This is a genomic window from Rhodococcus sp. ARC_M12 (assembly GCF_022810385.1).
Taxonomy (GTDB): domain Bacteria; phylum Actinomycetota; class Actinomycetes; order Mycobacteriales; family Mycobacteriaceae; genus Rhodococcoides; species Rhodococcoides navarretei.
On sequence record NZ_JALGQI010000016.1, the window covers coordinates 57672 to 113543 of the forward strand.

Consider the following 55872-nt stretch of genomic DNA (forward strand, 5'->3'; position numbering starts at 1 on the left):
ACTCCGTCTTCCTGATCCTCGACGCCGGCAATGTCCTCGTCGTGTTCGTCGGTGATCTCACCGACCAGTTCCTCCGCGAGGTCCTCGATGGTGAGCACGCCCGCGAATCCGCCGTATTCGTCGATGACGCAAGCCAGCTCGTTATTGGTGCTGGACAACAACTCCAGGGCATCCTCGAGCGGCATGAGTTCGGGCACGATCAGCGGTTCTCGCATGATCTCGGTGACCGAACGAGTGTCGTCGGGGGCGGCGGCCAACACCTCGGCGAGCTGCACCACACCGATCGGCTCCTCACGATCGCCGATCACCGGGTACCGCGTGTGCGCACGCACCATCCGCGCCCGCATCTCGCCGATGGCCGTGGCGGGGGTGACCGCGTCCACCCGACTGCGCGGGATCATGGCGTGCTCGACGTCGCGCTCCGGGAAGTCCAGGATGCGGTCGAGCAGCAACGACAGATCCTCGGTGAGATCCCCGCTCGCCCTGGAGTCCTCGATGATGCTCTCGAGATCCTTGGCGGTGGCACTGCTGTCCACGTCGTGTACCGGTTCGACGCGCAGTAGCCGCAGCATCGCGTTCGAGGACTTGTCGAAGAAGGTGATCAGCCAACCGAAGGCGGCCAGATAGATCAGCGTCGACCGGGCGAGGCGTCGGGACAGCGGATCGGGGTTGGCGATGGCGAGGTTCTTCGGATACAGCTCGCCGAAGATCATCTGCACGACGGTCGCGAGCACGAGGGCGCCCACCGTGCCGATCGAAATACCCACCGCTATGGGAACTCCGGCGCTGCTCAACAGTTCGCCCAGCGACTCGCCGATGAACGGCTCGGCCACGTAGCCGACCATCAGACCGGTGACCGTGATGCCCAGTTGCGCGCCCGACAGCATGAACGAGGTGCGCTTGGTGACCTTCAAGGCTCGCTCGGCAGACGCGTCGCCCTTCTCCGCTCCGGTTCGCAGCGTCGCCCGATCGACGGACATGTACGCGAACTCCTGGGCGACGAAGTATCCGTTGGCTGCGATGATCGCGGCGGTGAGCACGAAGCCGAGGAGCAGGGAGAGAAGTGCGGTGATCACCATGCGATCACTCGAAGGCGGACGGACGGATCAGTGTCCTCGGATGCAGCAGCGACCGCGGATTGCTGTGGGGGGTGGATGGAGTGCACAGCGCGCTCGACGCCTCCGATGCGAGAGAATGCGAATTGACTGAAATGTCGCAATACTACCGAGTGTCAATGCGCAATTCCGATGTCGAGCAGGATGCGTGCTCAGAACAGAGTCGGAACCGCGTCTTCCGACGTCTCCCGTGGCGCAGCGGCCGGAGCGGCCGCCTTCCTGGTGGGCGCCGCATCCGCAGCTGTCGGTGCAGGTGCCGTCTCTGTGGATGCGGATACGGCCGGTGACACCGCACCACCCGCCGCCACGGCTCGCGCGGCCTCTCCGGCCAACGCATCGGCCGCCTCGTTGAAGTGATTGCCCACGTGACCTCGGACCCACCGGAACCGGACCGGACCCTCGCGATCGGTGATAGCTCGCTCGATGCTCTGTACCAACTCCAGGTTGCGCACCGGAGTACCGCTCGCGGTTTTCCACCCCTTGCGCTTCCACCCTGCGAGCCATTCGGACGCGCACTTGATGGCGTACTGCGAATCGGACTCGATCAACAGCGGCTCCGGCCCGGGGTGCGCCGATACCGCCTCGAGCAGGGCTCTGAGCTCGGCGACCTGGTTCGTGCCCGAGGGCTCACCGCCGGAGTTGCTCGGCCCTGTGTGGTTGACCCACGCCCACCCGATTGCTCCGCCGGGGTTACGCAGACACGAGCCGTCCGTACTCACGATGATCACGGTCCCAGACCCTACGTCGGGGCACCGACAATCTCGGGGTGACTCGCGCACGAACAGCGAAGCGACTTGCCGGACGGTACCGAGGCCACCGGCGTCGGCCACGGAGGCTCGTCGAAGGTGTCGAATATCGGTCTGTCAGGCACACTCGGTCTACCGGCCCCGATCGTCAGGAGGTGGCACCGATGACCGGCACCACCGACCCCCGTGCCGCAGGTCCGGACGGGATCGCACGCCACGTCACGTCGCAGCAGCGAATGGACGTGCGGATGTCGGTATCGCCCCTGCGCCGAGGCCGCGGCGACCCCACCTACGAGTCGACCGCCGACGGCGCGGTCTGGCGCACGTCGAGAATGAGCTCGGGTCCGGTGACGTACCGCTTGATGCAGGCCTCGAAAACCAGCGTGCAGGCCCGAGCGTGGGGTCCCGGCGCACCCGAACTGCTGGACGCGGTGCCCGCCCTGCTCGGCCTGGACGACGACGCCTCGACGTTCGCGCCGGAGCACCCGATTCTCCAGGAAGCCCACCGGCAGTTGCCGCACCTGCGGCTGGGTAGAACGGGTCTGGTGCTCGAGGCCCTGATTCCGGCGATCATCGAGCAACGCGTGCACGGCATCTCGGCCTTCGGATCGTGGCGATACCTGGTGAGCAAGTTCGGCGAGAAGGCACCGGGACCGACGCCGAAGCCGATGTTCGTCTTTCCCACACCCGACGTGTGGCGTCGCATCCCGTCGTGGGAGTACCACCGCGCCAACGTCGACCCGGCCCGGTCCAAGACCATCGTCCGCGCCGCGCAGGCGGCCGGACGCCTGGAGGAGGCGTCGACGATGACGTCCGAGGATGCAGCGCGCAGGCTGCGGGCGATTCCAGGTGTGGGCGGCTGGACGGCGGCCGAGACCGCGCAGCGCGCGCTCGGCGATCCCGACGCCTTGTCGGTGGGCGACTATCACCTGGCGGCCGTCGTGGGGTGGTCGCTGCTGGGCAGACCCATCGACGACGCCGAGATGGTCGAGTACCTGCAGCCCTTGGCACCGCACAGACATCGAGCGATTCGTCTGCTCTACCTGAGCGGGAAAGCAACCAAACCCAAGTTCGGGCCTCGAACCGCACTGGTGGATCACACGTGGCATTGATCCCTCGCCGCTCGTACAGTCGAGTTGTTCGCCAACGTAAGGGGTTTGTCTGTGGTTGCCATCGGTAGTTCCGATCTGAACATCTTTCCGCTCGCTCTCGGCGGGAACACTTTCGGCTGGACCAGCAACGAGGCTGCCTCCTTCGAGATTCTCGACGCCTTCACCGCGGGCGGAGGCAACTTCGTCGACACCGCAGACTCGTACTCGGCCTTCGCCGACGGCAACTCGGGCGGCGAGTCCGAGACGATCATCGGCAACTGGACCCGAGCCCGTGGAAACCGGGACGACGTCGTCATCGCCACCAAGGTCAGCCAGCATCCCGAGTTCCGCGGACTGGCCCCGAGCAACATCCGAGCCGCCGCCGACGCGTCGCTCTCCCGGCTGCAGACCGACCACATCGACGTCTACTACGCGCACTACGACGACGAGAAGACTCCGCTGGTGGAGTCCCTCGCCGCGTTCGACGAGCTGGTCCGAGCAGGCAAGGTTCGGCACGTCGCCATCTCGAACTACACCCCGGCGCGAGTGCATGAGTGGCTCGAGCTGGCGAAGGAGAACGGGTTCGCTGCTCCGATCGCGCTGCAGCCGCACTACAACCTGGTCGCGCGCCGCGATTACGAGGGCGAATTGCAGAATCTGGCCGTGGAGAACGGCCTCGGCGTGTTTCCGTACTTCTCCCTCGCCGCCGGGTTCCTGACGGGCAAGTACCGCACCCGCGAGGACTTGGCCGGCAAGCAACGGGAACGCCTGACCACGGGATACTTCTCCGACGCCGGTCTCGAGGTGGTGCAGGGTCTGCGCGAGATCGCCGAATCGCGATCGGCGGAAGTGTCGAGTGTGGCCCTGGCCTGGCTGCTGGCGCGCCCCGGCGTCACAGCCCCGATTGCGAGCGCGAGCACGATCTCCCAGCTACCGGCTCTGCTCGACGCACCGGCCTTGGCTTTGACCGGCCAGGAAGTGGAGAAGCTGACCGTACTGTCCGACGCCGTGGCGTAGAACACGAAAGTTGTAGACAGCAACTGGGAACAGAACGAGTGGCCCGGTTGCTGATCCTCGGGTGGCCCAAGCACCGAACACGTCAACAGCCGAGAACGCCGTAGCCGAAGCACCGGTACCGATCACGTCCCCCGAGCCGACGTCCAGGGAACGCCTGCGGGTGATTCTCGTGCTCGGCGCGCTGATCGCCCTCGGTCCGCTGACCATCGACATGTACCTGCCGGCGCTTCCCGCCATCGCCGACGACCTGAACACCCCGTCGTCGGCGGTGCAGCTCACCCTCGCAGGCACATTGATCGGGCTCGCCCTCGGCCAACTCGTGATCGGGCCGCTGTCCGACATCGTCGGTCGACGCCTCCCCCTGATCGTCGGCACGGGAGTGCACATCCTGGCGTCCGTCGCCTGCATCGTGGCTCCCAACATCGCCGTTCTCGGAGGCCTACGCGTCGTGCAGGGTCTGGGTGCTGCCGCTGCTGCCGTGGTCGCGATGGCCATCGTGCGAGACCTGTTCAGCGGCCGCGCGGCGGCAACCGTCCTGTCCCGGCTGATGCTCGTCATGGGCGTCGCACCCGTGCTGGCTCCCTCGCTCGGCGGTGCCGTGCTGTTGGTCGGATCGTGGCGTCTCGTCTTCGCTGCGCTGGCGATCATGGGCGTCGCTCTGATGACACTGGCCATCGTGTCGCTGCGCGAGACTCTGCCGCCCGAGCGTCGCCGTGCACGCGGGGTCATGCCGGTGCTGCGCACTTATCGCTCGCTGCTGCGCGACGCTCAGTTCGTGGTGCTCGTTCTCGTCGCCGCACTGGCGATGTCCTCGTTGTTCGCGTACATCGCCGGATCGTCGTTCGTCCTGCAGGAGGAGTTCGGCCTCGACGAGCAGCAGTTCGCGATCGTCTTCGCCGCCGGTGCGATCTCGCTCATCGGCGCATCGCAACTCAATGTCCTGCTGCTCGGGCGCTTCGCTCCCGTGCAGATCGTGTTGGCGGCGCTGTCGTTCGCCGTGCTGTCGGGTGGGGTCATGGCTGTGCTGGCGATCGCCGGGATCGGCGGCATGGCCGGCTTCGTGGTTCCGCTGTGGTTCGTGCTCGGCGCCGTCGGATTCGTGATGCCCAACGCCCCGGCACTCGCGCTGTCCCGGCACGGTGAAGCGGCGGGCGGTGCCGCAGCACTGCTCGGAGCGGCCCAGTTCGGACTCGGTGCCATCGTCGCCCCGATCGTCGGCGCACTCGGGAACGACGCAGTAGCCGTGTCCACGACGATGGTCGTGACCTCCGCCGCCGCTTTGGTTGCTCTCGGAGTCATCACCACGCGCTCGTCGTCCCGTCGATGAGCTCGCCGCGGGGGCGGCACACACTAGGGTGACGGCCATGGCCGAACGCGAACGTGATGCGCAGGGCAAGCCCCTCAACGCACGGCCGCGAGACGGTCTCGGTCGTCCGCTTGCCCGAGGCGGTGCCGGAACCCCGCGGGTGCCCGACGACCTACGGCTCCCACCTGCCGCAGCTATCGTCGAGGCGCAGAAATTTCTGGACGCGAACATGCCGTTCCATGCGCACGAGGTACTCGAAGGCACGTGGAAGAGCTGCCCAACCGACGAGCGGCCGTTGTGGCAGGGCCTCGCCCAGCTCGCCGTCGGGTTGACCCATCTGATGCGCGGCAATCGCGTCGGTGCCGGTTCGCTCCTCCGGCAGGGACACGACCGTCTGATCGGTTTCGAGCCCGACCCTCCCCACGGTCTGGATGTGGCCGGTCTGTTGCGCTGGTCCGAGGGCCTGCTCGACGACCTGGAGACCGGAACGTTGCCGATCGCTCCAGGCATACCGGCATTACGCGCCACCGACTGAACCGATCCCGACAGGGGCGACCTGACATTCGACGCCCGGCTCGAGCTAGCCTGATGGAGATTAGGTAAGGCTAGGACAATCCGATTCGGAAGTGGGGTTCCTCGGCGTGACCGTGTTCGCACCGCTACGACTCGCGCACCGCGAGACGATCAGCCCGGCCCAGCTCGGACGCACTCTCTGCACCGAGGTGGCCGAGCAGGTTCCGTACTGGGTCGCCGTCCTGACACCGGCGGAGCGCCCGCTGCTCACCGAACGGCCCACGTCGTTCGAGCTGACCTCGGTGACATTCGCAGTGCCGAACGGCGTCCACCGGCCCCGCGTCCTGCTGCTTGCAGCTCTGGGATCGGCAGTGTGTACGTGGCAGAGAAACAACTGTCGCGGATCCTCGGCCGGTGTGCTGGTCGACCTCGATCTCGAGGGCACCGCAGCAGTTCACCCGGTCCGGCTCCCCGCGGTCCAAACCGACGCTACCCAGGGCAAGCACCTTCTCGACGACGTCTCGAGCCGACTCGCCTCGGTGCCCAACGGTGGCCGCGACTACGCACTGACGCGTAACTACCCAGCTCTGGCTTCGCGCGCGGGAGCGCAGATCATCGTCCGTGACGATGCCTTGGCAGAGCCCAGCCGCGATCACGCCATCGACATCGCCATCACCGCAGCAGGGTCCGGTGCCGCGCAAGCACACGTGACCTGGGCTGCAAATCTTGGAGGAATCGACGAGCTGATCCGGCTATGGACGGAGGCCGTACACCGGCTCGCGACGACGACATCCGCCACTACAGACTCTTCAGCAGCCTGACGTCGTCCTCGATACCCTCGGGCGGAGTTTCGAGGATCACCGGCGCGTCGGCAGCCAGAGCGACGGCGGTCAGAATTTCGGCGTCGATGGTTCCGGTGCCGAGATTCGCGTGCCGGTCCCTGGCCGAGTCGAACTCGTCGCGCGAGTTGTTCAGGTGCACCAGATCGATGCGTCCGGTGATGGCCTTGATGCGGTCGACCACGTCGACCAGATCCTCGCCCCCGGCCCACGCATGACAGGTGTCGAGGCAGAAGCCGGCACCGAATTCACCGATCGCGTCCCACAACCGGGCGATGTCGTCGAAGTGGCGCGCCATCGCGGAATCTCCGCCCGCGGTGTTCTCGACGAAGATCGGCACCGCGAAGCCACCCTGCTCGGCCTGCCGCTCGAACAGCTTGCGCCAGTTGTCGATTCCCTTGGCAGTATCCTCGCCCTCGCGAACGTGGCCGCCGTGGACCACGAGTCCGATGGCCCCGATCTCGGCGGCAGCGGCAGCCTGCTCGACGACGGCCTTGCGTGAGGGAATCCGAATTCGATTGTTCAAGCTCGCCACGTTGAGGACGTAGGACGAGTGCACCACCACGTCGACGTCACCGCTGAGCAGCGCCTCCCCTTGCGGATGCGGCTCCAGCTTGTTCCACTTCTGCGGATCGGTGAGGAACATCTGGACGAGGTCGACGCCGAGCGCCTCGGCCGTACCGAGAGGGTCGCTGCTGTCGCGGACATGTGCTCCGATACGCATGACGTCCATCATAGGGTGGTGTTCAGGGTCTCCCCTGATAGCGACCGGCGCAGAACGCTGGAACACTGGCACGCATGAGCGACATTGCCGCACGCGCGGTCGACGTATCGAAGGTCTACGGTTCAGGGGACACCCAGGTTCACGCACTGTCCGGGGTGAGCGTCGATTTCGCGCGCGGAGAATTCACCGCCATCATGGGCCCGTCGGGCTCGGGCAAGTCCACACTGATGCACTGCCTGGCCGGCCTGGACACCGCATCCTCGGGAACGGTGACCATCGGCGACACCGAGCTGACAGCGCTCTCCGACAAGGAGATGACCGGATTACGCAGGGACCGAATCGGATTCGTGTTCCAGGCCTTCAATCTGGTGCCGACCCTCACCGCGCTGGAGAACATCACGCTGCCCCTGGACATCGCCGGCCGCACACCGGATCAGGCCTGGCTCGACACCGTGGTCGACAAACTCGGCCTGCGCGATCGCCTCGACCACCGCCCCAGCGAGCTCTCGGGCGGACAGCAGCAGCGAGTGGCGTGCGCCCGAGCACTGGCCGGCCGACCCGACATCGTGTTCGGCGACGAGCCGACCGGCAACCTGGACTCTCGCTCGTCCGGTGAGGTGCTGTCGATTCTGCGCACTGCCGCAGACGAATTCGATCAGACCGTCGTCATCGTCACCCACGACCCACGCGCGGCCAGCTACGCCGACCGCGTCGTGTTCCTCGCCGACGGTGCCGTCATCGATCAGCTGAACTCGCCCACGGCCGACGCCGTACTCGAGCGGATGAAGAAGCTGGAGACCGTCCGATAATGGCGCACTCGGTAGCCAAGAAGGCTCCACGACGGGTGGCGTCGGGCAATCCCATGCGCAAGGTCTCCCTGAGAAACCTTGCTGCACACAAGGTTCGGCTGGCACTGACCGTGCTGTCCGTCGTGCTCGGCACCGCGTTCGTCGCGGGTTCGTTCGTCTTCACCGACACCCTCCAGCGCACCTTCTCCTCACTGTTCGCCGATACCGCACAGGGCGCAGACGTACGAGTGAGCCCCGAGGACGCGCGCTCCTCCGGCGTGCCGAACGAGGACATCGCGGCGATCTCGGCGTTGCCGAACGTGCGCGCCGTGTCCCCGTACGTCGGCGGGCAATTGGTGCTGCTGGGGTCGGACGGTGCCGCGGTGCAGTCCGGCGGCGCACCGACCATCGGTGAGTCGTACCTCCCGGACGACCAACGACTCGCTGATCCGACGACCTTCGTCGACGGCTCTGCTCCCACCGCTCCCGGGCAGGTCGCGATCAACGCCGGCGGTGCCGAGCGTGCCGGGCTGAAGGTGGGCGACGCGAGCCAGGTCCTCGTCCCCTCCAAAGGCATCACCGACATTACGATCGCCGGAATCTACTCCACGCCAACCGAATCCGGCGGCTACATCGGAATCCAGTTCGTCCAGAGTCAGGCGAACGAGTTGTTCACCGACGGTGCCCACGTGCAGTACATCGACGTCGCGGGCAACGATCTGGCCGCGCAAGGGCTGACTCAGAGCGATCTGCGCGACGAGGTCGCCGCGGCGTTTCCCGATCTGAAGGTCCAGACTGCCGCGGACGTGCAGGCCGAGACTCAGGCCGAGGTCGAATCGGCCCTGTCGTTCATCAACTACTTCCTGCTCGCGTTCGGTGGGATCGCCCTGCTCGTGGGCACCTTCATCATCTACAACACGTTCTCCATGATCGTCGCCCAGCGAGTACGCGAGCTGGCCCTGCTGCGTGCCGTCGGAGCCAGCCGCGGGCAGGTCAGTCGATCGGTCGTCCTCGAAGCGCTCGTCGTCGGCATCATCGGAAGCGTGCTCGGATTCGCAGGCGGAGTCGGTCTGGCATACGGGCTACGGGCACTGCTCAACGCCTTCGACCTGGGTCTACCGTCGGGACCGTTGGCACTCGAGCCGCGCACCGTTGTCGTCGCGTTCGCCGTCGGCATCGTCGTCACCGTGCTCAGCGCATACGCACCGGCTCGGCGAGCGGCCAAGATTCCGCCGGTCGCCGCGATGCGGGAGGAGTTCGCCTCTGCCGGCGACACCCTGCGCACCCGAACGTTCGTGGGCATCGCGCTGGGAATCGCCGGCGCAGCCGCGCTGGTCGTCGGCGCGCAGTCGACCGGCGGAGCGGCCGCGGCCACCGTCGGCGCGGGTGCCGTTGCGCTGATCGTCGCCACCGCACTGGCCGCACCGTCGCTGTCACGGCCGATCGTCGGAGCGCTCGGTGCCGTCATCACCCGCCCGTTCGGAGCCATCGGGCGCTTGGCCAGGACGAATTCGGTGCGCAATCCGCGCCGCACCGCAGCCACCGCGTTCGCCCTCATGCTCGGCCTCATGCTCGTGACCGTGATCGGCGTGCTCGGATCCACCGCCAAGGCCAGCGTCGACTCACTCGTCGACACCGGCGTCGAGGCGGACTACATCCTCTCCGGCCCCCAGTCGATCGGCGTTCCGACCGGCGCGACGACGGCCGCGCAACAGGTGACAGGCGTGGACCGCACTGCGGTGCTGCACCCGGTGTTCGTCACCATCGCCGGCCAGGAGGAGTACGGCGCCGCCATCGACGGCTCGCCGGAAGGACTGCTCGAGCTGTCGATGGTCCAGGGCACTGCAGACCTGGACAGCAACGGATTCTCGGTCTCGGAGACCGAAGCCGCCGCTCGCGGATGGACCGTCGGGACCGAGGTCACCTTCGACACCGTGGACGGAGCCTCCGTCCCGGTGACCGTCACCGGAGTGTTCACCGACAACCCACTGATCGGGAACTGGATCGTCTCCGGAGACATCTATCAGGAGGTGACGCCGTCCATCACCAGGTCCGACCTCCTGGTTCTGGTCAAGGCCCAGCCCGGCACGGACCTGAGCACACTGCGCACCGACCTCGAAGCCGCCACCAAGCCCTTCGTCGTGGTGCAGGTTCAAGACGTGGAGCAGTTCAAGGGCAGTCAGGGACAGCAGATCGACACGCTGCTCGCCGTCCTTTACGGCCTTCTGGCTCTGGCCGTCGTCATCGCAGTACTCGGCATCGTCAACACCCTGGCTCTGTCGGTCGTGGAGCGGCGTCGGGAGATCGGCATGCTGCGTGCGATCGGAATGCAGCGACCCCAGGTCCGACGCATCATCTACCTCGAATCGCTGCTCATCGCGCTGTTCGGCGCGATCGTGGGCGTCGCCCTCGGCATCGCGTTCGGGTGGGGATTCGTGCAGACCCTTCGTGACGAGGGCCTGGGCAGCATGACCGTGCCGTGGGGCCAGGTGGTGTCGATGCTGCTCGGATCCGCCGTCGTCGGCGTGCTGGCGGCCCTGTGGCCGGCCGTGCGGGCCGCCCGCACGAAGCCGTTGGAAGCAATAGCCGACCTCTAGAACGAGGCCCGAATCGGACCGGGCATTCCGCAACGACACCCGATTGTTGTGGAATGTCCGGTTTTCGGCTTGCACAAAAAGGTCGTACACGTCTACCTTCGAGGAGGTAAAACAGTCTTCAAGTAGGTTTGCGGCTCGTAAACCTACTTCGTCACCGCGGGTCGGGCTCGTACAAGGAGAATCATGTCGATTCAGGACATCGATGCGCCGATGCGATTGGCTCTGGCCCCATTGTGCCGGCCCGAACGCCGCGACACGCTGATGGCCCGCTACCGCGAGGTGGCGCACGCCCTTCCTGACGCCGTCGCACTCACCGCGGACGACGCCTCGCTCACCTTCGACGAACTCCTCCATCGCGCCTACTCGCTGGCCCGCAAGATCGCCACACTCTTTCCCGCCGATTCTCGGCCGCTCGCCGTCGACGCCGACGCCACGACGGATTCGATCGTGCTGATGCTGGCCGTCGTCGCCGCAGGCCATCCACTCGTGCCCCTCGACCCCATGCTGCCCGCCGAACGGCGCGTCACGATCATCGACCAAGCCGCCGCGACCGCGATCGACTCCGCCACCGTCACCGCCACCATGGACTCCTGCGTTCCGTTGCCGACCCTGTCGGGCGACCACACCGCGGTGATCAACTACACCTCGGGCTCCACCGGCACCGCCAAAGGTGTGATCCTCAGCCACCGGATGTGCCTGACCAAGGCGTACGAGGTCGCGAACGCGTTGGCTCTCGGCCCACACGACCGCGTCGGAAACTCGCTGCCGGTCAGTTTCGGTGCCGGCCTGAACACACTGTTCGCAGGACTGCTCGCCGGTGCAGCGGTGTATTGCCGCGACCCTCGATCAGGCGTCCCCAGCAGCACCGTCGAGTGGATCGCCGCGAATTCACTGACCACGCTGCACTGCTCGTCGTCGCTGCTGCGCGCGGTGTCCGCTTCCGACCACCGACCACCCGACCACACAGACGGCGGGCGCGCAGCCGTACCGACTCTGCGCATCGTCACCACGTACGGCGAGTCACTGCACTCCGACGACGCCGACGGTTTCAGACGCAATTACGGCAGCCGGACCACGGTGGTCAACTGGTACGCGACCACCGAGGCCGGTGCCGTCGCCTACGACGAGTACCCGTTCGATCGAGTTCTGCCCTCGGGCTTCCTGCCTGCCGGCAGGCCCATCGCAGGCAAGCTCGTCGAAGTCGTCACCTCCGACGGGTCGACGTGTGCACCCGACGTGATCGGCGAAGTGCGGGTCACGTCGAATTGCTTGGCCGACGGTTACCTCGGCGGCGCCGGTCCTGACTCCCAACGATTCGCGGCACTCGACGACGGCCTGTTCCGATACCGCACCGGTGATCTGGGAAGACTCGACGAACACGGGACGCTGCATCTGGCCGGACGCATCGACGACGCGGTCAAGGTACGGGGATATCTGGTCGAGCCGGCCGAGGTCGAGGCAGCCCTACGCGCCATGCCGGAGATCGGCGACGCCGCGGTGATCGGTAGGAACTCCGGCAACGGCACCGACCTCGTCGCCTACGTCTGCGCAGCCCGATCCGGTCGACGACCCCCGGTCGCCGAGATCAGGGCGGGGCTGCGCCGGACGTTGCCGGAATGGATGGTGCCCGCTCACGTCGTGGCGCTCGACGTGATGCCTCGCAACGAACGCGGCAAGGTGGACCGACGGGCACTGCCCGAGCCGGCCGATCGGCGAGTCGAGCGCATGGCGGTCGGCCCCACCGAGTTCATCGTGGCCGAGGCCGCCCGCGCCGCGATCGGTCTCGACACCATCGGACGGGACGAGGATTTCCTGGCCCTCGGCGGCAACTCGCTGACCACCACGGCAATGTTGGCTCACCTTCGGGAGGGGTTGAAGATCGACCTGACGCCGGAGGACGTGTTCGCGGCGACGACCGTCAGAACGCTGGCCGCGACAGTCGACGCTCGACTGGAGGACGCTGCGACGGCTCGTCGGCGCACCACCGGCGAACAGGACGTGCTCGTGCCGCTGCGCACCGAGGGCAGCAAAGTACCGATCTTCCTCGTCGGTGGTGCAGGCGTCGGCGCGATGGCGTTCCTGAACCTCGTCAAACACATCGACGACGACCATCCGGTGTATGCGCTGCAGGCACACGGCCGCGGCAAGCGCGGACGGCCGGACCGCACCATCCGGCGGACCGCGAAGCGATACGTCGACGCGATTCGTACTGTCCAACCCGAGGGTCCGTTCCACCTCGTCGGCCACTCGCTCGGCGGCTGGATCGCGATCGCGATGGCGGAGGAGATCAGAGACTCCGGACTCGGCTCGCCGCACCTCCTGCTCCTCGACACGCGGCTGTTTCGACATCTGCTGGACAAGCTGCCCGGCGGTACCGCGGTTCCGGCTGCTCCACCGGCACAAACGCGAGAAGAGGCAGGCTTTCACCTCGGCCGCGTCGGGACGGCCGCACTCTGGGTGCGGATGCAGTGCGCCGGGTTGCTGCGATACCCGACGACGATGGAATGGTTGGTCTTCGCGAGCATCGGGTACGTCGCTCTGAACAAGCACGTGCCGACTCCGTGGTCAGGTTCGATGACCGTGGTTCGCACAGCAGAAAACGTGAAGGATCTCAGGTCGTGGCAGACGGTCGCTCGTGGTGAACTGACCTTCGTCGACATCTCCGGGGATCACGTCGACATGTTGCGTGAACCGATGGCCGAGCAGTTGGCCGAGGTCATCACGAACACCTTCGACGAAGCGGACCTCGCGCGCTGACCGACGGTCTGTCGCGGTGCCGGCTCAGCTTGTACGTTTGTGCCAACGGCTCACCGAGCCGCGCGACGATCCGGGAATCACACGACGAGGAGGTCGACCATGAGTTCATCGTACGAATTGCAGTCGGTAGAACTACACAAGGACGTCCTGCGATACGTGGACATGGGCGATGGCCCGCCCGTGATCCTGGTGCACGGTCTGCTCGGATCGCATCAGTCCTGGGGCCCGCAGCTCGAACGTCTGTCGCTGAAATATCGGGTCATCGCACCGGATCTGTTCGGTCACGGTGACTCCGACAAGCCGACCGGCGACTACTCGCTGAGTTCGCATTCGGCCACCATCCGCGACCTGATGGACCACCTGGGCATCGACTCCGCTCCGATGGTGGGTCACTCTCTCGGCGGCGGCATCATCATGCAGCTGACGTACCTCTTTCCCGAGCGAGTGGATCGCCTGGCGCTGGTCAGCAGTGGCGGCCTCGGCACCGAGGTGAGCCTGCTCCTCAAGGCTGCGACGCTGCCCGGTAGTGAGCTGGTGCTGCCGCTGCTCGCATCGGATTGGTTCCGCAAGCGCACCGAGGGCGCGCTCGCGCAGCTGGGCAAGTGGGGTCTGCCGGTCGAGCCGGGGCCGAGCATGGCCGAGACCTGGAGGTCGTTCCGGTCGGTCGCAGACCGCTCCACCCGCGGGGCGTTCCTGGCGTCGACGCGAGCAGTGGTGGGTCCGCGCGGTCAAACCGTCAGCGCCAAGCAACATTTCGAGAAGTTCGAGTCGATTCCTTCGCTGCTCGTCTGGGGCGGCAAGGACCGGATGATTCCTGCCAAGCACGCAGACAACATTCGACGCGAGGTTCCGAACAGCCGCGTCGAGATATTTCCCGATGCCGGTCACTTCCCGCAACTCGACGAGCCGGACTTCTTCTTCCGTCTGCTGGACGAGTTCTTGAATGCGAACGGAGCGGAGAAGAACGCAACCGCCGAGATCAGCCCGGCAGTCATGCCGTTGCAACGCCCGTGAGCGTCGTTCCCATGTTTCCGCTCGGCAGCGTGCTGCTCCCCGGCGAACGCTTGCCACTACACATCTTCGAGCCGCGGTACCGAGCTCTGGTGCACGATTGCCTGAAGCAGGACGATCCGAGTTTCGGCGTGGTACTCATCGCGCGCGGGCACGAGGCCGGTGGCGGCGACGTGCGGCACGACGTGGCGACGACCGCTCACATCATCGCCCACGAGGCCATCGGTGACGGCCGATATCTGCTCGAATGCGTCGGTGGTGAACGGATCAGGATCGACGCCTGGCTGCCCGACGATCCGTACCCCCTGGCCGATGTTCGACCGTGGCCCGACGAAGACGCCGACGCCGTGATCGCCGACTCCGAGTTCGACGCCACCTGGGCGCGAGTCGAGGACCTCTACGAGCTGATCGGCCGCCTCGAGTCGACGGAGAATATTTCCACTCCCGGCGTTCCGGACTTTCTGAGCCTGCCGATCTCGGCTGCCGAGAAGATCTGGTCGCTGGCCGCACTGATACCGATGGGGCAGTCCGATCGACTCGACATCCTGTCTGCGCCGGACGCCAGAGCACGTATGACCGCCCTCGACGACGCCATCGAGAATGTCACCGCCGTCGTGCAATTCAGACTGCAACCCTGAGGCAGAAACACATCAGGCCCGACATCATCGATGCCGGGCCTGATGTGCGTAGTAGCGGGGACAGGATTTGAACCTGCGACCTCTGGGTTATGAGCCCAGCGAGCTACCGAGCTGCTCCACCCCGCGTCGGGTGTTCACCACGCTACATGCCATCTCGGCAGTCTCCCAATCGCCAGGTCAGCCGCACGCTCTACGGTTCTCCTCATGCCCACCGCACTGTCTCCCGTCCTGACTTTCCCGCACGACGCCGTCGCGCAGATCACGCTGAGCAACCCGCCGGTCAATGCTCTGACCCGTCCGGCGACGCGGCGACTGCGCGCCGTCCTTCTCGAGTTGCTCGACGACGCTGCGGTTCGGGCCGTGGTTCTCACCGGCGACCGGGTGTTCAGCGCCGGCTCGGATATCTCCGAGATGCCGGAGATGCAGGACCGCGGTGACGTGCTCGCCCGCAAGAGCATTCTCGAGAACGCCACCCTCGAGATGCTGGACGATCTGCCGCTGCCCACGGTCGCCGCGATCGACGGATTCGCGTTGGGCGGCGGCCTGGAACTGGCACTGTGCTGCGACCTCGTCGTCGCCGAGGCGGGGGCTCGACTCGGACTCCCGGAGATCGACCTCGGTGTGGTCCCCAGCAGCGGCGGGTCCATGCGCGCGCTACGGCGGGTCGGTCAGGCGCGCGCCGCCGAACTGGTCTTGCTCGGTGAGCCGGTCTCGGCCGAGACGGCTCTGGAGTGGGGTCTGATCAATCGCGTGGCTCCACGTGGACAGTCGTTGTCGGTGGCACTGAGTGTGGCGCAGACGCTGGCGCGAAAATCGCGCTCTGCCGTTCGGGCGAACAAGCGTGCCCTCGCGCTCACGTTCGGCGAGTCCCCTGGCCTACCTGCACGACGGGCACTGCCGGTGTTCGAGGAGGCGTTCGAGTCGGCCGACGGCAAGGAGGGCGTGCGCGCGTTTCTCGCCAAGGAGTCACCCCACTTCGGATAGACGGCGCTTGACCAGAATCGTTGCGCCGGTGACGATCTCCCATCCGATGATCGTGCAGACCGAGATGCGCTCGAATGTTCCGCCGCCGAGGATTCCGGTGTCGGCGAGAAACAGAGCGAGCCCCACCAGGCCGGCCACTCCTGCGGTCGCACTGCCGACGGTGTACCACCGCGGCGCGCCGACGCTGCCGCCGTATCGGCCTACGGCCAGCAGCACCAGATTGCCGCCGATGATCGCCATGCCTGCGCCCACCGCATGGGGCGTCGACGCTCCGTCGACCGAGGCGTGGGCGAGCCCGACGACGATGCTGCCGACACCGTGAACGACGGAGGTGCCGGCCACGATCCACCGCGCACGGCCCTCGAAGAGCACCGACAGTCCCAGCCCCGCCAGGACGAACAACGTGCCGTCGACGGCGAAGCCGGTGTTCATCACCGCGTGCAGCGGCGAGAGGTCGGGGATTCCGAGGTCGCTGATGTTGTTGCGGGCGTAGCTGTACGGCCGGTCCGTCCAACCGAGCGCGGCGACGGCTTCGGCGGCCAGATAGGTCACCCCGCCGACGAGGAAGGCTCCGGCTGCCAAGACGGTGGTTCTCTTCACAGCTGCAGTATCCACTGCGCTCACCTCGATGGGTCATTCCGCGGGCTCCGCTCCCGCGACCCCCATGGGTCATTCCGCAGGCTCCACTCCCGCGACCCCGATACACCCGCCGTGTACCGATTGGTACAGTACCGGCTCATGAGCGATCGCCACGACGTGGTGCCGATACTCGCAGGGGTGTTCCGCGACCACGGATTCGACGGGTCGTCCCTCTCGGTCATCAGCAAACAGACCGGCCTGGGGAAAGGCAGTCTCTATCACTACTTTCCGCGAGGAAAGCAGGAGATGGCCGAGGCCGTCCTCGACGACGTGGAGCAGTGGTTCCAGCACCACGTGTTCGAGCCGTTACGACTCGGCACCGACGCTGCGTCGACCACCCACGAGATGTTCGAGCAGACCGCGCGATATTTCCGGTCGAACCGCCTGGTGTGCCTGTTCGGGGCGTTCACTCTCGGACTCGAACGCGCGGTCTTCTCGGGCCGTGTCGCTGCCCATTTCACTCACTGGATCGAGGCACTCACCCCGGTGCTGCGACGAATGGGCCACGGAGACTCCGCAGTCGAACTGGCCGAGGAGATCGTGGCCGGCATTCAGGGCGCGCTGGTGCTCTCGCGCGCATCGGGCGATGTGGAGAGGTTCGATCGACTGTTGGCGCGTCTGGAAGCCTCGGCCGCACGCATTCCCGCAGGAGTGCTCCAGTGACCCCGACGCCGGCACCGGAGCTGAGGAAATTCGGGATACGAGAACTGTTGCGGCTGATCGTCATCGGCTCGGTACTGACGTTCTTCCAGTTCGTCGCGATCGGGCGCTGGATTCGGGCCCCTCGGCGCGGGTGGCCGCTGCACGCCTCGGAAGCCGTCGTCGACGCCTTCTTCGTTCTCGGTCCCACCTTCGTCAAGGTCGGACAGTTGATGGGGTCGTCGCCCGGGTTGTTTCCCAAGGTCCTCGCCGATACCTGCCTCCGCTGCCTCGACGAGGTGCCACCGTTCCCCGGGTCGCAGGCGCGTGCGGTGATCGAGGCCGATCTGGGCCGCGGAATCGACGAGCTGTTCTCCTCGTTCGACGACGTGCCTCTTTCGTCCGCCTCGGTCGCTCAGGTGCACCTGTGCGTGCGCCGCGACAACGGGCGTGAAGTGGTCATGAAGGTGCAGCGGCGGGGCATCTACCACCGCATGAAGATCGACCTGCGCATCGCCTACCTCATCGCGCGCGGCCTCGAGAAGTTCATTCCGTTCTTCGCCACAGCCAACGCGTCGGCCATCATCGTCGACCTGCATGCGGCCACGTTCGCCGAGCTGGACAGCGCCGTGGAAGCCAAGCGGCAGGACAGCTTTCGTGCGGCCATCGGTGCGTTCGACGACAACGCCCACGTCACGGCGCCCGAAGTGTTTCTCGACTACTGCGGCGGACGGGTCATCTGCATGGAACGCATGCACGGCTCCCCACTCGACCGCTACGAACCAGGAGAGCAGTCCGAGCTCATCGTCCGCCGTGCAGCCAAGGTGTGGATGGAAGCGCTTGTGCTGCACGGCCTCTTCCACGGTGATGTGCATGCGGGCAACGTGTGGGTCCTCGACGACGGCCGGGTGGCGTTCCTCGACTTCGGCGTCATGGGCGAAGTGGACGAGCAGTGGCGCGCTCTGCTGCTCGACCTGTTCCACGCCACCGTGATCGACGGCGACTTCACTCGACTCGCCGGCACCGTCAAGCGGCTGGGAATCGTTGCTCCGCAGATGGGTTCGGATGCCGAGGTCGGCGCGATCCTGCAGTCGGTGTTCGCTCCGATGCTCTCGGCGACCCTCGCGCACTTCAGTCTGGCGGACTTCATTCGGGCGCTGGTGAGTATGGGCAAGCAGTACAAGACGTCGAGTCCCGAGGAACTGATCCTGGTGGCAAAACAACTCGGCTACTTCGAGCGATACGCCATCGAGCTCGCGCCCGACTGGGCGCTCGGCACCGACCCGTTCGTGTTCAAGAACGTCTTCCCCGCCGAGATCGCGGCCCTGGCCGAGGCGCGAGGCGTCGAGCTACCGGAGTGAGGCGGTAGCTCGACGCACTATCAGCGAGTGAAGTCGAGCACCACTTTGCCTGCGGCAGTGCGGTTCTCCAGTGAGGCGATGGCCGCGGCGGCCTCGGCGGCCGGGAACACCGACGGCTCGGGAGCCACGAGCGATCCGTCGGCGAGCAGCGGTTCGATCTCGGCCCACTGGGTAGCGAGGTAGCCCGGTCGCGTCATCCACCATGCGCCCCAGCCGACACCGACGACGTCGACGTTGTTGAGCAGCAATCGGTTGACCTTGACGGTCGGGATCTCGCCGCCGGTGAAGCCCAGCACCAGGATTCGGCCCGACGGCGCGAGCGAGCGGATGCTGTCGGTGAACCGGTCACCGCCCACCGGATCGACGACGACGTCGACGCCACGGCCGCCGGTCAGTTCCTTCACCGCGTCCTTCCATCCGTCGACGAGCACCACATCGGTGGCTCCGGCAGAGCGAGCGATATCGGCCTTGGCCTCCGAGCTCACCACTGCGATCACGCGAGATGCCCCGAGCACCGGAGCCATTCGCAGCGCAGAGGTTCCGATGCCTCCGGCTGCTCCGTGCACCAGAACCGTCTCGCCCGGTGCCAATCGGCCACGTTCCCGGAGCGCGAAGTGCACCGTCAGATCGTTGAACAGCAATCCCGCCCCCGCGGACAGGGATACCGACTCGGGCAGCGCGAAGACCGTGTCGGGTGAGACGACGGCGACCTCGGCCATACCGTCGCTCAGTCCCGTCAGCGCGGCGACTCGATCCCCGGCCGAGAAACCGGACTCCGGCGGTGCCGACCGGACGATGCCGGCGATCTCGCTACCGGGGACGAACGGCAGTTCGGGCTTGTACTGGTACAGCCCGCGGGTGAGCAGAGCGTCGGGAAACGCGACGCCGGCGGCATGGACCTCGATGACCACCGAACCGTCACGCGGGGCAGGCTCGTCGATGTCCACCACGCTCACCGAGTCGGGTCCGTCGAGGCTGGAGATCTGTACCGCGCGCATGAGTTGTCCTCTCGGTCGGGATCGTTCCCTGCACGCCACCGTACAAAACTGCGGAACTCCCCGTCGCTACCGGCACGCACACCTGCACTACCGGGTCGTTCCGCGGGCTCCACTCCTGGCGGTGTGCTCCAATCGACGGATGAACACCACTCCCCTCACCGTCGTTCGGCCCGACGGCACCGCCCGCGGCGGCGTCATCGTCATCCAGGAGGCCTTCGGCGTCACGGACCACATCGTCGACGTCTGCAATCGAGTCGCCGCTGCCGGTTGGGTCGCCGTCGCTCCACATCTGTTCCATCGGCAGGACGGCGTCGCTGTCCTCGACTACTCGGACATGGATTCGGCGATGGCAGCGATCGGGGCGCTGAAGGCGGACGAAGTCGACTCCGACGTGGACGCGGCGGCGAGTGCTCTCGCCGAACTCGGGTTCGAGCCCTCGTCGATCGCCATCGTCGGCTTCTGCATGGGCGGCACCGTGGCCTTCCATACCGCTGTTCGACGCCCCCTCGGTGCGGCAGCGACATTCTACGGCGGCGGAATCACGAAGGGCCGCTTCGGCTATCCCGCAATGGCCTCGGTGGGCGATGCCCTCCAGACCCCATGGCACGGATTTTTCGGCGACCTGGACGAGGGCATCCCGTTCCAGGACGTCGAGACGCTGCGCGAGGTCACCGCAACGGCCCCGGTAACCACCGAGATCACCCGTTACGCCCACGGCAAGCACGGTTTCCACTGCGACGACCGCCCCGCTGTGTTCGACGCCGACGCCGCGGCCGATGCCTGGGACAAGACTCTCGAGTGGTTCGACGCCCATGTCGCACGCTGAACAACCGCGCTCCGACGCCGAACTCGCCGAGGAGACCGACCGAATCGTCGCGTTCTGGACCGAGCTGTCGTTGCCCGGTCTGTTCGACGTCCACACGCACTTCATGCCGAAGAACGTGATGGACAAGGTGTGGAGCTATTTCGACAGCGCCGGTCCGCTGACCGGCAGCGTGTGGCCGATCTCCTATCGGTACGCCGAAGAGCGACGGCTGCAGGTCATTCGAGGATTCGGGGTACGGAAGTTCACCTCGATGATCTACCCGCACAAGCCGTCGATGGCCGCGTGGCTCAACTCGTGGGGTGCCGACTTCGCGGCCCGAACCCCCGACTGCCTGCAGACCGCCACCTTCTACCCCGAGGACGGAGCCACCGAGTACGTCGAGCAGGCGTTGACGAACGGCGCTCGAATCTTCAAGTCGCACATTCAGGTCGGCAATTACTCACCGAACGATCCCCTGCTCGACGGCGTCTGGGGCGCGCTCTCGGACGCCGAGGTACCCGTGGTGATCCACTGCGGTTCCGGCCCGGCACCCGGCACCCACACCGGACCGGGGCCCATTGCCGAGCTGCTGCAACGGTTCCCGAGGCTGCCGTTGATCATCGCGCACATGGGCATGCCCGAGTACGTCGAGTTCCTCGACCTGGCCGATCGCTACGAGAACGTACGCCTGGACACCACGATGGCGTTCACCGACTTCTCGGAGGCGTGGGCACCGTTTCCGAGACACGAACTCCCGCGGCTGGTCGATCTGCAGAATCGCATTCTGTTCGGCAGCGACTTTCCCAACATCCCGTATCCGTACCTGGACGCTCTGCACGCAGTGCGCCGCCTGGACCTCGGCGACGACTGGGTTCGAGCCGTGTGCTGGGGCAACGGCGCTGCACTGTTCGGCTAGAGACGTTCTCTACACCCAGAACTCGGCGATGCGCTCGGCGATGGCACGGCCCTGCGCCCGTCCGGCGATGGCCGCAGCCGATCGGACGGCGATGTCGGTGGCATCGGGTCCGATTGCTGCCGTCGACTCGGCGTCGGGGGCAATCACTTCCACCTTCGAGCCACCCTTGGTCAACCGTTCTCGTTCGATCTCGAAGGGATCGTTCTCGAGGTCGAGCGCGCCGACCTTGAGCACCAGCACCTTCTCGAAACCGACTGCCAGATCGGCATTTTCGCTGGCTCGGATACCGCCGTCGACGTATCGGTGATCACCGATCGTCACCGGCGGCCACATGCCGGGGATAGCGCAGCTCGCAGCCACCGCGTCGACCAGTTCGACGCCCGAGCCACGGTCGAGAACCCGATGCCGACCGGTCAGCGCGTCGACGGTGACGATCCTCAGATCGCGGTTGGGCCACGAGTGCGTCGGCAGCCGTCGTCCGACGATCGCGCGGCGCTCGCGTTCGGTGATCGTCGATGCCGCCAGCGCCTCGGTACCGATGCGCCTGCGGGTGTCGAGAGCACTGCCGTCGGAGTTCTGCGCCGCCCGAGCCAACATGGTGACCAGTTCGTCGATGGTCGTCTCGGCATGCGGTTCGTCGTCCTGCTTCGCCTCGTCTGCTTGGCGCTCGAAGAACTCCGCAAGCGGGAGACCGCTCGAGATCTGCGCTGCCACCGAGGAGCCGGCCGACGTGCCCAGCAGCATCTCGGCGTCGGTGACGTCGGCTCCCGATTCCGCCAATCCCAGCAGGACGCCCGTCTGCCACGCAATACCTGCGACTCCGCCGCCGCCCAACACGAGTGCTCGCCTGGTCATGGTCGTACCCCTTCTTCGAAAAGATCCGTCAGGAACTTACAGCGCCGGTGGATAGACGGGGACGCAACCAGTCGATGAGGTCGTCGAGTACACGCTCCTTCTCCGGTTCGTTGAACACCTCGTGGAACAGCCCGTCGTACTTCTTCAGGGTGAGGTCGTCGGATCCGGCCAGGTCGGCGATCAGTTCGCTGCCGGAAACGTCGGCCAATCGGTCGGCAGTTCCGTGCTGGAGCAGCACCGGGATCCTCAACGACGGCAGACGGGCCGGAAAGGACTCGCCGGCGCCGAGCATCGCCGCGGCCAGGCCCGCCGAGACACTGCCGTGGTAGCCCAACGGATCGGCAACGTACGCGTCGACGACGTTCTTGTCCCGCGAGACGAGGTTGGGGTCGAGCTTCAGGACGGGAGCGCCCGGTACGAAGCGTCCGAGAATCTTGCCCACCGCCACGAGGGCTTTCGGTTGCCCGACGCTGGGAACCACGGCCGGGCCGGACAGCATCAGACCGTCGAGGCCGCCCTGATGGTCCAGGGCGTAGGACAGTGCGATGGCACCGCCCATGCTGTGTCCCAGGAGGAAGGTGCGGCTGCCGGGGTGCTCCTCCGCAGCGATGCCGAAGAGCGTGTGCAGGTCGTCGGTGAAGTCGGACCACTTCGCCAGCGTGACCCGCTTGCCGCCGGATCGTCCGTGCCCGCGGTGATCGGGCGCGTAGACGACGAGACCGAGAAAGCCGAGCCGCTCGATCACGTGACGGTACCGTCCTGCGTGCTCGGCCAGCCCGTGGGCCAGCACCAGGACGCCGGTCGGTGGTTTCTCGGCGGCGACGTCCGGGGTCCAGACGTCGTAGACGATACGAGTTCCGTGTACCCCGACGAACGCCGACTCGACATGCTGCATTCGGTCACCGTACAAGGACCGCGACACCTGCGACGGCCCATCGCTCGAACCCCATAGATTCGTCTAGGTAACTATCCTCAGAGGCGTGGCGATGTACTTGTGACAGACCACCACCGCACCCCCTCGTACCGCGTGGGCAGTCTCGATGATCAGGAGTGAGTTCACGCATGCTCGACAAGGACGCCCTACGGGCCTCCCCGACGTGGCGCGATCCCAAGCGTTATCTGTGGCCGCTGGGGTTGATCATTCCGTTGAGCCCGTTCCTGGCGTGGGGCTTGGTGACACTCCTCGGCCCCGGCGCATTCTGGACACTCGGTCTGATGATCATGGGCATCGCACTGCCACTGGTCGACAAGTTCGCCGGCGTCGATCGCAGCAACCCGCCCGAGGACGCTCTCGCAGCGCTCGACAAGGACAAGTACTACCGGTGGTGTGTCTATCTCTTCCTGCCGCTGCAGTACGCCGGTCTGGTGGCCGCGTGTTACCTGTGGGCACACGGCCCACTCGGCACACCGGAGAGGATCGGCCTGGCCGTCACCGTGGGCGTCGTCGGCGGCGTCGGTATCAACGCCGCGCACGAGCTGGGGCACAAGCGCGAGAACGTCGAGCGGTGGCTCTCCAAAGTCACCCTGGCGCAGACGCTGTACGGCCACTTCTACGTCGAACACAATCACGGCCACCATCTGCGCGTCGCCACCCCCGAGGATCCGGCATCGGCCAAATTCGGTGAATCGTTCTGGAAATTCCTGCCGCGCACGATGTTCCACGGCCTGCACTCGGCCTGGGATCTCGAATCCCGTCGACTCGCACGGTCGGGCTCGTCGCCGTGGACGCTGCGCAACAACCTCTTCAACGCGGCTGCGATGAGCATCGTTCTGTTCGGCGTACTGATCGCGCTGTTCGGGTGGATCGTGCTGCCGTACCTACTGATTCAGGCCGCCATCGCCATCGTTCTGTACGAGGCGGCGAACTACCTCGAGCACTACGGCCTGATGCGCACCACACGTCCGGACGGTCGCTACGCCAAGCCCTCGCACCGGGACAGCTGGAACAGCGATCACCTGTGGAGCAACCTGTTTCTGTACCACCTGCAACGCCACAGCGATCATCACGCGAATCCGGTGCGCCGCTACCAAGCACTACGGACCGTCGACGAGTCCCCGCAACTCCCGGCCGGATACGCCGTGATGATCTTCTGCGCGATGGTGCCGCCGTTGTGGCGCAAGGTGATGGATCAGCGGCTGATGGACTTCTACGACGGTGACCCTGATCTCGTCAACGTCGACCGCACAGATCGCGCCGCGGTGCGTCGCCTCGAGAAGCTGAGCGGGGCGCGGGCGCAGTCATAGGGTCGACGCCTCAGACCGCGGCGGGCTCGTCGGTTTGCGCTCTCAGGTAGCGCCCGAAATGCGGCACCGTGAAGGCGATGGTGCCGCGCTCGGCCGAGTAGATCAGGCCCTTCTTGATGAGTCCGTCCCGGGCAGGCGACAGCGATGCCGGCTTGCGTTTGAGCTCGGTCGCCACGGCCGACGTGGGCACCGAGCCGTCGTCCACCGACAACTCGGCCATCGCGCGCATGTATTCGCGTTCGGCGGGCGTCGCGCGTTCGTAGCGCGAACCGAAGAATCCGACGGCCAGCTCTTCCTCTGCCGTCGGGGCAGCGACACGCACGTCCTCGGCCGAGATCGGGCTGTCGGCAGCGAGATCCCAGGTCGCCTTCCCGTACGCCTGCACGAAGTACGGGTAGCCGTCGGCGGCCGCGTACAGAGCGTCGAGGGCATCGGGGGTGAATTCGACGTCCTCTCGATCGGCCGGTGCGATCAGGGCCAGGTCGGCCGCGGCCCGCTCGAGCCGCCCGATGCGGTGGTAACTGAACAGGCGCTCGGAGTAACTCTTGGACGCAGACAGCACCGCGGGCAGGTGCGGCAGCCCCGCCCCGACGATGATCAGCGGCGCGGTGTCCTGACTGAGCTCGTGGCAGGCCGCACACAGCGCGGAGATATCGGCTGGGCCCAGGTCCTGCATCTCGTCGATGAAGATGGCGATGCCCACGCCCACGTCCCCGGCCAGCGCGGAGGCGTCGAGCAGCAGTTCGACGAGGTCGATCTCGATGTCGCCGGAATCGGCGCGGCCGGTCTTCGCCGGGACGTCGATGCCCGGTTGCCACCGCTCCCGCATTCCCTTGTCGGCGGTGGAGCGCAGGGCGAAGGCCTTGAGCACGCCGAGGAAGTCGTCGACCCGTTCGGGATCGCGATGCGAGGCCGCGATGCCGCGGACCGCCATGTGCAGCGCGGACGACAGTGGTCGGCGCAGTTCCTGGTCCGGCCGAGCCTCGATCTTGCCGGTGCCCCATCCGCGGGCGATGGCCGCGGATCGGAGTTGGTTGAGCAATACCGTCTTCCCGACGCCTCGAAGCCCGGTGAGAACGACGCTGCGTTCCGGCCGGCCGCGGGTGATGCGTTCGAGCACGACGTCGAAGGCGTCGAGCTGCTTCTTTCGACCTGCGAGCTCGGGTGGGCGCTGGCCGGCGCCGGGAGCGTAGGGGTTACGCACGGGGTCCATGGGGCCAAAGTTACAACGAATCGTGCGACATATGCGGACATCTAGTTCGTGTCCTAGAGATCTGTATTCGTTCGATACTTGCGGGACGGCCGAGGCCGGGGCTACTGTCGGCTCCGTGAAGCGCATTCTCGTAGTACGCCGCCGTAGCGGGGTCTGATTCGGACCGACCCCTCGCTGCGGGTCGTCGTGCTCTCTCGGTCCTCCCTTCACATTCGGAAGACCACCTTCATGAATTCACTTGCTTCCACTTTCGCCACGGATCCGTTCCATGCCCGTTTCGGCAGCGCCCTGCCGCGCACGATGCGCGACGAGATCACCGGGCAACACATGTCGTGGACGGCCTTCGTCGACCGCTTCTCGCCCACCACCGGCCCTCTTCGGCTGGGCTCCTGGACCGGAACTGGGGCCACCGAGGGCAAGACGTCGTTCGACGCCACCTTCGGTATCGGTGACACCATCTTCGCTTGTGCCGCAACAACATACGGACCGATCGAGGCGTTGACGTCCATGCTCCACGACGCCGGGTTCCGCATCGAGATTCTCTCGTTCCACCAGCAGATCATCGGCGACGAGACCTCTACCTTCGTGCTGGCCGAGCACGACGGTCGCCGCGAATGGTCGATGGCCACCGAGCCCGACGCAACCCTGTCGTCCATCAGGGCCATCCTCGCTGGGGCCAACCTTCTGCATCGGTAGCCCCAACCGACGCCGCGAACTCGAAGTTGGGGACGAAAATCCGCCGAAAAGTGTCCATAACTTCGAGTTCGTCGTCGGCGTCGGTAGCGCTTTCTACGACCGTCTAGCGTATGGACAAGACGGGCGAAGATCGTGCTAGGGCATTTCGATCGTCTCGGCTCGGTGGACTTCGGCCAGTGCGCGGCGCAGGTAGGTCTCGGCGCGGCCGCGGCGCACCGCGAGTAGGTCCGCGACCACCAGCAATGCATGGGCCGGCCTCGGCTTCCTGCGCGATTGCTCTTCCACATCGGCGACGCCAAGGGCTCCGGTGAGCACCTCGACGAACCCGGCGATGTCCAGATTCGGCAGCCAGTCCGCGCCTCGCACGGTTCTACCGAGCACCTCCTGGACGTCCTCACCGGTCAGTCCATCGCTATGTACCTCTTCGAGCAACGTGCGTACCATTTCGGCATGCACGTGACCGGCCTGCGCCGAGTCCGAGCGGCCCAGTAGCTCGACGGCGTCGTCGAACGCGATCGGATCCCGCGCCGCCACCGAGGCGAGGGCATCGTTCGTGGCATCGGCGATCCGTCGCACCTCGGCGGGCCATTCGGCAGGCCAGGCGATGGGGACGGTGCTCGGGGGAACAGCCGCTGGGGAGGGGTCGGTCATCACAGCAGTCTCTCACTGCTCGACTGTCGTTCCGCAGGCTCCACTCCTGGCGCCTCCGACACGGTTCCTTTTACCTGTAACCGGTGTTTATACTAAAGCGCGCACTGTGGCATCGGCCACACATGTGGATGTGGAGGAGGTGGACTCGATGAACGAACGGAACACCGTCGCGTCGGATCCCGGCGAAGTGATGCTGCAGGCCAGGAACGTGAAGTTCGACTGGACCGATCTGCCGATGCACTGGGTGCCGGGAGATCCGTACACCACGCACGTACTCAACGTGCTGCATCTACTGCTCCCTGCCGGCGAGCACTGGTTCGTCGACACGTTCAAAGAGGCCCTCCCGTACATCGACGACGAGAAGCTGCGCGACGACGTCATCGGCTTCATCGGGCAGGAGGCGGTGCATGCCGAGGCGCATACCGGTGTCCTGGTGCACCTGCAGAACAACGGACTCGACCCCACTCCGTTCACCGATCAGATGGAATGGGCCTTCGGCAAGGTGCTCGGATCCGATTCGGTGACGAGTCTGCGATCGAAGAACAACCTCGTCGAGCGGCTGGCCCTCATCGCCGCCATCGAACACGTGACGGCGTTCCTCGGTGACTGGGTGCTCAACGCCGACGGTCTGGACCGAGCCGGCATCCATCCGACGATGCTCGATCTGCTGCGGTGGCACGGTGCCGAAGAAGTGGAACACCGCTCGGTCGCGTACGACACCCTTCGGTACTTCGACAAGCGCGAGGTACGTCGCCTGCGCACGTTCGTGGTGGTCGTGCCGTTGATGGGGTACATCTGGATGCGCGGCATCATCTTCCTGATGAAGAACGACCCGGAGCTGCAGAGTGCACCGAAGTCGGTCCGCAAGCCCCGTTCTGCCCTGTGGCGCAAGTCGGTTCGCCGCGGCACTCTGCCGGCGCTGACGCACGTCGGCCGCAGTATGTCTCGCTACCTGAAGAAGTCGTATCACCCCAGCCAGGAAGGCTCTACGGCTCAGGCCGTGCGCTACTTGGCGTCGTCACCCGCCGCGCAGGCTGCGGCGCGGTGAAGCTCTCGACACGTCGAGTTCCACGACTGTTGCCCAAGGATGCGCCGCCCGATCTGCGTGGACGCCCTCGCGCCGATCGCTCGATGCAGATGCTCGGAACGTTCCTCAACGGCTACATGCACGCGACTGCCGGCAGGGAGTACGACGACGCTGTCGCCGGCCACAATCCCGATTCCGCGTTGCGGTTGGTGGTCGTGGACCGCGAGATTGTCGCCGAGGACGAGAACGTCGCCGCTCTGACCCTCGCCTCGCCGACGGGGGAGCAACTGCCGACCTGGCATCCCGGCTGCCACCTCGATCTGCACCTGCCGTCGGGTCGCCGTCGGCAGTACTCGCTGTGCGGCGATCCGTCCGACCGTAGCTGCTACCGCATCGCCGTGCGCCGAATCCCCACCGGCGCTGGTGGATCCATCGAGATGCATGCACTAGAGCCCGGCACCGAGGTCACCGTTCGCGGCCCACGGAACGGCTTTCCCTTCGTCGCCGAGGGCAGCGCGCTGTTCGTGGCGGGCGGGATCGGCATCACGCCCATCATCGCGATGGTCCGTGCCGCACGAATTCTCGGGATGGACTGGCAGTTCGTCTACTGCGGTCGCTCGCGGGACACGATGCCCTTTCTCGACGAGATCGAGAGCTGGGAATCGGACCGGGTGTTCGTCCGGACCGATGACGTGTACGGGTACCCAGCTGAGGGTGAATTGCTCGAGCGCGCACCCGCAGGCGGTGCCGTCTACTGCTGCGGTCCTACCCCCATGCTCGACGCCGTCCGCCGCGACTTCAGCCAGTGCCCTGCCACCGCACTGCACTTCGAGCGCTTCGGCCCGCCGCCGATTCTCGACGGCACGCCGTTCGAGGTGCAACTGATCAGCACCGGAGCTGTGCTCGACGTCGCCGCCGACGCCTCTGTATTGACCGCGGTCAAGGAACAGAAACCCAATATCGCGTACTCGTGCCAGCAGGGCTTCTGCGGTACCTGCAAGGTGCGCGTGCTCTCCGGTGAGCCCGAGCACCTCGAAACGCGATTGACCCCCGAAGAGCAGCGCGATCACATGCTCATCTGCGTCTCCCGCGCACGCAGCGGGCGTCTCGTACTCGATCTATAGAACGGAAAGACAGTGAGCAGCAACGCAGTTCGCACGACGGTCGTCAACGAGGGCATTCGATTGGCGGTGTTCGAGAGCGGTAACCCCGACGGGGACCCGATCGTCCTCGTTCATGGGTGGCCCGATACTCACGAACTGTGGAGCCACATCGTGCCGCAGCTCGAGGACCGTTTTCGGGTGATCAGCTACGACTCGCGCGGAGCCGGCGAAAGCTCGGTGCCTGCCGAGCAGTCGGCGTACAAGTTGGCCCGGCTGGCCTCGGACTTCTACGCCGTCGCCGACGCCGTCAGCCCCGACGCCCCGGTGCACGTGCTCGCCCACGACTGGGGTGCCGTGGAGGTATGGGAAGCCGCCGCCCAACCGCAGGCCAAGGATCGAATCCGCTCGTACACATCGATTTCCGGTCCGAACCTCGATCACCTCGGCAAATGGTCGCAGTCGCGGCTGCGCAAACCCACCCTCACCGGTATCAAGCAGGTCCTCGCCCAGACGCGAGCGTCCTGGTACACCGTCACCTTCCACATCCCCGGGCTCTCCACGCTGCGGATCAAGCGCCAGTTCGCCAAGGGTTGGCCCGCATTCCTCGAAGAGTTCTCGGGAGTCGATCCGAAGCTCGTCACCCAGAACCCCACGCTGTGGTCGGACGCCACCAACGGCACCAAGCTGTATCGCGCCAACATCATTCCGCTGCTGACCAATCCACGCGACCGGTACATCGACATCCCGGTGCATCTCATCGTCAACACCGAGGACGTCGCGGTGCGTCCGTACCACTACGACGACACCGGCAAGTGGGTGAAGAACCTGACCCGCAACGATATTCCGGCCGGACACTGGTCGCCGATCTCCCATGCAGACGACATTGCCCGATTGACGACGGAATTCATCGACTCGCTGGACTGAACCTTCAGGTCAACCGGTCAGATGCCCGCGCAGCGTCGACGACGTGTATTCGGATCGAAAGAGGCCGCGTTGCTGCAGGATCGGAACCACATGGTCCACAAAATCCTCCAGTGAGTCCGGGTAACGCGGACACATCAGGTTGAATCCGTCGGCGCCGCGTCCGATCCACGACTGCATCTCGTCGGCGATGGACTCCGGCGTGCCGATCATGGTGGCGTGCCCGCCCCCGGCCGCCAGGGTGCCGAGCAGTTCCCGCACGGTGGGAGCGTCCTTCTCTACGATCCGCAGAATTGTCTCGTAACGGCCCTGTGGTCCGGTGAACTCTGCTGCGGGTGGCAGGTACGGTAACGGAGCATCGAGTTCCCAAGCAGCGCAGTTCTGTCCGGTGAAGGTGGACAGCATCGCCAGCGACTGTTCGGTGGGCAGCAGCTCGTCCAGTTCGGCCTTCTTGCGGCGGGCTTCGTCCATCGTCGACCCGATGTACGTCACCAGTCCCGGCATGATGCCCACTGTCGCACTGTCGCGACCAGCACTGTCGATGCGAGACTTCACATCCCCGTAATAGCTCTGCGCGGCAACAAGATCGTAGGCGACGGCGTAGATCGCCTCGGCGTACTTCGCCGCGAGATCACGCCCCGGTCCCGACGCACCGGCCTGGAACAGAACCGGCCTGCCCTGCGGCGAACGCGGTACCGTCAGCGGGCCGTCGACTCGAAAGTGCTTGCCGTCGTGGTCGATCGAGTGCACCTTGGCCGGATCGGCGTACATCCCCGTCCGATCGAGCGTCAAGGCATCGGTATCCCACGAATCCCACAGCGCCAGTGCAGTATCGACGAACTCTTCGGCGCGTGCATAGCGCTCCTCGCGACCGGGGATGACGTCCATTCCGTGATTACGCGCCTCGGCGTCGAACATGGAGGTGACGACGTTCCAGCCGGCACGGCCGCCGCTGATGTGATCGAGCGACGCCAACATGCGTGCAGCGTGGAACGGGGTGTAGAACGTCGATGACACCGTGGTGACGAGACCGATGTGCGTGGTCGCTCTGGCCATGGCCGACAGCGCGGTGATCGGCTCGAGAAACCACGTTCCGGCTCCGGCCGGATCCCGCACCGAATGTCCGTCGGCGAAGAACACCGCGTCGAACTTTCCGCGTTCGGCGAGTTGCGCGAGTTCCTCGTAGTACGAGATATCGCCCAGGTCCTCCACTCGAGAATCGGGATGACGCCACGCCGCACTGTGGTGGCCGCAGCCGTACAGAAACGCGTTGAGGTGCATGTCAGTCCTTGACCAGGCCGCCGTCGACGACGAGATTCTGGCCGGTCACCGAGCGCGCCCACGGCGAGGCGAAGAACAGCAGGGCATCGGCGAATTCCTCGGGAGTGGTGACGCGTTGCAACGGGGTCGAGGCGGCAATGAAGTCGAACACCTCGGCCGGGGTGGCGGCACTGGCGTCGGTGGTGCGGAGCAGTCCACCCGAGACCATGTTGACGGTGATGTTGTCCGCGCCCAGATCGGCGGCGAGGGTGCGGGTCAGTGACAGCAGAGCCGCCTTGGAGGCGGTGTAGTCGTGGTACGGCACCACTGGATTCTGGAACAAGTTGGTGCCTACGTTGATGATTCGCCCGAAGCCCGCCTCACGCATACCCGGCAGTGCGGCCTGAGTGGTGAGCAACGCTGCGCGGACGCTGCCACGCAACTGCGCGTCGAAACGCTCCCAGGTGATGGTGTCGGCCTTGGGTCGGGCATCTCCGTCGAAGGAGAAGTCGGCCAGTGCGTTGTTCACGACGGTGGTGATCGGGGTGCCGAAGTGCGCACGGGCCGAGTCGAACACCGTGGCCACCGCGCTCTCGTCGGTCACGTCGCCCTGAACCGCAAAAGCCTGTCCACCAAGTCGGTCCGCCAGCGCTTCGGCAGCATCTTTGCTGTTCCGGTAATCGATCACCACACGGGCACCCTGACCGGCGAACGCCGCGGCGATCGCTGCTCCCAGCCCGCGTCCACCCCCGGTGACCAACACCGTCTGCTCGTCGAGTCTCATGCGCTCCGCCTCTCGTTCGAGGTCGGGACCGTCGCGAGGGACAGGGAATACCGAAACGTCACGACATTCCCTTCGCTGGTCCTAACCAGATCAGGTTCGACGGGTGTGATCTCAGCCCTGACGGGCACCCCGTGTCGCGGTCGACTGTACCTGTAGGTCTCTCTACCGCTCTCTTGCGCTCGACGTAGACAGCCGAACACAACCGTATGCAGCGATCAGCCGATGACAGCCCACCCATGCGGCGGAACGTTTACCCGTCCGTCGTTCAGGTGCGCCTCACCGGCCAGTACTTCGCTGCCCTGGGCCGGGTAGTCGATGGCTCCGTCGCCGAGGTTGAGCGCCACCGTCATGGAATTGTCTTCCGCGTACACACGGTAGAGCAGTGCGGTGTTGGTGAGCTCGAGCGTCTCGGTGCGCGCGGAGTGCAGCCACGGATGGCGACGCCGTACGGCGATCAGCTCCTGATGCACTCGGTAGACCGGCCAGCCGTACGGGGCGAGATCCTCGGGCGTGTCGGGGTATTCGGGACGGACCTCGTCGTCGCCGCCCACGCGGTCTTCCTTGATGCCTCGAAACGCCTGCTCGTCGCCGTAGTAGATCACCGGCATACCGCCCACGGTGAACAGAACCACCAACGCATGCACCAGATGTCGCTCGTCCTCGATAACGCTGGCGATGCGATTGACGTCGTGGTTGCCGACGAACGTGGCGGGTACGAAGGCGTCGAGCCAGCCGTTGTGACGCTCCAACGCGTGCGAGAGCTCGAAGAAATTCTTCTCGCTCAGCCCACTCCAGATCGCCTTCCACAGTTCGTACTGGGTGACCGAATCCAGCGTGGAGGCCGAGACGATGCGGTCGTAGTCGCCGTGAATGACTTCGCCGAGAAAGTATGCGTCCGGGTGCTTTTCGCGAACCTTCGGCAGTACCGCCGACCAGAAACGTGGTGGCACCGCGTAGGCCGCGTCGAGCCGCCAGGCGTCGACGCCGCGTTCGAGCCAGTACGACAGCACGTCCACGACGTACTGCTGCACGTGCGGGCTTTCGTGGTTGAGTGCCACCAGTTCGTCGTGGCCCTCGAAGTTGCGATGCGTCGGCTCGTCGCCGGACCAGTCGAGGTGGAACCACCCCGCGGTCTCGGAGTCCGGACCCTCGGCCAGAGCCTCACGGAACTTCGGAAAGCTCTGCGCCACATGGTTGAAGACGCCGTCGAACATCACCTTGAGGCCGCGCGAATGCGCAGCGGCGATCAACGAATCGATGTCCTCGTCCGTACCCAGCCTGCCGTCGACGTGGTAGTAGTCGACGGTGTCGTAGCCGTGCTTCTCGGATTCGAAGATCGGACCGAGGGCGATGCCCGACGCGCCGAGTTCGAGGGCGTAGTCGAGCCACTTCTCGATTCTGGTCAGCCGATGCAGATCCGCTTGCGACTCACCGTCCCACCCGTGCACCGGCGCGCCGGTGAAGCCGAGCGGGTACAGGTGCCACCAGATGGCGTGCTTCGTCCACTCCATCAGGACGCCTCGATCGAGTCGCGGCCGAGCTCGCCCGCGCCGGTATGGCCGGACAGGCTGGTCACCAAGTCGAATTCGGCCAGCAGGCAACGTAATACGTGTGCAACGCCCTCCTGCCCGCCGAGCGCGAGGCCGTACAGGAACGGTCTGCCGAGGAGAACCGCATCGGCCCCGAGGGCAAGAGCCTTGGCCATGTCGGCGCCGGTGCGCACACCGGAGTCGAACAGGATGGTCAGTTCGTCGCCCACCGCCTCGACGATGGACGGCAATGCGTCGAGTGATGCTCTGGCACCGTCGATCTGACGACCGCCGTGGTTGGAGACCACGATGCCGTCGACTCCATGAGCGGCCGCTTCTCGGGCATCGCCGACGGTGCAGATGCCCTTGAGCACGATCGGGCCGTCCCAATGCTCGCGCAGGAACGCCAGATTTTTCCACGACAGCCCCGGATTGGGGAACATCTGCGCCCAATGCATGGCGGCCGCAACGGGATTCTCCTCGACGGGCTGAGCGAGTCCGGCCTGGAACGCCGGATCGGTCAGGTAGTTCTCGATGCCGAGGTTGGCCAGGAACGGGAGGTAGCCGCGGTCCAGATCGGCAGGCCGCCAGCCCAGCAACGTCGTGTCGAGCGTCAGCACCAGTGTGGTGAACCCGGTGTCCTTCGCGCGCTGCAGGAAGCTCAGTAGAACCGATTCGTCCGTCGGCCAGTACAACTGATACCAGCGGGGCGCGTCGCCACCCGCCTCGGCGATCTGCTCGAACGAGTGCGAGGCCTGCGTCGAATGGATGTACGGCACACCGAGTTCCGCGGCTGCACGGACGGTGGCGAGCTCTCCGTCGGGGTGCGCGAGAGTCTGGATACCCACCGGAGCGATCAGCAGCGGTGCAGGCATATCGGTGCCGAGCACGGTGCACGCATGATCACGGGCCGCCGAGCTGCGCAGCATCCGCGGCGTGATGGCCCATCTGTCGAAAGCCGCACGGTTCGCACGGGCCGTCGAGCCACTGCCCGCGCTGGCGACGATGTAGCCGAGAGCCTCGGGTGAGAGCTTCTCGGCAGCCTGGTCCTCCAGCCTCGCCAGGTTGGTGGTGATCGACGGTGTCTGCTGGGCGAACATCCCGGCGGCGTAGATGCCGAGTTGGTGATCGCTGAAGTTGCTGGGCCTGGCCTCGGTCATCGTTCGACCCTACCGGGGCACCGCCGAGGATCGGGCGAGAAAGGCGTCGAACAGAGCCGAGCAACGCACCCGAGCTGCAGGTTCGGCGTCGGCGATGGCCCGGCGAATCTCGTGCACGTCCACACCGTGTTCGACGCCGTCGCGGTCCCACGCCGCGGCCCACGCATCGTAGGTATCGAGGTCGATCTCGGGGTGGAACTGCAGTCCGAGGTGCGGTCCGAGGACGAAGGCCTGTTGCGCGGCCTCGTTGCGGGCGATGACCGTGGCCTCCGGCGGAGCGGTGAACGTGTCGCCGTGGAATTCCATCCACGGGCCCGCCGCGACGAGCTCGGGATCGGAGGTCTCGACGTCGACGAATCCGTACTCGGGGTGCTCGGACTTGCGGACGGATCCGCCGAGCACGCGAGCGAGCAATTGGCCGCCGAAGCACACGCCCAGAACCGGGACCTGCGCATCGATCGCCTGCTGCACGTACGCGATCTCCGGCGCGAGCCACGTCAGCGTGTCGTCGTACGCGGCATCGGGTGAGCCCATGACCACGACCAACTGCGCGTCGGACAGTCGCGGCGGTGCGACATCAGGGCTGTGATCGAAGGAATGCACGTCCAACTGAAAACCCCTGGTGCGCAATTCGGCGTCGAGGGTGCCGATGTCGCGTCGCGCGAGAGCGGGGTCCTGATCGTGGACGAGTACTACGGCGCGCGGGTCGTTCTCGAGTGTCACAGGGCTCCTTTACGGTGTTCGTGCACACCGTACGACAGACTGGATCCGATGCCACCTCGTAGACGCACAGCCCGATCCACCACTGCCCGCACCGTCAAGGCCGGGCAGAGCAGCGCTGCACGAAAGTTCGCGGCGGCGAAGAACGGTGAGCCTGCGGCAAAGAAAGCTGCCCCGAAGAAGGCCGCACCTCGTAAGAGAGCCGCTCCGCGCAAGACCTCGCCCCGCAAGTCCGCTGCTCCGGATCTGCGGGTGCCCGATCCCGGCGAGCGCGTCTGGGTGTTGGACGTGCCGTTCGAGGATCGGTCGGCGGCGGGTGCTGCCGGGGCGCGCTGGTATCCGGGCCCGCGCGTGTTCGCGTATTACGGAACCGAACTGCCCGAGTACCTGCAGCCGTACGAGTCGATGCCGTACAGCCTGCAGCGGTGGCTCGAGGACGACGCGAACGACAGTTGGCGCGACGAAGAGGTGCGCGAACGGGCCATGCAGCCTCGCGACACCCAACTCGAGTCCGTTCGACGCCATCTCGCCGCGCTCGAGGACGGGTTCCCCTATTTCGCGCAGATGGATTCGACGGGTCTGGGCAAGACGTTGGCGGTGTGCGAGGCAGTCCGGCAGATGTCGGCGGCCGAGATCGGCACGGTGCTGGTGGTCGCACCCAAGGGTGCGTTGCCGGGGTGGCGTCGCACCATCGCAGACAGCGAGGCAGACATCGAGCCGTCCGACCGCAAGCGGTGGTTGCTGATCACCTACCAGTCCACCAAGAAGCTGCTGTCTGTTCCGCCCGAGACCGATCTGGGCAAACGTAAACGGACGCAGAACAAACGGACCATCTCGCTGGGCGAGCTTCGGTTCGACATCGACGTGGTGATCGCCGACGAGTCGCATGCGTTGATGAACATCGAATCCCAGCAGTCGCAGATCCTCTGGCGGTATCAGGAGGCGGCTCGCTCGGTGGTGTGGATGTCTGCCACGCCCGGTTATCAGCCGTTGCACTTCGCGTACATGGCTCGCGCGGTCGAGCGCAGCCGAGGGGTCGAGATCCTGGGCGACGAGGAGTATCTCGGCTACGCGGTGACGATGAAGTGGGCCGAATTCCTCATCGAATCCGGGTTCGCCGTCAAAGCAGGCAAGGCGACGACGGGGTTGACGACGTGGCGCTGGGAGCCCGAGGACGCGGCCCGACGCGCCCGCGACATCGCGTCGGTGCACAGCTGGTTGTCGGGAGGCGCTGTGCCGTGGTCTATTTCGCGGCCGTCCCCGCCGACTCCGCGGGAGCCCCTCGGTCAGGAACTCACGGCCGCGCAGAAGCGCCTCTACAACTCGGCGTGGGTGGATTACCGCAAGGAAGTCGGCCTGCCGATCTGGAAGGCCGTCGGCGGAAAGCGAGTGCTGCAGAAGAACCCGAGCACCCGCGCCGCGACTCTGCGCTTCCGCCAGAAGTGTTCCTACTTGCGCATTCCGGCGTCTGCAGACCAGATACGGACGTGGGTCAAGGCAGGCAATCAGGTGTTCGTCTCGATGTTCTACCGCGAGTCCGTCGCCGCACTTGCGCAGACGCTGCGGGACGAGGGCCTCGACGTCGCCGTGGTCGACGGGAGCATGAGCAGCCCAGATCAGGAGGCGTCGATCAGACGCTTTCAGACCGGCGACGCATCGGTCATCGTCTCGACCACCACGAGCGCGATCAACCTGCACACCAACGAGTTACTGCTCCCGGAAGGGACGGTCTCCACCCTTGCGCCACGCGTGACGCTGATTCACGACCCGAGGTGGACCCCCATCGACATCAGGCAGATAGAGGGCCGCGCGAACCGAATCGACAAGGATCACAACCACACAACCTCGACGTGCTATTACGGCTACGCCGAGGGCACCGTCGAGGAGGAGATGGTGCTCACCGGCATCGAGCGCATCGCGGATCTGGGATCGATCGTGGGGCAGGCGGATCTCATCGATCCGGAGGCTTTCCTCGCGGCGAAAGTGGATGCCGGAAAATAGCGACAATTGTGAGCAATCGTCAACGCGCCCGGGTAGGTTCGGTCCCATCGGCAATTCGTCGGTAGCGGACTCACTTTGGCACCAGGAGTAGTCATGATCGTTCTCGGAATCATCCTCGCCCTCATCGGCTATTTTGCCGGTATTTCAATTTTGACGACTCTCGGCATCATCCTGGTGGTCGTCGGCGCGGTCCTGACGGTGCTCGGTTCGATGGGGCGCGCAGTCGGTGGCCGCAAGACGTGGTTTTGACAGACCCGTTAGAACATACGTTCGATTTCTGTTAGTCTGAGCGGGCCCCCGAAGTTGGCGATGCGGCCAGCGGAGCCACTTCGGGCGGTCCACATCGGATGGCATGGATCTCGAAGGCGGTCGCGCGCGATGGCACTCGAACCAGAGCCCGCAGCCGGTTCGCTGTACCGCGTGGGGGATCGATGGGCCGAGAGAGCGCCGACTCGATGCGGGAACGGTCATCGGCTCGTCGCCAATTCTGTTCTCGTCGGTTCGCGGGCGTGTTCGTGTGAGCTCGGGCATCACCGGACGCACCAGTGCCAGTCCTGCGGGGTCGTGAGATTCACACCGGAACTGGGCCCGTCGTGCAGTGATGCGAGCTTCGATTCTCGCGCCGCGCGCGCCCGGCCCGCCGTCGTGGACAATCGTGTCCATGAACGAGGTCATGAAGAACGGTGATGCCGAAGTCGACCTGGGTCGGCTGAGACACGATTTCACGCGATTCATGATGAGTTACAAGTTCGGGATCGACGAGCTGATCACCAAGATCAACATCCTCAAGCAGGAATTCACCCACATTCACCGGTACAGCCCCATCGAGCATGTCTCGTCGAGGTTGAAGACGCCCGAAAGCATCATCGACAAGGCCCGACGCAAGAAGTGCGCTCTGACGCTCGATGCGATCCGCGAGAGCATCTTCGACGTCGCCGGGGTCCGAATCACGTGCAGCTTCATTTCCGACACCTACCGCATCGCGGACATGCTCAGCAGCCAGACCGACATTCGGGTCGTCGAGGTCAAGGATTACATCGCGAACCCGAAACCCAACGGCTACAAGAGTTTGCACCTCATCGTCGAGATTCCGGTGTTCATGTCCGACCGCGTCCAGCCGGTGCTCGTCGAACTACAGATCCGCACCATCGCGATGGACTTCTGGGCGAGCTTGGAACACAAGATCTTCTACAAGTACCGCGGAGAGATTCCACCGACTCTGCTGGCCGAACTGACCGAGGCCGCCGAGAGCGCGAACAAGCTCGACGAGAAGATGGAGAGCCTGCACGACGAGGTGGTGGAACTGAACGGCGACACCGAGAACTCGATCGACCTCGGTGCGATGCCGCCCATGGCCCTGCCGCCGGAATTGCTGCACATGTTGCTCACGGCGCAGGCCGACGCGATCGACCCGGACTGACGACACTTTCGAAACGAAGAACCCCGCTGCTCGACGGGTGAGCAGCGGGGTTCTTGTCACTGTGGAGCTATCCGATGTGGACCGGGGTGTCTCCGACGGGCAGGTCGTCCTTCTTCGCGCGGACGAGCCCGAGCACAACCGGGCACACCAGCGCGACCAGGATCGCGGCGGTTCCGAAGGCCCAGGCGTAGCCCGATACCTCGGCCGCGAACGCGTGATCGATGGTGGCCAGCACGAAGTCGCGGATCGGCTCCGGCAACGCGGCCAGCACCTCGTCGCTGGGGACTTCCTGGCTTGCGAGGGCCTCGGCGGGTACTCCTGCGGGCGGCGTCGGCGCTGGGTTCTCGGCGAGGTAGGTGGTCTTCGACGAGGTGTACACCGTGGTGAACACTGCGGCGCCGAGTGCGCCGCCGACCTGAAGAGTGGCGTTGATCAGAGCGGATGCGGCACCCGCGTCGTGATCGGGGACGCCGATGAGCGCCACGTTCTGCATCGGCACCATCAGCAGACCGAGGCCGAGACCGAGGAGCACGACGCCGGGGAGCACGTGCGTCCAGTAGGAGGTGTCGACGCCGATCTGCGTCAGCAGGAGCAGGCCGATCGCCGAGACGACGGGGCCGACGGCCATCAGCGGCTTGGGCCCGATCTTCGGAACGAGAGCGGACGCGATCGCAGCGGTGATCAGGATGCCGCCGGTCATGGGGAGTGACGCGACGCCGGCGATCACCGGACTCATCTCGAGCACGATCTGGAAGTAGAAGGTGAGGTACAACGTGCCGCCGAGCAGTGCGGCACCGATCACCGCGGATCCGATGTATGCGGCACCGCGGTCACGGTCCAGCAGCACGCTCATCGGAAGCAACGGGTTGTCGGACTTGGTCTCGACGACGACGAACGCGGCGAGCAGAGCGAGGCCGAGCGCGATGAAGGAGATGGTGGGTACCGTCGCCCAGCCGTCTTCGGCTTCGGTGAAGCCGTAGACCAGCGATGCCAGTCCGAGTGCGACGAGGATCGCGCCTGGCAGGTCGTAGCGAGTGTCTCCGTGCGCCTTGCTTTCCTTGACCAGCGGGACAGCGGCTGCGATGGCGAAGATCGCAACGGGGATGTTGACGAGCAGGCACCAGCGCCAGTTCGCGTATTCCGTGAGTACTCCGCCGAGAAGCAGGCCGACGGCTGCGCCGCCACCGGCGATCGCTCCGAACACTCCGAATGCCTTGGCGCGTTCCTTGGTGTCGGTGAACGTGACCGTCAGGATGGCCAGTGCTGCGGGTGCGAGTAGTGCGGCGAAGACACCTTGGCCTGCGCGTGCGATGAACAGCTGCCAGCCCTCTTGGGCGAGTCCGCCGATGGCGGAGGCAACGGCGAAGCCTGCCATGCCGACGATGAACGAGCGCTTGCGTCCCCAGTAGTCGGCAATGCGTCCGCCGAGCAGCAGGAGTGCGCCGAACGACAACGCGTAGGCGGTGATGACCCAGGCGCGGCTGCTGTCGCTGATGCCCAGGTCCAGCTGTGCCTGCGGCAGCGCAATGTTGACGATCGTGCCGTCGAGCACGATCGTGAGCTGCGTGATGGCGACGATGCAGAGCACCAACCACCGGCGCTCGTAATTCGGATTCGGATCCGACGCTTCACGCTCGGAGACCTGCGACATGTTTCTACCCCACTCGTACTCGTTGATTCTGGGCACGAAAAATGTCCCGATCGAAAAGGTAAGCGATGCGGCACCGGGTGTCAAACGAACTAGTTGGTTGGCGAGGTAGGGTGGCCGCTATGAAGCCTGACGCCAGCGCAACCCGCGCCCGCATCGTCATCGCTGCCCGTGACGAGTTCTCCGAACACGGACTGGCCGGGGCCCGGGTGGATCGCATCGCGGTTGCAGCCAAGGCCAGCAAGGAACGCCTGTACGCATATTTCGGAGACAAGGAAACCCTGTTCCGGGCGGTCGTCGAGGACGGGTTCGCACGGTTCATCGACGAGGTCCCCTTCGCGGTCGACGACCTCGGCGGATACGCGGCGCGCGAATACCTGCATCTCGCCGCGCATCCCGAGGAGCACCGACTGCTGCTGTGGACTCAACTCCAGGGCGGTACGGCGACCTCGGGCACCGACGACATTCGCTCGGTCATCGCACAGCGACGCAGCGCCATGGCAGTCGCACAGCAGGAAGGTCTGATCTCCGACGCTTTCACCGTCGACGACCTGTTCACCATGATCTTCGGCATCACCTCGGCGTGGATGACCGCACCCGGCAGCGACTGCGGGCCCATCGACGACACCGAACACCAGCGTCGGGCATCGAAAATCGAGGGTGCCGTACGACGACTCTGCGCTCCGTAGCGTTGTCTATCCATCTCTAGCTTTGCTTCAAGAGTGACGAATAGTGGGGTAGTGGGGCCGGTTTTCCCGCAAACGCGCGCGCGTTCGTCACACGCGCGCGAATTCGACAACGATCCGTTGACAATTCCGAACGCGTCTGGCGATTCCGCGCGCGTCTGTCGAGTTCACCGACCCGCCCCGACCGAACTGATCGGCGCTCTGCTGACAGCAGAGCGCCGCGAGCTACACAGGAAGCTTGCTGTGGCCCGTCTCCTTGATGGTCAGTACCGTCGCAACACCGATGACGCACACGCCCATCACCCAGTACGCCGGTGACATGGCGTTGCCGGTCGATTCGACCAACTGTGCGGCCACGTACGGCGCAGTTCCGCCTGCCGCGATCGTTCCGATGTTGAAGCCCAACGACACTCCGGTGTACCGAACCGCTCGAGGAAAGAGTTCGGTGAACAGCGGGAAAGCCGGTACCTGCACCACACCGTTGAGCACCATGTACACGAAGTAGACGACGCCGACGATCAGAATGCTCGATGTGGCACCGAGAATCATGAACACCGGCAGCGCGATGATCACGTACGCCACGTAGCCGAACAGCAGTACCGGTTTGCGACCGAACCTGTCGGTGAGCATGCCGCTCAGCGGGAATGTGGCGCAGGCCAACGCAATTGCCACTGCCGACGTCCAGTACACCGAGTCCTTCGAGAACCCGAGGTCGTTGATCAGATACACGCTGAAGTAGGTCAGTCCGATGTACCCGGATCCGTTCATCGCGATCGCGATGCCGACGACGCGGAGCACCGACCACGGTTGCTTCTTCACCACGACACTCAACGGACTCTTGGCGACCTCGTTCTTGGCTGCCATCTCCTCGAACTCCGGGCTGTCCTCCAGCTTGAGCCGCACCCGGAGACACACGAACGCCAGAGGCAGAGCGAGCAGGAACGGGATGCGCCATCCCCATGACGACATCTGTTCGTCGGTCGTGATCAGAGCCACGAGCCCGACGACGGCCGCGGCGACGGCAAAGCCGAGTGTCGATCCCACCGGCGTGAAGGACCCGAAGAATCCCCGACGGTTCGGCGGTGCCGATTCCGCGATGTAGGTTGCGGCTCCGCCGATCTCACCGCCCGCCGAGAATCCCTGGGCGAGCCGGATGATGACCAGCAGAATGGGTGCCAGCACCCCGACGCTCGAGTGCGTCGGCAGCAGTCCGAGAATGCCGCAGGCGACACCCATGCACACCACGGTGATGACGAGGGCGTGCCGACGGCCCTTGCGGTCACCGAGTCGGCCGAAGAAGATTCCGCCGAGCGGACGGGCGACATAGGCGACACCGAACACGGCCAAGGTCGCGAGAATCGACACGCCGGGGCTGGTGGAGGGGAAGAACAGCGGCGCGATGATGACGGCGAGGAAGCCGTAGACCGCGAAGTCGTAGTACTCGATGAGCGTGCCGACACCTCCGGCCAGCGCAGCTCGGCGCGCGGTCGTGGTGTCCGCCTTGGGCGGTACGACTCCTGCGCGGGAGTGTTCGGTGTTCGTCATCGCGCTGATCCTTCTGTGAGTGGTTGCGTGCTTCGGTGTTCGGAGAGAAGAAGTTCGTACGAACCGCCTGCTTCGATGACGGCGACGGTTCGGGCATTCGGTGGATGACCGGTGATCGTGGTGCCGTCCTGCTTCGACACCTCGGCCCGACGCCAATCCAGTCTGACATCGTCACCGACGGCCACCGCGTCGGATATTCCGGGAATGGTGATCAGGGGCATTCCGTTGAAGGTCTCGCCCCGCCAGAATCCGGGCGAGAACGATTCCGCCACAACGGCACTGATGCCCAGGTTGCGGAGCGCCACCATCGGCGGATAGTGCGGGTGGCCGTAGCCGAAATTGCGTCCGCCGACGATGATGTCTCCCGGCCGAACTCGGTCCACGAAGTCCGGGTCGTACGCCGTCATGCACACCGACCGTAAGTGGTCTGGGTCGTAGGACTTGATGTTGGCGACACCCACGACGAGGTCGATGTCGAAGTCGTCACCGAAGATCCACGCCACACGGCCTTCGATGACCTCCGGTGGCGGCGGGTACGCGCTCATGAGCCCACCTGCGCGATCGTCCCGGCGAGGGCGCTGGCCGCGACGGTGAAGGGCGAACCCATATAGATGTTGGCGTCGGAGCTACCCATCCGGCCGGAGATGTTGAGCACCCCGGTGGAAATGCAGTTCTCGCCGGCCGCCAACGGCTTCTGGTATCCGAAGCAGAAGTCGCAGCTCGACACCGCGATGTGCGCGCCCGCCGACCTCAGGATGTCCAGCAGCCCTTCGCTTTCTGCTTGATCGTGCACTTTCTGCGAGGTCGGCACGACGTTCAACTCGACGCCGGGAGCGACGGTCCGGCCGTCGAGCACCAGAGCCGCCGCACGCAGATCCTCGATACGACCGCTGGCGCAGGATCCTATGAAGGCCTTGGTGATCGGGATACCGGCGAGGTCGGCAGCGGTGTGGGTGTTCGCTGCCCGGGCCGATCCGGGCTGCACCACCTGCGGGACGATGGTCGACAGGTCGATGGTGTGGCGGGCTGCGTAGGCCGCCCCCTCATCGGGGAGGACGGGGGTGAACTCTGCGCGCGCGACATCACGGGCGTAGGCGAGCGAGAGTTCGTCGGGCTCGAATATCGCCGATACCGCGCCGGTGAACATCGCCATCCCGCACAGCCCCTGCCGGTGGTCGATCTTCATCGATCGCGCTCCGGGGCCACCGAACTCCATGACCTGGTGGGCACATCCATCGGCTCCGACCAGGTCGATGATCGTGTGCACGAGATCGCGACTGTCGACGCCGGGACCGAACTCACCCACGAGGTCGAACCGGGTGGTGGCCGGAATGTCCACGTACAGCTGACCCGTCACCCAGGCCTCGATCAGATCGCGGCGAATGCCCCAACCCAGTGCGCCGAAGGCACCGATTCCGCTGATGTGCCCGTCGAAGTGGACGAGGAAGTCGCCTGGGGTCGCCAGACCGAGCTCGGCGGTCAATTGATGTCCGATGCCACGACCCTCGTGCAGCTCGATGCCGTAGAACTCGCACCAATCTCGCGTGACCTGGTGCACCTCTTGTTCTTTGGCATTCTTCTTGGTGAGCATGTGGTCGATGAAGACGACGTACCGGGATGGGTCGACGAGTTCGGTGATGCCGAAGTCCTCGCGCATCTGCCGAAACATCACGTCGGTGTAGCCGGGGAAGTCGTAGGCGATCATGCGAGCGGGCCGGACAGCGTGATTCTCCCCGGCGTGCACCACCTCGGCGTCACAGGTTCGGCCGAGGATTTTCTCGACCATCGTCAATGCATCGGAGCTCATCTCGGTCATACGTTCGTCTCGGAGGGCAGGTACTTGCGTTGCGCTGCTTCGACTTCCGGAAAGCCGATGAGGTCGACGAACTCGCTGTGCTGCAGTGCGTCTGCACTGACATCGGCCGGCGCTTCGCCGCCGGCCAGGCGGCGCAGAGCCTCACGAGCGGCTCCGGTGGCGGCCATCAGCACCTGTGTGGGCAGGAGAGCGAGTCGAACGCCGATCTGCTGCAACACCTCCGGGGTGAACTCGCGCTCCGTCCACGTCGACGCGGTCAACGTCGCCATCAGCGGGACGCCCACCTCGTCGTGACAGCGCGCCCACTCCTCGGCGGTCTCGAACGTCTTCGTGACCGGCATGATCATGTCGGCCCCGGCGTCGACGTACGCGGTGGCGCGTCGGATCGCGTCGTCGCCCCGCGCATCGGTGCGGGCGATCATCAGGACGTGATCCGGAAGCGAATCCCGGACGGCCCGTACTTTGCCCGACGCTTCCTCGACGCTGATCAGGTCCACCGGCTCGCCCACGCAGATGGGGCACTTCTTGGGCGAGAGCTGGTCTTCCATGAAGACGCCCTGAACACCCGCGGCGGCGAATCGGCCTGCGGTCCGCGCTGCGTTCACCGCGTTGCCGTAGCCGGTGTCGATGTCTGCGACCAGCGGCAACGAGGATGCTTCGCCGATGGTGCGCACGGCCTGGAGGTTCTCGGTCATCGTGTAGAGCTCGGCGTCGGGCAGTCCGAGGGCGGCCGACACGGCGAAGCCGGAGGCGCACAGGGCCGAGAACCCGGCCTGCTCGGCGAGCTTGGCGGTCAGCCCGTCCCACACGCCGGGGGCGTACACGAGGCCCTGTTCGGTCAGTTCCCTGAGTGTCGCAGTCATACACACCATCCATTTCGTATTGCGGAACGCATTCCGAAACTAGAGTGGTGGCGATCACAAGTCAAGAGGGGTTCGTAGGATGGCGGCAGCACTTCCCAGTCCGATCGAAGGAGCACACGTGGCATCGCCCACCGAGTCCGACGCCCACGCCGGCCGCGACATCGTCGGCGCGGTGGTCAAGGCGTGCAGGCTGCTCGAGCACTTCGACACTTCACATCCGGTGTGGACCCTGAACGACCTGACGACAGCAAGTCGAATGAACAAGACCACCGTGCACCGGCTGATGACCACGATGATCCACGCGGGCTGGGTGGACCGAACGTCCGAGGGCTCGTACCGAATCGCCATGCCCGTGTTCGAGATCGGATCGTCGGCACTGACCCAGCTCGACATTCGCGGAGCCGCGCAACCGTATCTGTCGGAGATTGCCGAAAAATTCGGCGACACTGCATATCTCATGGTCCCTGCAGACGAGGGAGCCGTCTGCATCGATCGCCACGAAGGGAGTAATCCCCTTGTCGTCGCGGGCATTTCGATCGGTTCGGTACTGCCGTATCACGCGACCGCAGGCCCTATGGCCATGCTGGCGTTCTCCGCTCGGATTCGCGACCGCTGGCTCACCGACGACCTACCTGCGTTCACGGATCGAACACCGACCGCGCCGGACGAGCTACTGACACGTCTCGAACAGATCCGATCGCAGGGGTACGCGCTGAGCAACTCGGACTACCTCTCCGGCGTCGCGGCCGTCGGAGCACCGATCCTCGGGCGGGACGGGGTGGTCGTTGCATCGATCAGCGTGGGCGGCCGAGCAGAGACATTCGAGGGCGACGCGCTGCGCGAGAAGGTGGCCACGGTCCTGGCGTCCGCCGCGAGCTTGTCCCGAGTGGCAGAAGCGCTACCTGCGTCCGGGCATACTCTGTGATCTATTCGCAAATCTAGAAGATAACGTAGAGAACCGAATACTCACCTACCGATGCGCTCGATCAGCTTCATTGCGTCGAAGGGTGCGTATCCCTTGATGTCGTTGTCGAAGTACACGTGGACGTCGCGGCCCGTGGCCGTCCAGTCCGAGATCTTCGCGGCCCATCGATCCAGCGCCGCATCCGTGTAGCCGCTGGCATACAGCTCCTCGTCGCCGTGCAGGCGGGCGTACATGAAGTCGGCTGTCGGAGTGTCGACGTACGGGTACTTGCCTGCGGTGTCGGCGACAACGAACGCAATATCGTTCTCTCGCAACAGTTGTACGGCCTCGTCGGTGGCGAAGCTCTGGTGCCGAGCCTCCACACAGTGCCGCAGGACCCGAGACGACGGGGACGGCAACAACACTCGATCCTCGGCCAACTTGTCGTCGCGAGACTCGGCCAGAGTGACTGCAGCAGAGACTGTTCGGGGCAACATTGCGAAGAAATCCGACACCTTCTGCGCGTCGAACTCGAGGTTCGGCGGCAACTGCCACAGGAATGGTCCGAGCTTGTCGCCCAGCGTCAATACCCCGGTGGCAAAGAAATTCGCGAGTGCCGCCTCGACGCCGACGAGCCGCTTGATGTGGGTGACGTAGCGACCGCCTTTGATGGAGAACACGAAGTCGTCCGGCGTCTCGTCGTGCCACTTGGTGAAGCTCGACGGCTTCTGCATCGCATAGAACGTGCCGTTGATCTCGATCGACGATAGTTGTTCCGACGCGTACCCGAGCTCCTTGCGATGCGCCAGGCCCGCCGGATAGAAATCTCCTCGCCAGGGTGCGTACGTCCAACCGGAGATGCCGATGAGGACTCGAGGTCGATGCGACGCGGGCATGAGCAGACTGTAGACGGGCGCACCGAGAGGTACCGCTGGCCATGATCGTCAACTGACTGGCACCGCGATCGCCACCGGACCATAATCGGTTCCTATGCAGTCGGGTGGCCGAGCGTTCGTACTGACGCTGGTCGCTGCCGGTGCATGGCTGTTCGCCACACCGCTCGGTCCAGGGGTGCTGGGTATCGACAGCCCGATCCAGGAACCCGCGCCGGCATCTGCACCCGTCGTCGAACCGCCACCACTGACCCTCGACGAACTCTCGGCTCGCGTCGATCCCACCGTCGTCACCCTCGCGGCGTCGGCCGGTTTTTCCGGCGTCGCGGGCACCGGCTTCGTCGTCGCCCCCGACGGGATCGTGCTCACCAACTTCCACGTCGTCGAAAACGCCACCGAGATCAGCGCAGTGCACATGGGCAACGGACTGATCTACGACGCCACCGTGTTGGGTTACGACAAGTCCCGCGACGTGGCAGTCGTGCAGTTGATCACCGCGGCCGACCTGCCAGTGGTCGAGCTTGCACCGGACCCACTTCCCGACGTGGGCGACGCGGTGGTGGCCGTCGGGAATGCGTCGGGCGCAGGGGTATTGGTTCCTGCACCGGGCGCGGTCACGGCTCTCGATCAGCAGGTACGTACGCGCAGTTCGGTGGACGGTTCGGCGAACACGCTCGACAAGATGATTCGCGTCGATGCCGATGTGCGAGCTGGGGATTCGGGCGGGCCACTGTTCGACGCCTGGGGCCGAGTGGTGGGCGTGAACACCGCGGGGCTGTCGGACGAGGCGCGAAACGGCACCGAGTTCTCACCGCCGCAGGCACCCGAGGCCTATGCGGTCCCCATCTCCGAGGCGGTCGCTGTGCTCGATCAAGTGGTCGCCGGGCAGTCGGGCGGCACGGTCCATGTGGGCCCCACACCGTATTTCGGAGTCTCGGTACGCGATGTGTCGGTCTTCGAGAACAAGCCGGCAATGGGGGCGGCCGTGGTCTCGGTGACCTCCGATTCCCCGGCGGAGGCGCTGGGACTGTCTGCGGGAGACGTGATCGTGAGGTTCGACGGCGCGGAGATCGGATCGTCACCGGATCTGTCGGAGGCGCTACTCGGCCGTCGCCCAGATGATTCCGCCGTCGTCGAATGGGTCGACGACACGGGTGTAACCAGCTCCGGCACAGTCACACTCGCCGCCGGAACCCCGACTGCGTAGGGGTCGTCAATCCTGCAGCACCGACATCACATTGCCCGCCGGGTCCGTGAACCAGGCGATCAACGGGCCGCCGTGTCGAAAGATTCCCTTCTCGTCGGTGCCCATGTCCGGATACTGTTGGAACACCACCCCTTTGGCGATCAATGCATCGACTGCGGCCTCGATGTCGGCCACCGGGAAGTTGAGAATCGTGTACTGCGCGGGCACGTGCCCGGGGCGCGGATAGATCAGCACGATCGCCCCGGTCCCGAGGTGCAGCTCGAGCATCCCCATCTCGTTCTCGGTGACCGTCAGACCAAGAGTCTCGGCGTAGAAGGCCCGAGCTAGGGGTAGGTCGTCGACTGCGAATCCGGAGAACGGCTGCCTGGTCAGCTCCAAGGATGTCATCGTCGAATTATCGCGCTCTCGCGCATGCCACGGGCCGATATCCGAGTAGCGTGGCTCTCGTGACTATTCGCCTCGGTTACCAGATGCCCAACTTCAGCTACGACGGTTCGGTCGCAGAACTCTTTCCCCAGGTCATCGCGCAGGCGCGCGAGGCCGAAGCGGCCGGTTTCGACACCGCATTCGTGATGGATCACTTCTACCAACTTCCCGGAATCGGCAAGCCCGACGAGCCGATGCTCGAGGCCTACTCCGCCCTGTCGGCGCTCGCGACGGCCACCGACACCATCCAGCTCTCCGCGCTGGTCACCGGCAACACCTACCGCAACCCGGCGATCCTTGCCAAGACCGTCACCACACTGGACGTGGTCAGCGGCGGGCGCGCGATCCTCGGCATCGGTGCCGGCTGGTTCGAGCTCGAGCACCAGAGCTTCGGACTCGAATTCGGCACCTTCACCGACCGTTTCGAGCGACTCGACGAGGCTCTGCAGATCATCGAGCCGATGCTCCGCGGCCAGCGCCCGACGTTCGACGGCCTCTGGTACCAGGTCGAGAACGCGATGAACGAGCCGCGTATCCGCGATGATCTGCCGATCATGCTCGGCGGTGGCGGCGAGAAGAAGACGTTCGGCCTGGCCGCTCAATTCGCGGATCATCTCAACATCATCTGCGACGCCAACGAACTGCCGCGAAAGATGGCTGCCGTGCAGGCCCGATGCGAGGAGGTCGACCGCGACCCCAAGGACCTCGAAACGAGCTTCCTCGCCTTCGTCATCGTCGACGAGGACGGCGACAAGGCCAAGGAGTTGCAGCGCGAGTTCGTACTCAAGCAGGGCCTCGATCTGACGAACCTGTCGGAAGAGGACGCGGCGAAGGCCACCGATCGCCACTTCTGCGGAACCCCCGACGACGTCGCCGAGCAGGTGCAGAAGCGCGTCCTCGATCAGGGCGTCGACGGCATCATCATCAACCTGATCACCAACGGACACCAGCCGGGAGCCGTCGAACTGGCAGGTAAAGCCCTGAAGCCGCTCGTCTAGATATTTTCTCCAGCAGTAGCCGCGGGGGCGCGTGCAGTGGCATAGTTCCCCCGTGGCTCAGCTGAGGATGAACGGGCACCGCGTCTTGGTCGCCGACCTGACCGGCGACTCCCTGCGCGCAATGTCGGGCTCGATGGTGGCGTACGAGGGCGATGTCGCCTTCAAGAGCGCAGGCATGGGTGGTGGCGGAGGATTCCGCGCCGCACTCAAGCAGAAGGTGACCGGCGAGTCGCTGTCGCTGATGGACGTGTCCGGCAAGGGCACCGTCTACTTCGCCGTCGACGCTCAGGACATCACTCTCGTCGAGGTCCAGGGCGACAACCTCCACGTCGAATCGTCCCAATTGCTGGCTCTCACAGGGCAATTGAAGACGGACATAAAATTCTCCGGCTTGCGCGGCGCGAGTTCCGGCCAGGGATTGTTCACCACCGTCGTCAGCGGAACCGGCACCGTGGCATTGCTGTCCAAGGGTGGGCCCATCATCGCCCTCGCCGTCGATCCGCAGTACCCACTCGTCGTCGATCCCGACGCTTTCGTCGCCCATCGCGGTCAGCTGAATCAGAGCTTCGTCACCGACGTCACGTGGCGGTCCGCCATCGGCGGCGGCAGCGGCGAGGCATTCTCTCTCCGCTTCGACGGCCAGGGCGTCGTCTACATCCAACCCGAGGAGCGCTGACGTGCCGCTCGAACTCGTCAACAGCAAAGTCGTGAAATCCGTTCTGGCACCGAATCAGAACGTGCTCGCGCGTCGGGGATCGATGCTCTACTACACCGGCGACGTCCGGTTCGTTCCGCACTCGATGGGCGGCTCGGCCGGAGCCATGCCGGGCATGGGCGGCGTCGCCGGCATGGCCGGGCGGATGATGGCAGGCGAGCACGTAGCGATGATGGCCGCCGAGGGGCAGGGCGAGGTCTTCTACGGCCACGCCGGGTTGTACATCGAGGTGATCCACCTCGACGGTTCGTCGATGCTCACCGTCGAAGCCGATCGACTCCTGGTGCACGACGGCTACCTGCAGAGCTCCATCGTGGCCCTGACCTCCCAGGGCGGCGTCCGCGGAGCGGTGCGCGGCGCGATGACCGGGCAGGGTCTGTTCACGACACAACTGACCGGCCAGGGCAGCGTCGCGGTTCTCTCGCACGGCGGAGCGACACCGTTGCAGGTCGGGCCCGATCACCCTCAGGTCGTGGTGGATCCGCAGGCGTACGTCTGCCACATCGGCAACATCAACGTCGAGATCTCCGCGAACGTCGGGTGGCGCGACGCCGTCGGCAAAGGTAGCGGCGAGGCGATCCAGTTGAAGATGACCGGCATGGGCACCGTGTGGGTGCAGGCGTCCGAGCAGAAGTTCTAGGAGGGACACCCCATGGGTCTGGACATTCACACCCCGCACACGCTGCCGGTCAACGACAACGTCCCCGGCAACGACTACGCGTTCTGCGTCGAGCTCGCCGGCCAGCCGTGGTTCACGTCGAAGGGCGCGATGATCGCGTACTACGGCAATGTTCGCTTCGAACCGCTCGGGCAGACGTCGATGCCCGCCATCGTCGCCGCACGGTTCTCGTCTCCGCTGTACTCGAACGACTGGGTGCTCGCGCAGGGTCAGGGCAAGCTGATCCTCGGCGACCGTGGGTTCAACATCAACAGCTACGACCTCGACGACGGCAACCTCACCATCCGGGCCGCGAATCTCCTTGCGTTCGAGCCGACTCTGGATCTCAAGCAGTCCATCGTTCCGGGATTCCTGACTCTGCTCGGCACCGGCAAGTTCCTGGCGTCATCGAACGGCCCGGTCATGTTCGCCGAGCCGCCGCTGCGCATCGACCCGGAAGCCCTTGTCGGATGGGCAGATTGCCCGTCGCCGTCGCATCACTTCGACGCCGACTGGATGCAGAACTTCCTCGGTGCAGCCCGCGGATTCCTCGGTGCCAACAGCGGCGAGGAGCGTCAGTTCGACTTCACCGGTGCCGGCACAGTGCTGATCCAGTCGAGCGAGAAGGTCCTCGACGACACGCACCTGTTGCGCTACGTCGAATCGCAGACGGTCTCGCTCGGCCAGAACTCACTGCGAGCGCTGCACAACACCATCGGTGCCCGGCTACAGCAATAGCTTCTCGCCCGTTCGGAGAAAACGCGCATACTGGAGGAACACCTGAGGAGGTACAGCCATGGCCAACCAAGGACCCTTCGGATTCGGATCCGACGACTTCGACAAGTTCGCCCGTGAGGCCACCGAGGGGCTGCGTGAGGTGGTCGGCTCACTGTTCGCCTCCGGTGCCGGGGCACCCAAAGCTCCGCCGGAGCCCGAAACCACAGGTCAGAAGGGCGACGGCGTCTGGGCGATCTACAGCGTCGACGACGCCGGATCACCCCAGATCGATCAGCTCTACGCCACCGAACTCGATGCCCTCCGGGCACACAAGGACAACACCGACCCGCGTCGACGCGTCCGATTTCTGCCCTACGGCGTGAGCGTCAGCGTTCTGGAGGACTGAATCGGGTGCACGCGGCCGCGCTAGGCGCGGCTGGCTGCACCGGATTCACGCATGCTCGACGCCAACGCCGCCAGCGACGCGTCGAGGAACGCCTCCGGTACCGCCGGCAGTCCACCGACGTGGGCGCGGGTGGCCTCCGGGGTATCGGTCCAGTCGTAGGTGAGGGTCACTGTCGTGCCTTCGTCCGCCGCCGCCAGGTCGTAGCGCCACCACCAGCCCCCATGGTCCACGGATCCATCGTCCGTACGCGCTCCCGGCAACCATGCGATCGTTCGATCCTGCACGTAGGCGATAACCAGGTTGTGCACCACATAGTGGCCGCCCGCAACCTCGTGAAACATGTTGACGGCGAACACCTGTCCCAGCGCAGTGATCCGATCCGTGTCCACCGCCGAGCGCACCCAGTCGCCGGGTTCGGTGTCCTGATGTCGGTCGGGATCGGTCAGAACAGCAAAGATCTGCGCCGGGCTCGCGGCAATCGTTCGACTCACGACGAGACATTCCCGGGCGGCGTTCATGCGCCGCGGACAGCGTAGGTGATGGTTGCACTGGCAGAAGTCATGATGAATGTGCTCATGCAGGGACAGACTCCTCCGGACACCGAATCTCACCGGCACCGAGTTCACGGTCGGTATCGTGGTCCCGTCACCCCGAGAACGCAAGGATGCGACACCGAATGTCCTCGATACCAGAGTCCATCTCGATCCCCCTGGGACAACCCGTGTTCGTGCAGGCACTTCGCTACACGGCGTTGTTCGACCAGAAGCCGTTCGCCGAGGCCCTTCTGATCTACACCGACAACGGCGCGTACAAGATCATGTCGCCGGGCGAGGATCATTACGGCAGCTACGTCTCGTACACCGACGTCGCGGCAAACCCGCAGCACGTGATCTTCCTGTCGTGGCCGTCGGAGGATTGGGGCCGCAACGTCGCTTCTCACACGTTGACGTTCAATCCCGATTCCGCGGCATTCACTCAGGTGCTCGTCTTGCCCGGCAACCCGGTGCCTCGCTCCCAGTACGGATACGCGCTGCCCACTCCCGATCCGCAGAGCGTCGACATGACGGCATCCTGGGACCGGGTTCGCGAGACCTACGCCGAGACCTTCGAGGAGCTACGCGCACTCGCTACGTGACCTACCGGCGAAACGCTTCCACCGCATCAGCCGCCTGTTCGACGCCACCGTGTGCCCGCACCTCAGCTCTCACCTCCGATGCGCGCGATCCCAATTGCCGAGCCTCGGCAACCGCGTCGGCGAGGCTCGCAGCCGTCACTTTCTCGAATTCGAGGTGCACGCCGACCCCGAGTTCGGCAAGCATCGCGGCGTTGCCGAATTGATCGACCGCCTGTGGCACGGCAACGGTCGGGACGCCGAACCACAGTGCCTCGGTACAACCACCCATTCCGGCGTGGGTGATGAAGACCGTGGCCGAATCGAGCACGGCGAGCTGCGGAACATGTTCGTGTACTTCGATATTCGCAGGCAGCGCGCCGAGCGCGACGGGGTCGACGCGTCGGCCGATGGAGATCACCACGTGCCAGTCCGTGTTCCCGAACGTCTCGATGCACAGTCGGTAGAACGCGGGTCGCTCGTTGTAGCCCGTACCGAACGAGATGTACAGGAGCGGCCCGTCGGGTGCGGTCCAGCTGCGATCGTTCAGGCGTACCGGGTCGAGGCACGGTCCGACGAACTGCACCGTCTCTGCCACCCGATCCGCGTTGGGCTGCATCACTTTCGGGATCAGCGACAGACAGTGCTGCGGATATGTGATCCACTCCCAGGGATCGGCGTCGATGTCGTTCTCTCGCAACCATTCTGCATAGGTGTCGCGATATACGACACCGGTCGGCGACTCGCGGATGGAGGTCATCCCATCACCGAGATCCTCGGCGTATCCGTCCCACGCCACGTACGTCGGCGAGAGTTGCACGGCAGGTACCCCGTAGCGCACACCGAGGACGGGTGCCGTCATGCCGCCGATGTCGTACAGGAACAGATCCGGCTGATCGTCGTCGTAGAACGCAGTGAGTATCGGGAAGGACTCGATCGCCTCGTCGAGGAACACCTGCATCGCCGACGCCGGATCATCCGGCCACGAAGACTCTCCGTCGGGAAGTATCGAGGAGAACGAGACCACCTCGACACCTGCGGGTTCGACCACGTGTCGCAGCGACTCACCGACGGCATAGGTGACGCGATGCCCGCGCCGGACCAACTCGGCAATCACGGCCAGCGATGGGTAGATATGGCTGGGAGCGGTCGTGCCGATCATGGCGATGTGCATGATTCCCACCGTAGAGCGCACATGGCGCTGCGAGCTAGTGGATTTCGTTCGCGATCAGATCCAGCAGGCCCGGGAATCGTTCGTTCAGCTCCTTGCGTCGCAGCGTCACTTTGCGACTGTTGCCGCGATCGACCTGGAATACCAGACCCGCCTCGCGTAGCACTCGAAAGTGATGCGTAACAGTCGATTTTCTGACGCCGAGCTCGAACGACATGCAGGTTCGCTCGGCTCCGTCGTCGTCGCCGACGAGTTCGGTGACCACCTTGCGGCGCAGTGGATCCGCCAGCGCCGACATCACCGCCCCGAGGTGCATTTCCTCGAGCTCCGGATGCCCGTTCTCGATCGGCGTGGAGTGTTCGCCGCTCAGGCATCGACACTGCGGGATTTCGGCCTACTGCGCAACCGCCGCTTCCTCGCCCTGTGCCTGGTCCCGGTCGCCGGAGCCATCGGCTTCGTCACGCTTCTCACCTATCTGCCCGCTGCGCTCAGCGGTGCCGATCGCTCCGTTGGCGGTCGCCAGGTCGCTCACCGCCTTCGAGTCCGTCACCCCGGACCGAGTGATCCTGACAAGCCTCGGATTCCTGGTTCTCGGCACTCTCGGCATGCTGGCCCTGCAACCCGGCGTCCCGCTCGCCGCCGTCGTGGTCCCGATGATCCTGTTGGGGCTGGGCTTCGGACTCCCGATCGGCCTGGTCGACGGCGAAGCCTTCGCCGCAGTTCCAGCGCACAGCAGCGGCACCGCAGCAGGAGTACTCAATCTCTTCCGCATCCGTAGCGAGGCCGTGGTCGCCTCGGCGGCGATCATTGCGCTTTCCCGTAGCGGGAGATCCGACGTATCGTCGGCGAATGTCCTTTCTGCAACCGGTGACCCTCGTCGACGATCTCGTGACCCTCGAACCGCTGAGCCACGATCACCTCGAAGGTCTGTGCGACGCGGCCCGCGACGGTGAGTTGTGGAAGCTCTGGTACACCAGCGTGCCGAAGCCCGAGGAGATGGCGGCGGAGATAGATCGGCGACTCGGATTGCTCGACGCAGG

At 65.4% G+C, this 55872-nt stretch carries 58 protein-coding genes, 1 tRNA gene and 1 riboswitch (2 of these 60 running past the window's edge); of the genes, 33 read left to right on the top strand and 26 right to left on the bottom strand.

Annotated elements, in window-relative coordinates:
* Together MTX35_RS19675 and MTX35_RS19680 are read right to left on the bottom strand one after the other, a co-directional pair.
* Nucleotides 1-1079, bottom strand: the 5' portion of a protein-coding gene (locus MTX35_RS19675; protein WP_279396118.1) for a hemolysin family protein. The gene continues 328 nt to the left of window position 1, outside the view; 1079 of the gene's 1407 nt are visible here — the first part of the coding sequence; it begins with the start codon at nt 1077-1079; the stop codon falls past the left edge of the window.
* Between the two features lie 188 nt (nt 1080-1267).
* Complete coding sequence (locus tag MTX35_RS19680) at nt 1268-1843, bottom strand: ribonuclease H (RefSeq protein WP_243596576.1); 576 nt, start codon at nt 1841-1843, stop codon at nt 1268-1270.
* Nucleotides 1844-2025: 182 nt separating this feature from the next.
* Between MTX35_RS19680 and MTX35_RS19685 the strand changes: the two genes are divergently transcribed.
* The 5 genes from MTX35_RS19685 (at nt 2026) to MTX35_RS19705 (ending at nt 6609) form a co-directional block, all read left to right on the top strand.
* Complete coding sequence (locus MTX35_RS19685; RefSeq protein ID WP_243596577.1) at nt 2026-2973, top strand: DNA-3-methyladenine glycosylase; 948 nt, start codon at nt 2026-2028, stop codon at nt 2971-2973.
* A gap of 51 nt (nt 2974-3024) precedes the next feature.
* Nucleotides 3025-3969, top strand: coding sequence for an aldo/keto reductase (locus MTX35_RS19690; RefSeq protein WP_243596670.1), 945 nt, complete (start codon nt 3025-3027; stop codon nt 3967-3969).
* Between the two features lie 61 nt (nt 3970-4030).
* Nucleotides 4031-5296 carry a multidrug effflux MFS transporter gene (locus MTX35_RS19695; RefSeq protein WP_374230335.1) on the top strand — a complete coding sequence of 422 codons (1266 nt, stop codon included), beginning with the start codon at nt 4031-4033 and terminating at the stop codon, nt 5294-5296.
* A 37-nt stretch (nt 5297-5333) separates the two neighbouring features.
* Nucleotides 5334-5810: a DUF309 domain-containing protein gene (locus tag MTX35_RS19700; protein WP_243596578.1), complete on the top strand. Its 477-nt coding sequence runs from the start codon at nt 5334-5336 to the stop codon at nt 5808-5810.
* Nucleotides 5811-5916: 106 nt separating this feature from the next.
* Nucleotides 5917-6609: a hypothetical protein gene (locus MTX35_RS19705; RefSeq protein WP_243596579.1), complete on the top strand. Its 693-nt coding sequence runs from the start codon at nt 5917-5919 to the stop codon at nt 6607-6609.
* Here the strand turns inward: MTX35_RS19705 and MTX35_RS19710 are convergent.
* Nucleotides 6587-7351 carry a deoxyribonuclease IV gene (locus MTX35_RS19710; protein WP_243596580.1) on the bottom strand — a complete coding sequence of 255 codons (765 nt, stop codon included), beginning with the start codon at nt 7349-7351 and terminating at the stop codon, nt 6587-6589. The two genes, MTX35_RS19705 and MTX35_RS19710, sit on opposite strands and share 23 nt — an antisense overlap.
* 74 nt (nt 7352-7425) lie before the next feature.
* Here MTX35_RS19710 and MTX35_RS19715 point away from each other — a divergent pair, with 74 nt between their 5' ends.
* From MTX35_RS19715 to MTX35_RS19735, 5 genes are all read left to right on the top strand, one after another.
* On the top strand, nt 7426-8160 hold the full coding sequence (locus MTX35_RS19715; RefSeq protein ID WP_243596581.1) for an ABC transporter ATP-binding protein: 735 nt from the start codon (nt 7426-7428) through the stop codon (nt 8158-8160).
* Nucleotides 8161-8213: 53 nt separating this feature from the next.
* On the top strand, nt 8214-10736 hold the full coding sequence (locus tag MTX35_RS19720; RefSeq protein WP_243596672.1) for an ABC transporter permease: 2523 nt from the start codon (nt 8214-8216) through the stop codon (nt 10734-10736).
* Nucleotides 10737-10919: 183 nt separating this feature from the next.
* Nucleotides 10920-13493 carry an alpha/beta fold hydrolase gene (locus MTX35_RS19725; protein ID WP_243596582.1) on the top strand — a complete coding sequence of 858 codons (2574 nt, stop codon included), beginning with the start codon at nt 10920-10922 and terminating at the stop codon, nt 13491-13493.
* Nucleotides 13494-13592: 99 nt separating this feature from the next.
* Nucleotides 13593-14507, top strand: coding sequence for an alpha/beta fold hydrolase (locus MTX35_RS19730; RefSeq protein ID WP_243596583.1), 915 nt, complete (start codon nt 13593-13595; stop codon nt 14505-14507).
* The gene (locus MTX35_RS19735; protein ID WP_243596584.1) at nt 14504-15142 is read left to right on the top strand and encodes an LON peptidase substrate-binding domain-containing protein; all 639 of its coding nucleotides are present in this window, start codon (nt 14504-14506) and stop codon (nt 15140-15142) included. The genes MTX35_RS19730 and MTX35_RS19735 overlap by 4 nt, the downstream gene beginning before the upstream one ends.
* A gap of 52 nt (nt 15143-15194) precedes the next feature.
* On the opposite strand, the gene MTX35_RS19740 is transcribed toward MTX35_RS19735, so the two are convergent.
* Nucleotides 15195-15268, bottom strand: a tRNA-Met gene (locus tag MTX35_RS19740).
* A 78-nt stretch (nt 15269-15346) separates the two neighbouring features.
* Here MTX35_RS19740 and MTX35_RS19745 point away from each other — a divergent pair.
* Nucleotides 15347-16126, top strand: a complete 780-nt coding sequence (locus tag MTX35_RS19745; RefSeq protein WP_243596585.1) for an enoyl-CoA hydratase/isomerase family protein — start codon at nt 15347-15349, stop codon at nt 16124-16126.
* On the opposite strand, the gene MTX35_RS19750 is transcribed toward MTX35_RS19745, so the two are convergent.
* The gene (locus MTX35_RS19750; RefSeq protein WP_243596586.1) at nt 16109-16726 is read right to left on the bottom strand and encodes a DUF998 domain-containing protein; all 618 of its coding nucleotides are present in this window, start codon (nt 16724-16726) and stop codon (nt 16109-16111) included. The genes MTX35_RS19745 and MTX35_RS19750 overlap by 18 nt on opposite strands.
* Nucleotides 16727-16864: 138 nt before the next feature.
* Here MTX35_RS19750 and MTX35_RS19755 point away from each other — a divergent pair, with 138 nt between their 5' ends.
* Together MTX35_RS19755 and MTX35_RS19760 are read left to right on the top strand one after the other, a co-directional pair.
* Nucleotides 16865-17428: a TetR/AcrR family transcriptional regulator gene (locus MTX35_RS19755; protein ID WP_243596587.1), complete on the top strand. Its 564-nt coding sequence runs from the start codon at nt 16865-16867 to the stop codon at nt 17426-17428.
* Nucleotides 17425-18765, top strand: a complete 1341-nt coding sequence (locus MTX35_RS19760) for an AarF/ABC1/UbiB kinase family protein (protein ID WP_243596588.1) — start codon at nt 17425-17427, stop codon at nt 18763-18765. The genes MTX35_RS19755 and MTX35_RS19760 overlap by 4 nt, the downstream gene beginning before the upstream one ends.
* Before the next feature lie 20 nt (nt 18766-18785).
* On the opposite strand, the gene MTX35_RS19765 is transcribed toward MTX35_RS19760, so the two are convergent.
* Nucleotides 18786-19763 carry an NADPH:quinone oxidoreductase family protein gene (locus MTX35_RS19765; protein ID WP_243596589.1) on the bottom strand — a complete coding sequence of 326 codons (978 nt, stop codon included), beginning with the start codon at nt 19761-19763 and terminating at the stop codon, nt 18786-18788.
* A gap of 139 nt (nt 19764-19902) precedes the next feature.
* Between MTX35_RS19765 and MTX35_RS19770 the strand changes: the two genes are divergently transcribed.
* Both MTX35_RS19770 and MTX35_RS19775 read left to right on the top strand, forming a co-directional pair.
* Nucleotides 19903-20589, top strand: coding sequence for a dienelactone hydrolase family protein (locus MTX35_RS19770; protein ID WP_243596590.1), 687 nt, complete (start codon nt 19903-19905; stop codon nt 20587-20589).
* Nucleotides 20576-21484 (top strand): amidohydrolase family protein, encoded by a 909-nt coding sequence (locus tag MTX35_RS19775; protein WP_243596591.1) that lies wholly within the window; start codon nt 20576-20578, stop codon nt 21482-21484. The genes MTX35_RS19770 and MTX35_RS19775 overlap by 14 nt, the downstream gene beginning before the upstream one ends.
* 9 nt (nt 21485-21493) lie before the next feature.
* On the opposite strand, the gene MTX35_RS19780 is transcribed toward MTX35_RS19775, so the two are convergent.
* Nucleotides 21494-22339: a patatin-like phospholipase family protein gene (locus MTX35_RS19780; RefSeq protein ID WP_243596592.1), complete on the bottom strand. Its 846-nt coding sequence runs from the start codon at nt 22337-22339 to the stop codon at nt 21494-21496.
* A gap of 28 nt (nt 22340-22367) precedes the next feature.
* Nucleotides 22368-23234, bottom strand: a complete 867-nt coding sequence (locus MTX35_RS19785; protein WP_243596593.1) for an alpha/beta hydrolase — start codon at nt 23232-23234, stop codon at nt 22368-22370.
* 167 nt (nt 23235-23401) lie between these two features.
* On the opposite strand from MTX35_RS19785, the gene MTX35_RS19790 reads away from it, so the two are divergent.
* Nucleotides 23402-24583, top strand: coding sequence for an alkane 1-monooxygenase (locus MTX35_RS19790; protein ID WP_243596594.1), 1182 nt, complete (start codon nt 23402-23404; stop codon nt 24581-24583).
* 10 nt (nt 24584-24593) lie between these two features.
* Here MTX35_RS19790 and MTX35_RS19795 read toward each other — a convergent pair whose 3' ends face one another.
* Nucleotides 24594-25796, bottom strand: a complete 1203-nt coding sequence (locus tag MTX35_RS19795) for an ATP-binding protein (RefSeq protein ID WP_243596595.1) — start codon at nt 25794-25796, stop codon at nt 24594-24596.
* A gap of 228 nt (nt 25797-26024) precedes the next feature.
* Here MTX35_RS19795 and MTX35_RS19800 point away from each other — a divergent pair, with 228 nt between their 5' ends.
* Nucleotides 26025-26492: a 2-isopropylmalate synthase gene (locus MTX35_RS19800; RefSeq protein WP_243596596.1), complete on the top strand. Its 468-nt coding sequence runs from the start codon at nt 26025-26027 to the stop codon at nt 26490-26492.
* Nucleotides 26493-26627: 135 nt separating this feature from the next.
* On the opposite strand, the gene MTX35_RS19805 is transcribed toward MTX35_RS19800, so the two are convergent.
* Entirely contained in the window at nt 26628-27143 is a 516-nt protein-coding gene (locus MTX35_RS19805; RefSeq protein ID WP_243596597.1) for a hypothetical protein, read from the bottom strand.
* Nucleotides 27144-27291: 148 nt separating this feature from the next.
* Here MTX35_RS19805 and MTX35_RS19810 point away from each other — a divergent pair, with 148 nt between their 5' ends.
* From MTX35_RS19810 to MTX35_RS19820, 3 genes are all read left to right on the top strand, one after another.
* A complete protein-coding gene (locus MTX35_RS19810; RefSeq protein WP_243596598.1) occupies nt 27292-28191 on the top strand; it encodes a metal-dependent hydrolase in 900 nt (299 codons plus the stop codon).
* An 83-nt stretch (nt 28192-28274) separates the two neighbouring features.
* The gene (locus MTX35_RS19815) at nt 28275-29294 is read left to right on the top strand and encodes a PDR/VanB family oxidoreductase (protein WP_243596673.1); all 1020 of its coding nucleotides are present in this window, start codon (nt 28275-28277) and stop codon (nt 29292-29294) included.
* Nucleotides 29295-29306: 12 nt separating this feature from the next.
* A complete protein-coding gene (locus MTX35_RS19820) occupies nt 29307-30197 on the top strand; it encodes an alpha/beta fold hydrolase (RefSeq protein ID WP_243596599.1) in 891 nt (296 codons plus the stop codon).
* Between the two features lie 9 nt (nt 30198-30206).
* Here MTX35_RS19820 and MTX35_RS19825 read toward each other — a convergent pair whose 3' ends face one another.
* The 5 genes from MTX35_RS19825 to MTX35_RS19845 form a co-directional block, all read right to left on the bottom strand.
* Nucleotides 30207-31475 (bottom strand): LLM class flavin-dependent oxidoreductase, encoded by a 1269-nt coding sequence (locus MTX35_RS19825; protein ID WP_243596600.1) that lies wholly within the window; start codon nt 31473-31475, stop codon nt 30207-30209.
* 1 nt (nt 31476) lies between these two features.
* A complete protein-coding gene (locus MTX35_RS19830) occupies nt 31477-32238 on the bottom strand; it encodes a 3-oxoacyl-ACP reductase (protein WP_243596601.1) in 762 nt (253 codons plus the stop codon).
* A 49-nt stretch (nt 32239-32287) separates the two neighbouring features.
* Nucleotides 32288-32380, bottom strand: a riboswitch (TPP riboswitch).
* Between the two features lie 73 nt (nt 32381-32453).
* Nucleotides 32454-33749, bottom strand: coding sequence for an alpha-amylase family glycosyl hydrolase (locus MTX35_RS19835; RefSeq protein ID WP_243596602.1), 1296 nt, complete (start codon nt 33747-33749; stop codon nt 32454-32456).
* Nucleotides 33749-34927, bottom strand: a complete 1179-nt coding sequence (locus MTX35_RS19840) for an alpha-hydroxy-acid oxidizing protein (protein ID WP_243596603.1) — start codon at nt 34925-34927, stop codon at nt 33749-33751. Before MTX35_RS19840 ends, MTX35_RS19835 begins: the two co-directional genes overlap by 1 nt.
* A 9-nt stretch (nt 34928-34936) precedes the next feature.
* A complete protein-coding gene (locus tag MTX35_RS19845; protein WP_243596604.1) occupies nt 34937-35650 on the bottom strand; it encodes a type 1 glutamine amidotransferase in 714 nt (237 codons plus the stop codon).
* Nucleotides 35651-35698: 48 nt separating this feature from the next.
* Between MTX35_RS19845 and MTX35_RS19850 the strand changes: the two genes are divergently transcribed.
* From MTX35_RS19850 to MTX35_RS19860, 3 genes are all read left to right on the top strand, one after another.
* Nucleotides 35699-37648, top strand: a complete 1950-nt coding sequence (locus MTX35_RS19850; protein WP_243596605.1) for a DEAD/DEAH box helicase — start codon at nt 35699-35701, stop codon at nt 37646-37648.
* 93 nt (nt 37649-37741) lie between these two features.
* On the top strand, nt 37742-37897 hold the full coding sequence (locus MTX35_RS19855; protein WP_243596606.1) for a DUF6131 family protein: 156 nt from the start codon (nt 37742-37744) through the stop codon (nt 37895-37897).
* Between the two features lie 412 nt (nt 37898-38309).
* Nucleotides 38310-39068: a GTP pyrophosphokinase family protein gene (locus MTX35_RS19860; protein WP_374230336.1), complete on the top strand. Its 759-nt coding sequence runs from the start codon at nt 38310-38312 to the stop codon at nt 39066-39068.
* 67 nt (nt 39069-39135) lie between these two features.
* Here MTX35_RS19860 and MTX35_RS19865 read toward each other — a convergent pair whose 3' ends face one another.
* Nucleotides 39136-40755: an MFS transporter gene (locus MTX35_RS19865; RefSeq protein WP_243596607.1), complete on the bottom strand. Its 1620-nt coding sequence runs from the start codon at nt 40753-40755 to the stop codon at nt 39136-39138.
* An 83-nt stretch (nt 40756-40838) separates the two neighbouring features.
* On the opposite strand from MTX35_RS19865, the gene MTX35_RS19870 reads away from it, so the two are divergent.
* A complete protein-coding gene (locus MTX35_RS19870; RefSeq protein WP_243596608.1) occupies nt 40839-41405 on the top strand; it encodes a TetR family transcriptional regulator in 567 nt (188 codons plus the stop codon).
* A 222-nt stretch (nt 41406-41627) separates the two neighbouring features.
* On the opposite strand, the gene MTX35_RS19875 is transcribed toward MTX35_RS19870, so the two are convergent.
* The 4 genes from MTX35_RS19875 to MTX35_RS19890 are packed head-to-tail and all read right to left on the bottom strand — an operon-like array spanning nt 41628 to nt 45635.
* Nucleotides 41628-42947, bottom strand: a complete 1320-nt coding sequence (locus MTX35_RS19875; protein WP_243596609.1) for an MFS transporter — start codon at nt 42945-42947, stop codon at nt 41628-41630.
* Nucleotides 42944-43492, bottom strand: coding sequence for a 3-isopropylmalate dehydratase (locus tag MTX35_RS19880; protein ID WP_243596610.1), 549 nt, complete (start codon nt 43490-43492; stop codon nt 42944-42946). Before MTX35_RS19880 ends, MTX35_RS19875 begins: the two co-directional genes overlap by 4 nt.
* Nucleotides 43489-44763: an aconitase family protein gene (locus tag MTX35_RS19885; RefSeq protein ID WP_374230337.1), complete on the bottom strand. Its 1275-nt coding sequence runs from the start codon at nt 44761-44763 to the stop codon at nt 43489-43491. The genes MTX35_RS19880 and MTX35_RS19885 overlap by 4 nt, the downstream gene beginning before the upstream one ends.
* A complete protein-coding gene (locus MTX35_RS19890) occupies nt 44760-45635 on the bottom strand; it encodes an oxaloacetate decarboxylase (RefSeq protein WP_374230338.1) in 876 nt (291 codons plus the stop codon). Before MTX35_RS19890 ends, MTX35_RS19885 begins: the two co-directional genes overlap by 4 nt.
* Before the next feature lie 109 nt (nt 45636-45744).
* On the opposite strand from MTX35_RS19890, the gene MTX35_RS19895 reads away from it, so the two are divergent.
* Entirely contained in the window at nt 45745-46551 is an 807-nt protein-coding gene (locus MTX35_RS19895; protein ID WP_243596612.1) for an IclR family transcriptional regulator, read from the top strand.
* 41 nt (nt 46552-46592) lie between these two features.
* Here the strand turns inward: MTX35_RS19895 and MTX35_RS19900 are convergent, their stop codons facing one another.
* Complete coding sequence (locus MTX35_RS19900) at nt 46593-47426, bottom strand: DUF72 domain-containing protein (RefSeq protein WP_243596613.1); 834 nt, start codon at nt 47424-47426, stop codon at nt 46593-46595.
* A 94-nt stretch (nt 47427-47520) separates the two neighbouring features.
* Here MTX35_RS19900 and MTX35_RS19905 point away from each other — a divergent pair, with 94 nt between their 5' ends.
* The gene (locus tag MTX35_RS19905; protein ID WP_243596614.1) at nt 47521-48630 is read left to right on the top strand and encodes a S1C family serine protease; all 1110 of its coding nucleotides are present in this window, start codon (nt 47521-47523) and stop codon (nt 48628-48630) included.
* 6 nt (nt 48631-48636) lie between these two features.
* On the opposite strand, the gene MTX35_RS19910 is transcribed toward MTX35_RS19905, so the two are convergent.
* A complete protein-coding gene (locus tag MTX35_RS19910; protein ID WP_243596615.1) occupies nt 48637-49017 on the bottom strand; it encodes a VOC family protein in 381 nt (126 codons plus the stop codon).
* 59 nt (nt 49018-49076) lie between these two features.
* Between MTX35_RS19910 and MTX35_RS19915 the strand changes: the two genes are divergently transcribed.
* The 5 genes from MTX35_RS19915 to MTX35_RS19935 all read left to right on the top strand — a co-directional run bounded on the left by MTX35_RS19915 (nt 49077) and on the right by MTX35_RS19935 (nt 52550).
* Complete coding sequence (locus MTX35_RS19915) at nt 49077-50054, top strand: LLM class F420-dependent oxidoreductase (RefSeq protein WP_243596616.1); 978 nt, start codon at nt 49077-49079, stop codon at nt 50052-50054.
* 67 nt (nt 50055-50121) lie between these two features.
* On the top strand, nt 50122-50730 hold the full coding sequence (locus tag MTX35_RS19920) for an AIM24 family protein (protein ID WP_243596676.1): 609 nt from the start codon (nt 50122-50124) through the stop codon (nt 50728-50730).
* Between the two features lies 1 nt (nt 50731).
* Nucleotides 50732-51409: an AIM24 family protein gene (locus MTX35_RS19925; RefSeq protein ID WP_243596617.1), complete on the top strand. Its 678-nt coding sequence runs from the start codon at nt 50732-50734 to the stop codon at nt 51407-51409.
* 12 nt (nt 51410-51421) lie between these two features.
* On the top strand, nt 51422-52165 hold the full coding sequence (locus MTX35_RS19930; RefSeq protein ID WP_243596618.1) for an AIM24 family protein: 744 nt from the start codon (nt 51422-51424) through the stop codon (nt 52163-52165).
* 58 nt (nt 52166-52223) lie between these two features.
* Nucleotides 52224-52550 carry a hypothetical protein gene (locus MTX35_RS19935; protein ID WP_243596619.1) on the top strand — a complete coding sequence of 109 codons (327 nt, stop codon included), beginning with the start codon at nt 52224-52226 and terminating at the stop codon, nt 52548-52550.
* Between the two features lie 20 nt (nt 52551-52570).
* Here the strand turns inward: MTX35_RS19935 and MTX35_RS19940 are convergent, their stop codons facing one another.
* Nucleotides 52571-53068 carry an SRPBCC family protein gene (locus MTX35_RS19940; protein ID WP_243596620.1) on the bottom strand — a complete coding sequence of 166 codons (498 nt, stop codon included), beginning with the start codon at nt 53066-53068 and terminating at the stop codon, nt 52571-52573.
* 158 nt (nt 53069-53226) lie between these two features.
* Here MTX35_RS19940 and MTX35_RS19945 point away from each other — a divergent pair, with 158 nt between their 5' ends.
* The gene (locus MTX35_RS19945) at nt 53227-53685 is read left to right on the top strand and encodes a hypothetical protein (protein ID WP_243596621.1); all 459 of its coding nucleotides are present in this window, start codon (nt 53227-53229) and stop codon (nt 53683-53685) included.
* A 1-nt stretch (nt 53686) separates the two neighbouring features.
* Here the strand turns inward: MTX35_RS19945 and MTX35_RS19950 are convergent, their stop codons facing one another.
* From MTX35_RS19950 to MTX35_RS19960, 3 genes are all read right to left on the bottom strand, one after another.
* Complete coding sequence (locus MTX35_RS19950; RefSeq protein ID WP_243596622.1) at nt 53687-54835, bottom strand: macrolide family glycosyltransferase; 1149 nt, start codon at nt 54833-54835, stop codon at nt 53687-53689.
* Nucleotides 54836-54869: 34 nt separating this feature from the next.
* Nucleotides 54870-55148: a helix-turn-helix transcriptional regulator gene (locus MTX35_RS19955; RefSeq protein ID WP_243596623.1), complete on the bottom strand. Its 279-nt coding sequence runs from the start codon at nt 55146-55148 to the stop codon at nt 54870-54872.
* Between the two features lie 78 nt (nt 55149-55226).
* Complete coding sequence (locus tag MTX35_RS19960; protein ID WP_243596624.1) at nt 55227-55382, bottom strand: hypothetical protein; 156 nt, start codon at nt 55380-55382, stop codon at nt 55227-55229.
* 299 nt (nt 55383-55681) lie between these two features.
* Here MTX35_RS19960 and MTX35_RS19965 point away from each other — a divergent pair, with 299 nt between their 5' ends.
* Nucleotides 55682-55872: the start of a GNAT family N-acetyltransferase gene (locus tag MTX35_RS19965; protein ID WP_243596625.1), read on the top strand. Its footprint extends 397 nt past the window's final position; 191 of the gene's 588 nt are visible here — the first part of the coding sequence; the start codon lies at nt 55682-55684; its stop codon lies beyond the right edge, outside the window.

What these genes read in the sequence shown, in the direction of transcription:
- MTX35_RS19685 (WP_243596577.1), top strand. Translation starts at nt 2,026, where the DNA reads ATGACCGGCACCACCGACCCCCGTGCCGCAGGTCCGGACGGGATCGCA.
- MTX35_RS19700 (WP_243596578.1), top strand. Translation starts at nt 5,334, where the DNA reads ATGGCCGAACGCGAACGTGATGCGCAGGGCAAGCCCCTCAACGCACGG.
- MTX35_RS19710 (WP_243596580.1), bottom strand. Translation starts at nt 7,351, where the DNA reads ATGCGTATCGGAGCACATGTCCGCGACAGCAGCGACCCTCTCGGTACG.
- MTX35_RS19715 (WP_243596581.1), top strand. Translation starts at nt 7,426, where the DNA reads ATGAGCGACATTGCCGCACGCGCGGTCGACGTATCGAAGGTCTACGGT.
- MTX35_RS19720 (WP_243596672.1), top strand. Translation starts at nt 8,214, where the DNA reads ATGCGCAAGGTCTCCCTGAGAAACCTTGCTGCACACAAGGTTCGGCTG.
- MTX35_RS19725 (WP_243596582.1), top strand. Translation starts at nt 10,920, where the DNA reads ATGTCGATTCAGGACATCGATGCGCCGATGCGATTGGCTCTGGCCCCA.
- MTX35_RS19730 (WP_243596583.1), top strand. Translation starts at nt 13,593, where the DNA reads ATGAGTTCATCGTACGAATTGCAGTCGGTAGAACTACACAAGGACGTC.
- MTX35_RS19745 (WP_243596585.1), top strand. Translation starts at nt 15,347, where the DNA reads ATGCCCACCGCACTGTCTCCCGTCCTGACTTTCCCGCACGACGCCGTC.
- MTX35_RS19755 (WP_243596587.1), top strand. Translation starts at nt 16,865, where the DNA reads ATGAGCGATCGCCACGACGTGGTGCCGATACTCGCAGGGGTGTTCCGC.
- MTX35_RS19765 (WP_243596589.1), bottom strand. Translation starts at nt 19,763, where the DNA reads ATGCGCGCGGTACAGATCTCCAGCCTCGACGGACCCGACTCGGTGAGC.
- MTX35_RS19770 (WP_243596590.1), top strand. Translation starts at nt 19,903, where the DNA reads ATGAACACCACTCCCCTCACCGTCGTTCGGCCCGACGGCACCGCCCGC.
- MTX35_RS19775 (WP_243596591.1), top strand. Translation starts at nt 20,576, where the DNA reads ATGTCGCACGCTGAACAACCGCGCTCCGACGCCGAACTCGCCGAGGAG.
- MTX35_RS19780 (WP_243596592.1), bottom strand. Translation starts at nt 22,339, where the DNA reads ATGACCAGGCGAGCACTCGTGTTGGGCGGCGGCGGAGTCGCAGGTATT.
- MTX35_RS19785 (WP_243596593.1), bottom strand. Translation starts at nt 23,234, where the DNA reads ATGCAGCATGTCGAGTCGGCGTTCGTCGGGGTACACGGAACTCGTATC.
- MTX35_RS19790 (WP_243596594.1), top strand. Translation starts at nt 23,402, where the DNA reads ATGCTCGACAAGGACGCCCTACGGGCCTCCCCGACGTGGCGCGATCCC.
- MTX35_RS19795 (WP_243596595.1), bottom strand. Translation starts at nt 25,796, where the DNA reads ATGGACCCCGTGCGTAACCCCTACGCTCCCGGCGCCGGCCAGCGCCCA.
- MTX35_RS19800 (WP_243596596.1), top strand. Translation starts at nt 26,025, where the DNA reads ATGAATTCACTTGCTTCCACTTTCGCCACGGATCCGTTCCATGCCCGT.
- MTX35_RS19805 (WP_243596597.1), bottom strand. Translation starts at nt 27,143, where the DNA reads ATGACCGACCCCTCCCCAGCGGCTGTTCCCCCGAGCACCGTCCCCATC.
- MTX35_RS19810 (WP_243596598.1), top strand. Translation starts at nt 27,292, where the DNA reads ATGAACGAACGGAACACCGTCGCGTCGGATCCCGGCGAAGTGATGCTG.
- MTX35_RS19815 (WP_243596673.1), top strand. Translation starts at nt 28,275, where the DNA reads ATGCAGATGCTCGGAACGTTCCTCAACGGCTACATGCACGCGACTGCC.
- MTX35_RS19825 (WP_243596600.1), bottom strand. Translation starts at nt 31,475, where the DNA reads ATGCACCTCAACGCGTTTCTGTACGGCTGCGGCCACCACAGTGCGGCG.
- MTX35_RS19830 (WP_243596601.1), bottom strand. Translation starts at nt 32,238, where the DNA reads ATGAGACTCGACGAGCAGACGGTGTTGGTCACCGGGGGTGGACGCGGG.
- MTX35_RS19835 (WP_243596602.1), bottom strand. Translation starts at nt 33,749, where the DNA reads ATGGAGTGGACGAAGCACGCCATCTGGTGGCACCTGTACCCGCTCGGC.
- MTX35_RS19840 (WP_243596603.1), bottom strand. Translation starts at nt 34,927, where the DNA reads ATGACCGAGGCCAGGCCCAGCAACTTCAGCGATCACCAACTCGGCATC.
- MTX35_RS19850 (WP_243596605.1), top strand. Translation starts at nt 35,699, where the DNA reads ATGCCACCTCGTAGACGCACAGCCCGATCCACCACTGCCCGCACCGTC.
- MTX35_RS19855 (WP_243596606.1), top strand. Translation starts at nt 37,742, where the DNA reads ATGATCGTTCTCGGAATCATCCTCGCCCTCATCGGCTATTTTGCCGGT.
- MTX35_RS19860 (WP_374230336.1), top strand. Translation starts at nt 38,310, where the DNA reads ATGAACGAGGTCATGAAGAACGGTGATGCCGAAGTCGACCTGGGTCGG.
- MTX35_RS19870 (WP_243596608.1), top strand. Translation starts at nt 40,839, where the DNA reads ATGAAGCCTGACGCCAGCGCAACCCGCGCCCGCATCGTCATCGCTGCC.
- MTX35_RS19875 (WP_243596609.1), bottom strand. Translation starts at nt 42,947, where the DNA reads ATGACGAACACCGAACACTCCCGCGCAGGAGTCGTACCGCCCAAGGCG.
- MTX35_RS19880 (WP_243596610.1), bottom strand. Translation starts at nt 43,492, where the DNA reads ATGAGCGCGTACCCGCCGCCACCGGAGGTCATCGAAGGCCGTGTGGCG.
- MTX35_RS19885 (WP_374230337.1), bottom strand. Translation starts at nt 44,763, where the DNA reads ATGACCGAGATGAGCTCCGATGCATTGACGATGGTCGAGAAAATCCTC.
- MTX35_RS19890 (WP_374230338.1), bottom strand. Translation starts at nt 45,635, where the DNA reads ATGGTGTGTATGACTGCGACACTCAGGGAACTGACCGAACAGGGCCTC.
- MTX35_RS19900 (WP_243596613.1), bottom strand. Translation starts at nt 47,426, where the DNA reads ATGCCCGCGTCGCATCGACCTCGAGTCCTCATCGGCATCTCCGGTTGG.
- MTX35_RS19905 (WP_243596614.1), top strand. Translation starts at nt 47,521, where the DNA reads ATGCAGTCGGGTGGCCGAGCGTTCGTACTGACGCTGGTCGCTGCCGGT.
- MTX35_RS19910 (WP_243596615.1), bottom strand. Translation starts at nt 49,017, where the DNA reads ATGACATCCTTGGAGCTGACCAGGCAGCCGTTCTCCGGATTCGCAGTC.
- MTX35_RS19920 (WP_243596676.1), top strand. Translation starts at nt 50,122, where the DNA reads ATGAACGGGCACCGCGTCTTGGTCGCCGACCTGACCGGCGACTCCCTG.
- MTX35_RS19930 (WP_243596618.1), top strand. Translation starts at nt 51,422, where the DNA reads ATGGGTCTGGACATTCACACCCCGCACACGCTGCCGGTCAACGACAAC.
- MTX35_RS19935 (WP_243596619.1), top strand. Translation starts at nt 52,224, where the DNA reads ATGGCCAACCAAGGACCCTTCGGATTCGGATCCGACGACTTCGACAAG.
- MTX35_RS19940 (WP_243596620.1), bottom strand. Translation starts at nt 53,068, where the DNA reads ATGAACGCCGCCCGGGAATGTCTCGTCGTGAGTCGAACGATTGCCGCG.
- MTX35_RS19945 (WP_243596621.1), top strand. Translation starts at nt 53,227, where the DNA reads ATGTCCTCGATACCAGAGTCCATCTCGATCCCCCTGGGACAACCCGTG.
- MTX35_RS19950 (WP_243596622.1), bottom strand. Translation starts at nt 54,835, where the DNA reads ATGCACATCGCCATGATCGGCACGACCGCTCCCAGCCATATCTACCCA.
- MTX35_RS19955 (WP_243596623.1), bottom strand. Translation starts at nt 55,148, where the DNA reads ATGCACCTCGGGGCGGTGATGTCGGCGCTGGCGGATCCACTGCGCCGC.